General features: G+C 67.9%; 35 protein-coding genes and 1 pseudogene. 24 read left to right on the top strand and 12 right to left on the bottom strand.

Features of this window, described 5'->3' with window-relative positions; all coding sequences use genetic code 11:
• Nucleotides 1-359, bottom strand: a 359-nt coding sequence (locus H3O04_RS10070) for a hypothetical protein (RefSeq protein ID WP_202587606.1), incomplete at its 3' end; no start/stop codon positions are given.
• Between the two features lie 297 nt (nucleotides 360-656).
• Here H3O04_RS10070 and H3O04_RS10065 point away from each other — a divergent pair.
• Together H3O04_RS10065 and H3O04_RS10060 are read left to right on the top strand one after the other, a co-directional pair.
• Nucleotides 657-2,201, top strand: a complete 1,545-nt coding sequence (locus tag H3O04_RS10065) for a sigma-70 family RNA polymerase sigma factor (RefSeq protein ID WP_077179660.1) — start codon at nucleotides 657-659, stop codon at nucleotides 2,199-2,201.
• A 179-nt stretch (nucleotides 2,202-2,380) separates the two neighbouring features.
• Entirely contained in the window at nucleotides 2,381-3,262 is an 882-nt protein-coding gene (locus H3O04_RS10060) for a helix-hairpin-helix domain-containing protein (protein WP_023477261.1), read from the top strand.
• 148 nt (nucleotides 3,263-3,410) lie between these two features.
• On the opposite strand, the gene H3O04_RS10055 is transcribed toward H3O04_RS10060, so the two are convergent.
• Complete coding sequence (locus H3O04_RS10055; RefSeq protein ID WP_011547934.1) at nucleotides 3,411-3,836, bottom strand: helix-turn-helix domain-containing protein; 426 nt, start codon at nucleotides 3,834-3,836, stop codon at nucleotides 3,411-3,413.
• A gap of 140 nt (nucleotides 3,837-3,976) precedes the next feature.
• Between H3O04_RS10055 and H3O04_RS10050 the strand changes: the two genes are divergently transcribed.
• The gene (locus H3O04_RS10050) at nucleotides 3,977-4,474 is read left to right on the top strand and encodes a DUF2938 domain-containing protein (RefSeq protein ID WP_202587605.1); all 498 of its coding nucleotides are present in this window, start codon (nucleotides 3,977-3,979) and stop codon (nucleotides 4,472-4,474) included.
• A 117-nt stretch (nucleotides 4,475-4,591) separates the two neighbouring features.
• Here H3O04_RS10050 and H3O04_RS10045 read toward each other — a convergent pair whose 3' ends face one another.
• Nucleotides 4,592-5,032 (bottom strand): MarR family winged helix-turn-helix transcriptional regulator, encoded by a 441-nt coding sequence (locus tag H3O04_RS10045; RefSeq protein WP_202587604.1) that lies wholly within the window; start codon nucleotides 5,030-5,032, stop codon nucleotides 4,592-4,594.
• A 134-nt stretch (nucleotides 5,033-5,166) separates the two neighbouring features.
• On the opposite strand from H3O04_RS10045, the gene H3O04_RS10040 reads away from it, so the two are divergent.
• Nucleotides 5,167-6,705 carry a DHA2 family efflux MFS transporter permease subunit gene (locus H3O04_RS10040; RefSeq protein ID WP_023477258.1) on the top strand — a complete coding sequence of 513 codons (1,539 nt, stop codon included), beginning with the start codon at nucleotides 5,167-5,169 and terminating at the stop codon, nucleotides 6,703-6,705.
• 30 nt (nucleotides 6,706-6,735) lie between these two features.
• Here H3O04_RS10040 and H3O04_RS10035 read toward each other — a convergent pair whose 3' ends face one another.
• Complete coding sequence (locus H3O04_RS10035; RefSeq protein WP_023477257.1) at nucleotides 6,736-8,250, bottom strand: acetyl-CoA hydrolase/transferase family protein; 1,515 nt, start codon at nucleotides 8,248-8,250, stop codon at nucleotides 6,736-6,738.
• 655 nt (nucleotides 8,251-8,905) lie between these two features.
• On the opposite strand from H3O04_RS10035, the gene H3O04_RS10030 reads away from it, so the two are divergent.
• The 9 genes from H3O04_RS10030 to H3O04_RS09990 all read left to right on the top strand — a co-directional run bounded on the left by H3O04_RS10030 (nucleotide 8,906) and on the right by H3O04_RS09990 (nucleotide 17,851).
• On the top strand, nucleotides 8,906-9,601 hold the full coding sequence (locus H3O04_RS10030) for a CDP-alcohol phosphatidyltransferase family protein (RefSeq protein WP_202587603.1): 696 nt from the start codon (nucleotides 8,906-8,908) through the stop codon (nucleotides 9,599-9,601).
• Complete coding sequence (locus H3O04_RS10025) at nucleotides 9,598-10,407, top strand: HalD/BesD family halogenase (RefSeq protein ID WP_043888246.1); 810 nt, start codon at nucleotides 9,598-9,600, stop codon at nucleotides 10,405-10,407. The genes H3O04_RS10030 and H3O04_RS10025 overlap by 4 nt, the downstream gene beginning before the upstream one ends.
• On the top strand, nucleotides 10,404-11,405 hold the full coding sequence (locus tag H3O04_RS10020; RefSeq protein ID WP_023477255.1) for an HpnL family protein: 1,002 nt from the start codon (nucleotides 10,404-10,406) through the stop codon (nucleotides 11,403-11,405). Before H3O04_RS10025 ends, H3O04_RS10020 begins: the two co-directional genes overlap by 4 nt.
• A gap of 35 nt (nucleotides 11,406-11,440) precedes the next feature.
• The gene (locus tag H3O04_RS10015; RefSeq protein WP_202587602.1) at nucleotides 11,441-12,208 is read left to right on the top strand and encodes a phosphocholine cytidylyltransferase family protein; all 768 of its coding nucleotides are present in this window, start codon (nucleotides 11,441-11,443) and stop codon (nucleotides 12,206-12,208) included.
• The gene (gene aepX / locus H3O04_RS10010; protein ID WP_023477253.1) at nucleotides 12,205-13,890 is read left to right on the top strand and encodes a phosphoenolpyruvate mutase; all 1,686 of its coding nucleotides are present in this window, start codon (nucleotides 12,205-12,207) and stop codon (nucleotides 13,888-13,890) included. Before H3O04_RS10015 ends, aepX begins: the two co-directional genes overlap by 4 nt.
• Nucleotides 13,887-15,068, top strand: coding sequence for a phosphonopyruvate decarboxylase (aepY, locus tag H3O04_RS10005; RefSeq protein WP_023477252.1), 1,182 nt, complete (start codon nucleotides 13,887-13,889; stop codon nucleotides 15,066-15,068). The genes aepX and aepY overlap by 4 nt, the downstream gene beginning before the upstream one ends.
• Nucleotides 15,068-16,132: a 2-aminoethylphosphonate aminotransferase gene (locus H3O04_RS10000; protein ID WP_105798231.1), complete on the top strand. Its 1,065-nt coding sequence runs from the start codon at nucleotides 15,068-15,070 to the stop codon at nucleotides 16,130-16,132. Before aepY ends, H3O04_RS10000 begins: the two co-directional genes overlap by 1 nt.
• Nucleotides 16,133-16,334: 202 nt before the next feature.
• The gene (locus tag H3O04_RS09995; RefSeq protein ID WP_077232693.1) at nucleotides 16,335-16,907 is read left to right on the top strand and encodes a hypothetical protein; all 573 of its coding nucleotides are present in this window, start codon (nucleotides 16,335-16,337) and stop codon (nucleotides 16,905-16,907) included.
• Nucleotides 16,908-17,029: 122 nt separating this feature from the next.
• Nucleotides 17,030-17,851, top strand: coding sequence for a multidrug ABC transporter ATPase (locus tag H3O04_RS09990; protein WP_202587608.1), 822 nt, complete (start codon nucleotides 17,030-17,032; stop codon nucleotides 17,849-17,851).
• A 29-nt stretch (nucleotides 17,852-17,880) separates the two neighbouring features.
• Here H3O04_RS09990 and H3O04_RS09985 read toward each other — a convergent pair whose 3' ends face one another.
• Entirely contained in the window at nucleotides 17,881-19,032 is a 1,152-nt protein-coding gene (locus tag H3O04_RS09985) for an acyltransferase family protein (RefSeq protein ID WP_202587601.1), read from the bottom strand.
• A 323-nt stretch (nucleotides 19,033-19,355) separates the two neighbouring features.
• Here H3O04_RS09985 and pip point away from each other — a divergent pair, with 323 nt between their 5' ends.
• Nucleotides 19,356-20,288 carry a prolyl aminopeptidase gene (gene pip, locus H3O04_RS09980; protein ID WP_077179667.1) on the top strand — a complete coding sequence of 311 codons (933 nt, stop codon included), beginning with the start codon at nucleotides 19,356-19,358 and terminating at the stop codon, nucleotides 20,286-20,288.
• A gap of 69 nt (nucleotides 20,289-20,357) precedes the next feature.
• Here the strand turns inward: pip and H3O04_RS09975 are convergent, their stop codons facing one another.
• The 7 genes from H3O04_RS09975 to H3O04_RS09945 form a co-directional block, all read right to left on the bottom strand.
• Complete coding sequence (locus H3O04_RS09975; RefSeq protein WP_027807048.1) at nucleotides 20,358-20,630, bottom strand: hypothetical protein; 273 nt, start codon at nucleotides 20,628-20,630, stop codon at nucleotides 20,358-20,360.
• 177 nt (nucleotides 20,631-20,807) lie between these two features.
• The gene (locus H3O04_RS09970; RefSeq protein ID WP_023477245.1) at nucleotides 20,808-21,893 is read right to left on the bottom strand and encodes a transglutaminase family protein; all 1,086 of its coding nucleotides are present in this window, start codon (nucleotides 21,891-21,893) and stop codon (nucleotides 20,808-20,810) included.
• Entirely contained in the window at nucleotides 21,887-24,493 is a 2,607-nt protein-coding gene (locus H3O04_RS09965; protein WP_202587607.1) for a circularly permuted type 2 ATP-grasp protein, read from the bottom strand. Before H3O04_RS09965 ends, H3O04_RS09970 begins: the two co-directional genes overlap by 7 nt.
• 214 nt (nucleotides 24,494-24,707) lie before the next feature.
• Entirely contained in the window at nucleotides 24,708-28,121 is a 3,414-nt protein-coding gene (locus tag H3O04_RS09960) for a transglutaminase family protein (RefSeq protein ID WP_105798233.1), read from the bottom strand.
• A 93-nt stretch (nucleotides 28,122-28,214) separates the two neighbouring features.
• Nucleotides 28,215-29,240: a transglutaminase family protein gene (locus tag H3O04_RS09955; protein WP_202587600.1), complete on the bottom strand. Its 1,026-nt coding sequence runs from the start codon at nucleotides 29,238-29,240 to the stop codon at nucleotides 28,215-28,217.
• Nucleotides 29,241-29,248: 8 nt separating this feature from the next.
• Nucleotides 29,249-30,190 carry an alpha-E domain-containing protein gene (locus tag H3O04_RS09950; protein ID WP_011547955.1) on the bottom strand — a complete coding sequence of 314 codons (942 nt, stop codon included), beginning with the start codon at nucleotides 30,188-30,190 and terminating at the stop codon, nucleotides 29,249-29,251.
• A 64-nt stretch (nucleotides 30,191-30,254) separates the two neighbouring features.
• Nucleotides 30,255-31,670, bottom strand: coding sequence for a circularly permuted type 2 ATP-grasp protein (locus tag H3O04_RS09945; RefSeq protein WP_023477240.1), 1,416 nt, complete (start codon nucleotides 31,668-31,670; stop codon nucleotides 30,255-30,257).
• 587 nt (nucleotides 31,671-32,257) lie between these two features.
• On the opposite strand from H3O04_RS09945, the gene H3O04_RS09940 reads away from it, so the two are divergent.
• The 10 genes and pseudogenes from H3O04_RS09940 to H3O04_RS09895 all read left to right on the top strand — a co-directional run.
• Complete coding sequence (locus tag H3O04_RS09940) at nucleotides 32,258-33,253, top strand: LysR substrate-binding domain-containing protein (protein ID WP_011547957.1); 996 nt, start codon at nucleotides 32,258-32,260, stop codon at nucleotides 33,251-33,253.
• Between the two features lie 632 nt (nucleotides 33,254-33,885).
• The gene (locus tag H3O04_RS09935) at nucleotides 33,886-34,311 is read left to right on the top strand and encodes a hypothetical protein (RefSeq protein ID WP_011547958.1); all 426 of its coding nucleotides are present in this window, start codon (nucleotides 33,886-33,888) and stop codon (nucleotides 34,309-34,311) included.
• A 67-nt stretch (nucleotides 34,312-34,378) separates the two neighbouring features.
• Nucleotides 34,379-35,155, top strand: coding sequence for a hypothetical protein (locus H3O04_RS09930; protein ID WP_077179674.1), 777 nt, complete (start codon nucleotides 34,379-34,381; stop codon nucleotides 35,153-35,155).
• A gap of 104 nt (nucleotides 35,156-35,259) precedes the next feature.
• Nucleotides 35,260-37,890 (top strand): poly-beta-1,6 N-acetyl-D-glucosamine export porin PgaA, encoded by a 2,631-nt coding sequence (gene pgaA / locus H3O04_RS09925; protein WP_202587599.1) that lies wholly within the window; start codon nucleotides 35,260-35,262, stop codon nucleotides 37,888-37,890.
• Nucleotides 37,891-37,903: 13 nt separating this feature from the next.
• On the top strand, nucleotides 37,904-39,997 hold the full coding sequence (gene pgaB, locus H3O04_RS09920) for a poly-beta-1,6-N-acetyl-D-glucosamine N-deacetylase PgaB (RefSeq protein WP_124591570.1): 2,094 nt from the start codon (nucleotides 37,904-37,906) through the stop codon (nucleotides 39,995-39,997).
• Complete coding sequence (gene pgaC / locus H3O04_RS09915) at nucleotides 39,994-41,265, top strand: poly-beta-1,6-N-acetyl-D-glucosamine synthase (protein ID WP_011547962.1); 1,272 nt, start codon at nucleotides 39,994-39,996, stop codon at nucleotides 41,263-41,265. The genes pgaB and pgaC overlap by 4 nt, the downstream gene beginning before the upstream one ends.
• Nucleotides 41,243-41,731: a hypothetical protein gene (locus H3O04_RS09910; RefSeq protein WP_011547963.1), complete on the top strand. Its 489-nt coding sequence runs from the start codon at nucleotides 41,243-41,245 to the stop codon at nucleotides 41,729-41,731. Before pgaC ends, H3O04_RS09910 begins: the two co-directional genes overlap by 23 nt.
• Before the next feature lie 118 nt (nucleotides 41,732-41,849).
• Nucleotides 41,850-43,673 (top strand): glutamine--fructose-6-phosphate transaminase (isomerizing), encoded by a 1,824-nt coding sequence (gene glmS, locus H3O04_RS09905; RefSeq protein ID WP_202587598.1) that lies wholly within the window; start codon nucleotides 41,850-41,852, stop codon nucleotides 43,671-43,673.
• The gene (locus H3O04_RS09900) at nucleotides 43,670-44,938 is read left to right on the top strand and encodes a hypothetical protein (RefSeq protein ID WP_202587597.1); all 1,269 of its coding nucleotides are present in this window, start codon (nucleotides 43,670-43,672) and stop codon (nucleotides 44,936-44,938) included. Before glmS ends, H3O04_RS09900 begins: the two co-directional genes overlap by 4 nt.
• 289 nt (nucleotides 44,939-45,227) lie before the next feature.
• Nucleotides 45,228-45,508, top strand: a pseudogene (locus tag H3O04_RS09895) (cytochrome c); the annotation flags it as partial.

Raw genomic sequence — 45,508 nt, 5'->3', positions numbered from 1 at the left:
GGCTGGTACGGGCCGCCCCAGTATCCGCCGCCGCCCCAGCGGCCCCAGAAGCCGATCGTCACGGGCGGCCCGTACCAGCCGGAGTAGTACGCCGGGTAGTAATACGGGTACGGCGGCGGCACGTAGGCCGGGGCGACATACACCGGCACCGCCGGGCCGGCGTCGACCTGCGCCTGGGGTACGGTCGACGGCGCCGGACCGGACGCGGTCGGTGCGGCTGGAATCTCGCGCTGCGTCACCGTGGCGGGCACCGGCGCGTAATAAGGTGCATAACCGTACGGGCTCGTGTAGTAGCAGCCGCCAAGCATCAGTGCGGCCAGCCCGACGACGGCGGGCCTCGCGGCGGAAATCGGGTTCATCTCGTACTCCGGCAGAATCCGCGCGTCGCCGCCGGGCGCGCGCCTGACTCTAGCTTACGTCCCCTGCAGATTTCCGCGCGTATGATCGGTTACTTTTTGTTTCCTGCCCCGCACGGCGGGGCAGGAACGCCGCGTGCTGGCCCGTCCGCGGCGCCGGCGTTGAAGTTGGCGCAAATGCCCTCAACTTGAACGATGTCGGGCTGACCGGCGCGGACGGGCGTCCGCGACCCACCGGCAACCGCAAACCGGCGAGCTTCGGCCCGCCCAGACAGGAACGCGGCTCGCGCCGCCATCGACATGACTACGCCACGCCCCACTCCCCGGGCGGACACACCGCTCGATCCGATCATCCAGCTGCTGGCGCTCGCCGGCGAGCAGGGTTATCTGACGCACGCCGACCTCGTCGACGCGCTGCCGCCCGAAAGCGACAGCCCCGACGCGCTCGACGTCGTGCGCGCCGCGCTGGCCGACATCGGCATCGCGGTACTCGACGAGCCGGCCGTGCCTGCACCGTTTGCCGGCGCGGCGCCGGTCGAGGTCGATCGCGACGCGCTCGACGAAGGCCGGGCCATGCTCGGCGACCTCGCGCGCGGTACCAGCGCGTCGACCGATCCGCTCGCGCTCTACATGCGGCGCATGCATGCGGTGCCGCTACTCACGCGCGAAGGCGAAATCGTGCTCGCCCGCGAGATCGAGACGGGCCGTCATCAGGTGCTGCATGCGATCGCCGGCTATCCGCCCGCGGTCGACGCACTGCTCGAGCGTCATCGCGCGACGGGCGCAACCGACGCAACAGGCACAACCGGATCGCCCGATGAAGAGGATGGCGAAACGCCCGCGCCCGCCCGCTACGATGCGCTGCAGGCAGCGGTGTCGGCGCTGCGCGATGCATTGCATGCGCATGGCAGCCGTTCGGCCGACTACCGCGACGCGCGCAACCACGTGGCCGCCCTGCTCGGTTCGCTCGCCTGGGTCGCACCGGCCGTCGACGACGCAAGCCGTACCGTGCGCGCGCTCGCGGCCGCCTCCGATGATCCGTCGGCGGCTGACGCCGCATGCTTCGACGCGGTCGCGCGGCGCGCACTCGCAGCCGCGTTGAGCGACGGCCAGCAAAAAGTGCGCGACGCGACGCGTGCGATGCTAGAGGCGAACCTGCGGCTCGTGCTGTCGATCGCGCGCAAGTACGTGAACCGCGGCGTCGATCTGTCCGACCTCGTGCAGGACGGCTGTCTCGGCCTGATGCGCGCGATCGAGAAATTCGAATACCGGCGCGGGTTCAAGTTCTCGACCTATGCGACCTGGTGGATTCGCCAGGCGATCGCACGCGCGGTCGCGGATCGCTCGCGTACGATCCGCGTGCCGGTGCACGTCGGCGATCAGTACCAGCGCGTGCAGCGGCATGCACTGCGCTTTCGCCAGCGCACGGGCCGCCGCGCCACGCCGGCCGAGCTCGCGGCTGAAACCGGCCTCGCCGAAGACAAGCTGCGCGCGGTGCTCGCGCTGCCCGCCGAGCCGGTCTCGCTCGATACGCCGCTGCCGGACGCGGACACCGGCCTCGTGGAACTGATCGAGGACCAGGCATCGGCCAGCCCGTTCGAGCAACTGGCCGACACGCGCATGCGCGACTGCGTGCGCTCGCTGCTGCGGTCGGTCACGCCGACCGAGGCCGACGTGCTGCGCCGGCGGTTCGGCCTCGGCGGCGCCGAGCCCGACACCTACGACGCGATCGCGCAGGATGCGGGGATGTCGCGCGAGCGCGTGCGGCAGATCGAGAAACGGGCGCTCGCCGCGCTGCGTACGGCCGCCGAGGCCGAGAACGCGCAGTCGTTTCTCGACGCGTAAGCGCATCGCGCAACGCGCACGGTCGTGCCTTCCGGCACGACCGTGCGCCGCGCGCCTGTGTTACGTTTGCCATTGACGCGCATCAAGTTTTCTTCATCGCGCGTCGCGACAATGGTTGACAGCCGACCGGCGCACCGCTCGCCGCGTCCATTCCGTTTGTGCTTTCCGGGTCCCTTGCCATGCAGTCGACCGTCAGCCAGACGTACGAGGAAAACCGGCCTGTCGCGGCCTGCCTGCGCGAGGCCGCGCAGTGGCTCGTCGACCAGGGCGCGAACCCGTACCGGGTGGCCGCATACCGCGCCGCGGCCGATACGGTCGACGCGCTCGACCGCGACATCCGCGGCGTGTTCGACACCGGCGGCGTCGAGGCGCTCGGCGCGCTGCCCGACATCGGCGCGGGCGTCGCGCAGGCGATCGCCGAGCTGCTGGTGACGGGCCGCTGGCGCCAGCTCGACCGCTTGCGCGGTGACGCGGAACGCGCGTCGGCATTCGAAGCGGTGCCGGGCATCGGCCACGCGCTCGCACTGCGCATTCATGACGCGCTGCACATCGACACGCTGGAGGAGCTCGAACGCGCGGCGCGCAACGGCCAGCTCGAAATGATCGCGGGCGTCGGCCCGCGGCGCGCGGCCGGCATCCGCGCCGCGCTCGACGATGTACTGAGCCGCCGCCGGCGCTGGCAAGGCCACATGCAAAGCGCCGGCCCCGGCACGGAACCGCCCGTCGAGCTGCTGCTCTACATCGATCGCCAGTACCGCAACAAGGCGGCCGCGGGCGTGCTGCCGACACTCGCGCACCGGCGCCTGAACGCGGACGGCTACGTGCCGCCGCCGGTGATGCACATGACCAAGGGCGGCTGGCATTTCACGGCGCTGAGCCAGCATGCGGCCATGCGCACGCCGGAAGCCGGCCGGCCGACCGACTGGGTCTCGCTCTACTTCTACGACGCCGTGCAGTGCGAGCACCAGCGCACCGTCTTCACCGAAACGTACGGCGCGCTCGTCGGCAAGCGGATCGTGCGCGGGCGCGAGATGGAATGCCGCGTGTATTACGCGGGGTGAGTCCGGCGTAGGCGGCTTCGTTGACGTCGAAAGCCCCACTGACGGCATCGCCTTTTCTCGACCCGGCACGTCAAGCCGACTACATCGCCACGTCGCCGCCTTCCTGTCGACCCGCTACCGCGCCGCCCGCTTCGCGCCGGCTCGCCGCCTACGCCCCTTCCCCCTTCGCACGGCGCGCCGGATGACGATGCGCGGCAATACGCAGCAGCTTCTGGAACGACGGGCACTCGAGATGGTTCGCCGCCGGGCACACGGCCGCATGCCGCAGCGCATCGCGCACGGCGCCGAGACGGCGGATCGTGCGGTCGAGCTCGTCCGCCTTGCCGTCGAGCTTCGCGCGATCGATCGCGGGCCGGCCCTCCGCGCCGACCATCGCGAGGATGTCGTCGAGCGAGAAACCGGCCTCGCGGCCGAGCGCGATCAACGCCAGGCGCTCCAGCACCGCCTCGTCGTATTGCCGCCGCAGCCCATGCCGGCCGATCGGAACGATCAGCCCTTTTTCCTCGTAGTAGCGCAGCGTCGAGGCGGGCAGCCCCGTGCGCCGCGCCACGTCCGCAATGTCCAGTCGGCTCATGCTTGACCTCAAGTGAACTTGAAGTTGCAAGATAGTCGCTCGACTCCATGAAGACAAGCCCGGACCGCCATGAAACCGTTGAACCCGCGTCGTATTCCGCCATGCCGCATCGCCATCACCGCGCGCAGCGGAGGGGTGCGATGAGCCCGTCCGACATCCTGCTCAAACTGCTGTTTATCGGCGCGGGCGCCACGCTGTTGATGGACCTATGGACGCTGTTCCGGCGGCATGCGTTCGGGATTCCGTCGCTCGACTACGCGCTGGTCGGCCGCTGGCTCGGCCACATGATGCACGGCCGGTTCCGGTATGCGTCGATCGTCGCCGCCGCACCCGTGCCCGGCGAACGCGCGCTCGGCTGGGTCGCGCATTACGCGATCGGCATCGCGTTCGCGGCACTACCCGTGCTGATTGCCGGCCCGGCATGGATCGATGCGCCGACGCCGCTTCCCGCAGTCGTCGCCGGGCTCGCGAGCGTGGTCGCGCCGTTCTTCGTGATGCAGCCGGCGTTCGGCTTCGGCATCGCGGCGTCGCGCACGCCGCAGCCGGGTGTCGCGCGCCGGCGCAGCCTCGTCACGCATCTGTCGTACGGGGTGGGGCTCTATCTTGCGGCGTACATGCTGGCGGCGCTGTCCCGTTAAGCAGCGCGCCGGCATCTCCTCGGCCGCCTTCTTGCGGCGCGCCTTCATCGTGCTCGTACGGGGGCCGGGATTCACGACGCCTTCCCGTTGCCCGGTGCACCCGGCCGGACGCCCGCGTCACTCGCCGCCACAGTCGATCAGGTTGCGGCGCACTCGCCCGAGCAGCCGCACCAGCGTATCGCGCTCGTCGGGCGTGAAGCCGCGCAGCCCGTCGTCGGCGACGGTATCGCCCACCTCCAGCATCTGCGGAAAGATCTCGCGCGACTTGTCGGTCAGCCGGATTACGAACGCGCGGCGATCGTCGTCGTTCGCGATGCGTCCAATCCAGCCATAGCTTTCCATCCGGTCGAGCAGCCGCGTGAGCGAGATCGGCGTGATCTCGAGCCATTCGGCGAGCCGCGCCTGGTTCATCTCGCCCTTCCACGTCAGGTACGCGAGCACGCGGCTTTGCGCCCGCGTCAGCCCGATGCGCTTCGCGCGCCGGTCGAACAGGCGTCCATTGAGGCGGGCCACGTCGGCGATCAGGTAACCGATCCGGTTCTCGTAGGTCTTGTCCATGCGGCGATTATAGGGTCAAGCCGGAACCGGCCCGTGGCTCGCGACCCGGCGATAAGCGGCTATATAATAAGCATGCTTATAATTCACGCCATACCGGATCGCCGACCACGGCGGCCGCCCCACGGAGACACCGCTTGAACCCCGCCGCCGACGCCGCCGATACTCCCGCCTCGCCCGCCCTGAACCGGCCGATGCTGACCCTGTCGATCATGCTCGCGACGCTGATCCAGACCCTCGACAGCACGATCGCGAACGTCGCGCTGCCGCACATGCAGGGCACGCTGTCCGCGTCGCAGGACGAAATCACGTGGGTGCTGACCTCCTACATCGTCGCCGCGGCGATCGCGACGCCGCTCACCGGCTGGCTGTCCGACCGGCTCAGCGTGAAGCGGCTGCTGATCGTGTCGATCGCGGGCTTCACGGTCGCGTCGGCGCTGTGCGGGCTGTCCGAGACGCTCGTGCAGATCGTCGGCGCGCGGCTGCTGCAGGGCGTGTTCGGCGCCGCGCTGGTGCCGCTGTCGCAATCGATCCTGCTCGACATCAATCCGCGCGAGAAACAGGGCCAGGCAATGGCGATCTGGGGAATGGGCGTGATGGTCGGCCCCATTCTCGGCCCGACGCTCGGCGGCTGGCTCACCGACAGCTACAACTGGCGCTGGGTGTTCTTCATCAACGTGCCGATCGGCGCGTTCGCGCTCGCCGGCGTGATGACCTTCCTGCCGGCACGCGCGCCGCGTCCGCACGTGAAATTCGACGCGTTCGGCTTCGCGACGCTCGCGCTCGCGATCGGCGCGTTCCAGGCGATGCTCGATCGCGGCGAGCAGCTCGACTGGTTCGGTTCGTACGAGATCCGCATCGAGGCGCTCGTCGCGGCCCTGAGCTTCGCGTTCTTCCTCGCACACACGGCGACCGTCGGCAAGGCATCGTTCTTCAAGTCGGAATTGCTGCGCGATCCGAATTTCGCGACGGGCACGCTGTTCATCTTCGTGGTCGGCGCGGTGCTGTATGCCACTCGCGCGCTGCTGCCGCCGATGCTGCAGAACCTGATGGGCTACCCGGTCGCGACGACGGGCCTCGTCACCGCGCCGAGCGGCGCCGGCACGATGATCGCGATGCTGTTCGTCGGGAGGCTGCTGAAATACGTGGATGCGCGGATGCTGCTGCTCGCCGGGCTGGCGATTTCCGCGCTCGCGCTGTGGCAGATGATGCAGTACACGATCGTGCTGTCCGAAGCGGACATCGTATGGCCCGGCGTGATCCAGGGCTTCGGCCTCGGGCTCGTGTTCGTGCCGCTGAGCGCGCTGTCGTTCTCGACGCTGCCGCCCGAGCTGCGCGCGGACGGCACGGCCACCTACAGCCTGATGCGCAACATCGGCAGCAGTATCGGCATCTCGATCGTGCAGACGCTGATGACGCGCAACACGCAGGTCGCGCATGCCGACCTCGCGACCCACATCACGCCGTTCGACCCGGCCGTGCAGGCGCTGGCCGGCAGCCGTGTCGACCTCGCGCTGCTCGACCGCACGATCAACCAGCAGGCCGCGATGATCGCGTACCTGAACGATTTCAAGCTGATGTTCGTCGCGACGCTGCTGATGATCCCGCTGTTGCTGCTGATCCGCCCGCCGCAGAAGACGGCGAGCGTCGACGTCGCGCATGCGGCGCTGGATTGACGGGCACGCATGCGCCCGTCCGAGGCCGCGTCAGGCCTTCATCGTCCCGGTGCGCACGTAGCGCTCGTGCCACGACAGCGCCTCGGCGAGCAGGTGCGGCGTGTGCTTGCCGAAGCTGTCGCGCGACGCCCGCTCGAAGTAGTCCTCGAGCATCGGGCGGTAGTCCGGGTGCGCGCAGGTCGCGATGATCTTGCGCGCGCGCTGCTTCGGCGACAGGCCGCGCAGGTCGGCCAGCCCCTGCTCGGTGACGACCACCGCGACATCGTGCTCGGTATGGTCGACGTGGCTCGCCATCGGCACGATCCGCGAGATCGCCCCGCCCTTCGCGGTGCTCGCCGACATGAAGCACGACAGGTAGCCGTTGCGCGCGAAGTCGCCCGAGCCGCCGATGCCGTTCTGGATCTTCGTGCCCATCACGTGGGTCGAGTTCACGTTGCCGTAGATGTCGGCTTCGATCATCCCGTTCATCGCGATGCAGCCGAGCCGGCGCACGAGCTCCGGATGGTTGCTGATCTCCTGCGGGCGCAGCACGATCTTCTCGCGGAACGTCGCGATTTCGTCGGCGAAACGCTGCACGGCGGCCGGGCTCAGCGACAGCGCGGTGGCCGACGCGAAGCTCAGCGTGCCGTCGTCGAGCAAGTCGAGCATGCCGTCCTGGATCACCTCGGTGTAGGCCGTCAGGTTCGAGAAGCCGGCCGAGCTGAGCTCCGCGAGCACCGCGTTCGTGATGTTGCCGACGCCCGACTGCAGCGGCAGCAGGTTTTCCGGCAGGCGGCCGCGCTTTACTTCGTGGCGCAGGAAGTCGATCAGTTGCAGCGCGATCTGCTTGGACGTCGCATCCGGCGCGCTGAACGCATTGCTGCGATCGGGCGCGTCGGTCTCGACGATCGCGACGATCTTGTCGGCCGGGCAGCGCAGGTACGGCTCGCCGATCCGGTCGTCGCTCTTCGTCAGCGGAATCGGCTTGCGGTGCGGCGGCAGCGCGGTGCCGTAATAGATGTCGTGCATCCCGTCGAGGCCGAGCGGCTGCCGCGCATTCACTTCGAGGATCACGTGCTTCGCGCGCTCTAGCCAGGTCTTGTTGTTGCCGATCGACGCGGACGGGATCAGCAGCCCGTCCTCGCGGATGCCCGCGACCTCGACGATCGCGACGTCGAGATCGCCGTACAGCCCGAACCACGCGTATTGCGCGACGTGGCTCAGGTGGACGTCCTGGTAATCGACTTCGCCGCCGTTGATCTTGTCGCGCAACGTCGGGTCGGACTGGTACGGCAGCCGCATCGAGATGCCGTTGGTGCGGGCGAGCGCGCCGTCGAGTTCCGGTGCGGTCGACGCGCCCGTCAGCACGTTGATCCGGAAGTCCTCGCCGCGCGCGTGCGCCGCGTCGATGTGGGCGGCCAGCGCGGTCGGCACGGCCTTCGGATAGCCCGACCCGGTGAAGCCGCTCATGGCGACGGTCATGCCGGGGCGGATCAGCGCGGCGGCTTCGTCGGCGGTGCGGACGAGCGAACGCAGGGCGGGAGCGAGGATGCGTGAAGAAGACATGGCTGGTTATCTGACGCTTGGGTCTGTCGTTGACGTCGCGGGGGGTGTCTCCTGAGCGACGCGAAGCCCTTGGGGCCGCGAGGGGCGGCCCGGCACCACGGGCACGGTCCGGAGTATCGCAGAGGCCATCGCTGCGAAATGTCCGCTGGATGCAAAAGATCCTTGCCGGATTTGCCGGGTATCGAACGACCGTTCTGTGACAGGCGATCCGCCCGCGCCGGGTGCACGCGAAAGGCACGTGAAAGCATCGGGCGAATCGCCGGTTCTCGATCGCCGACCGGCGCGCGTCAATCGACCGATTTGCATCGACATTGGCCGCCTTTGGCCCGGCAATCGCCGATACCAGTCCGGCGCGGCCGATTGTCGCCCGATGCGGCTTTTCCGGGCCTGACGGAGATCAAGGTCGCGTGCGCTGCGCGACACCAGCCGACCGGCGCGAAAACCCCGGTCGGATCGGCCTGCGAGGCCCGTCCGGCCTTGACAGCGGCGCGATGAGGACCACACTGGAAGACGGGTCCGGCGGCCCGGTTGGCCGCTCCGTTCGCACGTGCGTTTTTGAACCGGCCGATGCCTGCAAGACGCGGTAACACTCCCGTATGTCAGGACATTGATCGAATAAAAAGCACCAAATTACAATTCCGTATATATTTCGCCGATGGACCAAAGAAAAACCGCCACACGACCCGAGCCGCCCCCGCCACGCACCTGGGATGCGCGGCTCGCGCGCTCGCTTGTCCGACCGCTCGTCGATACGCCGGTCACCCCGAATCACCTCACTACCCTTCGTCTGCTGATCGGCCTCGCCGGCGCCTGGTGCCTCGCGCACGGCGGCTTCGGCTGGAGCAATGCCGGCGCGTTCCTGATCGTGCTGTCGAACTTCGTCGACCACACCGACGGCGAACTCGCACGCATCAGCGGCAAGTCCAGCAAGATCGGTCATTTTTACGACCTCGCGGCGGATGCGCTCGTGACGGTCGCGCTGTTCGTCAGCATGGGCGTCGGCATCGTCGCCCAGGGCGGCCAGATGGCCGCGTCGCCGGTGCTGCTCGGCGCGGTGGCCGGTGCGGCCGTCGCCCTGATTTTCTTCCTGCGCATGCGGATCGAGTCGATCGCCGGCAAGGCCGGCACCAAGCAGGCGTTCGCCGGCGGCTTCGAGACCGAAGACGTGCTGTACCTGCTGCCGATCGTGACGCTCGTGGACGGCGTCGGGCCGTTCCTGCTCGCGGCGTCGATCGGCGCCCCGCTGTTCGCCGCCTGGGTCGTGATCGACTGGTGGCGCATCGTGCGGCGCGGCAACCTTCCGCAGAACCCGGCCGCGCAGAACCCAACCGAAATCCAGGCTTCCAAATGACTCCTAGCACGCGCGACGATTCCGTGCTGAGCCCGGCACGCCCCGCGCCCGTGCGCGCGGCCGCGGCCGATCCCGATCGCACCGTGGCCGACTGCGTCGGCCAGCTCGACCTCGACCGCCTGCGCGGCGACTACACGCGCCAGGGCTCGTTCCTCTATCTCGACGCCTTCCTGCCGGCCGACGCGCACGCGAAGCTGGCGAACGCTGCCCGCGCGATGCAGGCCGGCCTGAACCGCAATTACCTGCCCGGCCACAAGCAGGGCGGCAGCGTCAGCCGCCATACGATCGACGAGCAGGCACCCTACATCGCCGAGCTGTATCGCTCGAAGGCACTCATCTCCTTCCTCGAGAAGATCACCGGCGACAAGCTGATGCTGTCGCCGGCCGACGATCCGCACGCGTACGCGCTGTATTACTACACGAAGCCCGGCGACCACATCGGCTGGCACTACGACACGTCGTACTACGACGGCCGGCGCTACACGCTGCTGATCGGCGTGATCGACGAATCGTCGTGCCGGCTCGACTACGAGCTGCATACGCGCAACCCGGACGTCGCCGACGAACCGGGCTCCGTGCAGATCGCCGACGGCGGCATCGTGCTGTTCGACGGCGACAAGCTGCGCCACCGCATCACGCCGCTCGGCCAGAACGAGATGCGCGTATCGCTCACGTTCGAATACGTGACGAACCCCGGCATGCGGCCGTGGAAGCGCTTCATCTCGAACATGAAGGACGCGATCGCGTATTTCGGTTTCCGCCAGGTGTTCAAGCAACTGGCGACGCGACGCACGAGCGGGTCATGACACGCGCGGGCCTCATCCTGCTGTCCCTCGGGACCGCACTCTTCATCGCACTGCTGGCCTGGCAGGGCGTCGGCGCGGTCGCGTCCACGTTCCTCGCGGCCGGCTGGGGCCTCGCGCTCGTCGCGGCGTTCCACGTCGTGCCGCTCGCGATCGACGCGGTCGCGATCTCCGTGATGTTCCGCCGCGGGCAGCCGGGCGCCGAACTCGGCAACGCGCTGCGCGCCCGCTGGGTCGGCGAATCGGTGAACAGCCTGCTGCCCGCCGGGCAGATCGGCGGCCCGGTGCTGATGGTACGCCACCTCGCGCAGCGCGGCACGCGGATGGCCGACGCGGCCGCCGCCGTGACCGTCAGCACGACGATGCAGGCGCTCTCGCAGATGGCATTCGCGCTGATCGGCATCGCCGCGTTCAGCCTGTACGCGACGCACGAATCGGTCGCGTATCTGCGCACGCCCGCGCTGATCGCCACCGGCGTGCTCGGCGCGCTCGCCGTCGCGTTCTACGCGGCGCAGCGGCGCGGGCTGTTCGGCCGCGGCCTGCGCCTCGCGTCGAAGCTGCTCGGCCCGCGCGACTGGTCGTCGCTGGCCACGCGCGCCGATGCGATCGACGACGCGGTCGGCGCGCTGTACCGCGATCGCGCGAAGGTCGCGAAGACCTTCGCGTTGAGTCTCGCCGGCTGGATCGTCGGCACCGCGGAAGTGTGGCTCGCGCTGCACTTCCTCGGGCATCCGGTGAGCTGGCTCGACGCGCTGCTGCTCGAAAGCGTCGGCCAGGCGATTCGCGGCGCGGCCTTCGCGATCCCGGGCTCGCTCGGTGCGCAGGAAGGCGGCTACCTGCTGCTCGCGCCGCTGGTCGGCTTGCCGCCCGACGCGGCGCTCGCGCTGTCGCTCGCGAAGCGCGCGCGCGAACTCGCGCTCGGCCTGCCCGGCCTGCTCTATCTGCATTTCAGTGAAAGAAACTGGCAGCGGCGCCGTGCGCCGCAGCCGCTCGCCGACTGATCGTTCAGATCGCCGGCTTTTTGGTTGGAGAACCCATGCGAGCCATCATTCTTGCGGCAGGCCTCGGCTTGCGCCTGCAACAACCGCCCGAGGCGCAGTTCCCGAAGTGCCTGCTGCGCTTCGACGACGTGTCGCTGCTCGAGCGCCATCTGCGCGTGCTCGACGCCGCGGGCGTCGATGAAATCGTGCTCGGGCTCGGCTTCCAGCACGAGAAGGTCGAGCAGGAACTGAAGCGCCTCGGCCGCACCGCCGAGATCGTGATCAACGACCGCTACGACCTCGGCAGCGTGCTGACCGTGCATACCGTCGCCGATGCGATGACGCGCGGCGGCGACGTGCTGCTGATGGACGCGGACGTGCTGTACGACGAGAACATCCTGCACGCGCTGGTGGCCGACGCCGACAAGTCGGTCGACCGCCTGCTGATCGACCGCGACTTCGAGGCCGGCGACGAACCCGTCAAGCTGTGCCTGAAGAACGGCGTGCCGGTCGAGCTGCGCAAGCAGCTCGCGGTCGACCTCGACTACGACACGATCGGCGAATCGGTCGGCTTCTTCCGCTTCACCGAAGGCACCGCGCGCCGCCTCGCGACCCTCGTCGCGGGCTACGTCGACAGCGGCCGCGCGAACATGCCGCACGAGGAAGCCGTGCGCGACCTGCTGCTCGAAGGCGGCCATTCGTTCGACGTCGCCGACGTCACCGGCTTGCCGTGGATCGAGATCGATTTCCCGAACGACGTCGCACGCGCGACGCAAGACATTCTTCCCCTGATTCAACGCACCACCGCCGGAGCCGCACGATGAACGCACGCGAACCCAACTTCACCGAATCACGCAGCGCGCGCCTGCGCCGCATGCTCGTCAGCAGCGATCTCGAATTCCTGATGGAAGCGCACAACGGCCTGTCCGCGCGGATCGTCCGCGAGGCCGGCTTCAAGGGCATCTGGGCCTCGGGCCTCGCGATCTCCGCGCAGTTCGGCGTGCGCGACAACAACGAAGCGAGCTGGACCCAGGTCGTCGACGTGCTCGAATTCATGGCCGACGCGAGCGACCTGCCGATCCTGCTCGACGGCGACACCGGCTACGGCAACTTCAACAACGTGCGCCGCCTCGTGAAGAAGCTCGAACAGCGCGGCATCGCGGGCGTGTGCATCGAGGACAAGCAGTTCCCGAAGACGAACAGCTTCATCGGCGGCGAGCGCCAGCCGCTCGCGGAAATCGACGAATTCTGCGGCAAGATCAAGGCCGGCAAGGATTCGCAGACCGATCCCGACTTCTCGATCGTCGCGCGCGTCGAGGCGCTGATCGCAGGCTGGGGGATGGACGAGGCGCTGCGCCGCGCGAACGCGTATGCGGAAGCGGGCGCCGACGCGATCCTGATTCACAGCAAGCTGTCGCGCCCCGACGAGATCCTGCAGTTCGCACGTGAATGGAGCGGCAAGGCACCGCTCGTGATCGTGCCGACCAAGTACTACAGCACGCCGACCGACGTGTTCCGCCAGGCCGGCATCAGCACCGTGATCTGGGCGAACCACCTGATCCGCGCGTCGGCATCCGCGATGCAGGCGACCGCGCGCGAGATCCACGAGAGCGAAACGCTGATCAACGTCGAGGACCGCGTGGCATCGGTCAACGAGATCTTCCGCCTGCAGGACGCCGACGAGTACTCGGCCGCCGAGCGGATCTACCTGTCGTCGTCGTCGCGCGCGTCGAATGCCGCGATCGTGCTCGCCGCGAGCCGCGGCAAGGGCCTCGAAGCCGTGACCGAAGACAAGCCGAAGGTCATGCTGCCGGTCGCCGGCAAGCCGCTGCTGCGCTGGCTCGTCGACGGCTTCAAGACGCACGGCGTGAACGACATCACCGTGGTCGGCGGCTATCGCGCCGACGCGATCGACACGTCGGGCATCAAGCTCGTCGTCAACGAACGCCACGCGGAAACGGGCGAGCTCGCGTCGCTCGCCTGCGCGGCCGAACGCCTGACCGGCGACACCGTGATCTCGTACGGCGACCTGCTGTTCCGCAGCTACATCGTGCGCGACCTCGCGGAGAGCGAGGCCGAGTTCAGCGTGGTGGTCGATTCGTCGCTCACCGAGACCAACCAGAGCGTGCGCGACTTCGCCCTCTGCTCGGCGGCCGACGATCGCGGCCTGTTCGGCCAGAAGACCTACCTGCAACGCGTGTCGAGCGACGTCGCCACGGGCACGCCGCACGGCCGCTGGATCGGCCTGCTGAACGTGCGCGGCGCGGGCGTCGATCGCCTGAAGGCGATGCTCGCGACGCTGCAGGCGCGTCCTGATTTCGACACGCTCGACATTCCGTCGCTGCTGAACGAACTGATCGCCGCCGGCGAGAAGATCGAGGTGCAGTACGTGCACGGCCACTGGCGCGGCGTCAACGATCTGGAAGACTTCCGCCGCGCGGGCGACTTCGCGCACGGCCAGACGCCGCTGTCGGAACCGGGCACCGGCAACGGGGGCGCGCAATGATCGAAGCGGCCCAGTTCGTCGAAGCCGCGCGCGAACGCGGCTTCGACTGGTACGCGGGCGTGCCCTGCTCGTACCTGACGCCGTTCATCAATTACGTGTTGCAGGACCCTACGCTGCACTATGTGTCGGCCGCGAACGAAGGCGACGCGGTCGCGCTGATCGCGGGCGCGACGCTCGGCGGCAAGCGCGGGATCGCGATGATGCAGAACTCGGGCCTCGGCAACGCGGTGAGCCCGCTCACGTCGCTCACGTGGACGTTCCGCCTGCCGCAACTGCTGATCGTCACGTGGCGCGGCCAGCCGGGCGTGGCCGACGAGCCGCAGCACGCACTGATGGGCCCGATCACGCCCGCGATGCTCGACACGATGGAGATCCCGTGGGAGACGTTCCCGACCGACCCCGAACAGGTCGGCCCGGCACTCGACCGCGCGATCGCGCACATGGACGAAACGGGCCGCCCGTACGCGCTCGTGATGCAGAAAGGCAGCGTCGCGCCGTATGAGCTGAAGGCGAACCCGGCCGCGAAGCCGCGTGCGCACGTCGCCGCGCAATCGGCGTCGCACGCCGCATCGACCGACGCGTGGCCGACCCGTCACGACGCGCTGCAGCGCGTGATCGCGCATACGCCGGTCGATTCGACCGTCGTGCTCGCGTCGACCGGTTTCTGCGGTCGCGAGCTCTACGCACTCGACGATCGCCCGAACCAGCTGTACATGGTCGGCTCGATGGGCTGCGTGACGCCGCTCGCGCTCGGCCTCGCGCTCGCGCGCCCCGACCTGCACGTGGTGGCCGTCGACGGCGACGGCGCCGCGCTGATGCGCATGGGCGTGTTCGCGACGCTCGGCACCTACGGCCCGGCCAATCTCACGCACGTGCTGCTCGACAACGGCGCGCACGAATCGACGGGCGGCCAGGCGACGGTGTCGCAGCACGTGTCGTTCGCGGGTGTCGCGGCCGCGTGCGGCTACGCGTCGGCGGTCGAAGGCGATACGCTCGACGTGCTCGATGCGACGCTCGCCGCAACGAGTGACGGTGCGCAATTCGTTCGCGTGGCGATCCGCACGGGCGTACCCGACGGCCTGCCCCGCCCGACCGTCACGCCGGTCGAGGTCAAGACCCGTCTGATGCGGCACATCGGCGCCGCGCAGACCGAAGCCCACGTTGAAGGAGCCCATTGATGCTGCTGCTGAACCCCGGCCCGGTCACGCTCTCCGAACGCGTGCGCCGCAGCCTGCTGCAACCCGATCTGTGCCATCGCGAAAGCGAATTCTTCGACCTGCAGGACGAAGCGCGCGCGCGCCTCGTCGCCGCGTACGAACTCGATCCGGCCGAATGGGCCGCCGTGCTGATGACGGGCTCGGGCACGGCTGCCGTCGAAAGCATGATCGCGGCGCTCGTGCCGCAGGACGGCAAGCTGCTCGTGATCGAGAACGGCGTGTACGGCGAGCGGATCACGCAGATCGCCACGCAGTACGGCATCGCGCATGACGTGTTGAAGCATGAATGGATGCAGGCGCCCGATCTCGCGCAGATCGGGGCGAAGCTCGATGCGGGTGGGTATTCGCACGTCGCGGTGATCCATCATGAAACGACGACGGGCCGGCTGAACGATCTCGGCGCGATTGCAGAAGTGTGCCGTGCGCGCGGCGTGAAGATGCTCGTGGACGGCGTCAGCAGCTTCGGCGCGGAAGCGATCGATTTTGCAGGCGGCGTCATCGATGCGGTTGCCGCGACCGCGAACAAGTGCCTGCACGGCGTGCCGGGCGCGGCGTTCGTGATCGTGCGCCGCAGCGCGCTCGCGAAGGCTGCGAGCCGCACTTATTATCTCGATCTCGGGCGGCTTGCGAAGCTGCAGGATCAGCGAAATACGCCGTTTACGCCGTCCGTGCATGCGTATTACGCGCTCGTCGAGGCGTTGCGTGAGTTTGATGAGGCCGGCGGTTGGCGTGCGCGGCATGCGCATTACAAGGCGCTTGCCGATCAGGCGCAGGCAGGGCTTGCCGCGCGCGGGATGCCGCTGGTGCTGCCGGAAGGCGCTTCATCGGTCGTGCTGCGTGCGTATCGGTTGCCGCAGGGTGTCACGTACGAGACGCTGCACGACGGGTTGAAGGCGCGTGGCTTCGTGATTTATGCCGGGCAAGGCGGGCTGTCGAAGGAGCTGTTCCGGATCTCGACGATGGGCGCGATTCAGGCGGCCGATGTCGAGCGGTTGCTGGAAGGGTTTACGGCGTTGACGCGGTAAGCGTTGTCTGTAACTTCGTCGACGAAAGGCCCGCAAGGGCCTTTTTCATTTGTGCCGGGGTTCCCGGCGGATGTGAGACAGCGCGTTCGGGTTCGGTCAAATGGGACATCGTGTGTAGAATTTGCCCGCGGTCGCACCTCCATCACGCATCCTCGAATTTTTAATTCACCGCACAACGTGTAGGGCAATGCAAATTCCCACAATGAACGACTGGAAGTCCATGATCAGGAATCGTGTCGCCTTCTCCCGAGCGGGAGTCATCGCGGCATCGCTGTTCGTCGTCTTTCCGAGTGGGCACGCTCACGCCGCGCAGAGCGACGCCGCGACCGAGGCCCTGATCGATCAAGCGGTCGCGCTGACCGAGCGTGGAGATCCTGCCAGCATGGAAAAGACCATGGCCGGTTATCTGATCGATGCGTCCAAGCGATTCAATGCAGATGTTCCGGCCAATACTTGGCAATCCGTCCGCGCCGACGTCGATGAAATCATCTCGAACAAAATCCGATCCGGATACGGCGAGCAGGCGCTTCTGGCAAGACGTTTCATCAAGAACGCAAGATTCTCGGACGATGAACTCCGGCATCTCATCGCAATGCTTCAGGATCCGGTCATGCAAAGGTGGACGATCGCGATGCGAGACAGCGATACGACGCACTATATGGCCACGCTATCTCAGCAAGTCAACAATCAGATGTGGTCGATCGTTTCCATCGTCCTTCGGCGGCATGGACTACAGACGAGCGATACACCTGTCGCAGCGAAGCAGAAGCAATGAGCGCATCACGCGATGTCCGTCCCTCGCCGAAAAGCGACGAGCGATCGTCGCGGCTCGGAAAGCGGGCTTCAGGCCGACGAGCGCCCTCCCTTGAAACCCGCGACACTGTTTCAATGATGCCCATGGCCGCACGCCTTCGCCTCGTCCCACTGCTCGCGCTGGCCGCCGCTCCTACTGTTCACGCCGCCGACAATCCTCCTTGCGACGACGAAACCGTCACGGCCGTCGCCCGCTGGGCCGGCATCGCGAGCGCACGCATCGCCACGCGCGACGCGGACCGGCTCGTCGTCGCGTCGGCGTGCAAGGCCATGCCGAACGCCCCTGACACAACGATCGCGGCCGTCGCGTTCGATTCGTTGCCGAAGAGCAAGAACCCGGACGAAAGCAAAAAGCTGCAGGTCGTCGCGCTCGTCGAAGGCGGCAAGGTCGTGGCGGCCGATCGGTCGGTGGTCGAAGAAGATTCGGCGACGGAGATCGGCGAGAACAGCTATCGCATCGACACGGCGCCCTACCGTCTGTCGCCCGACGTGCGCGCGTTCGGCGTTGTGTTTACGAGCAGCGCGCGCGGGCCGAGTTGCCCGGATGCCAGCACCAGTGAAGAGTTGACACTGTGGGTGCGTGAAGGCGGCCGTATCCGCCCGGTGTTCGGCACGAATCTGTACGGCTGGGTCAGCGTCGAAGGCGACGCCTGCGGCCCAGGTACAGGCGATGCGCGCAGCGAAGAGGCCCGCATGACGATCGCCGTCGAGAAAACGTCGAGCCACGGCTTCGCCGACCTGTCGATCACCGCGCACATCACGAAGACGCAGCGCAAGAACGGCGATTACTCGGATACGGGCAAGCGCACGGCGCGCACGATCGTCCACTACGACGGCAAGTCCTATGGAATCGACATGTTCCGGAACTTCTGGTATTCGCCGGCCGCGATGCAACGCTTCAAGTAATGCCGCGGGCGCGACGCCGCCCCGCCCTCCTACTCCACCACCTTCGGCCCGATCGCCTCGGTCGGCGCCGGCATCCGCAACGCGTCGTCCCGCACGCGTCGTCCCTCGCGCGCCGTATAGCGATCCTTCAGCCGCAGGAACGGTTTTTCGACGAGGAAATAGCTGGCGGTCGCGGCCATCAGCGCCCACACGATGCCGAGCGGAAACCCATGCGGCACGGGCAGGCCCGGGTTCGCAAAAGGCTGCTGCCACAGATAGAGACTGAACGAAATCGTGCCGACGAACACCACCGGCCCGGCGCGCAGCCAGCGCGCGCACCAGAACTCGCCGCGAAAATTCAGCACGACGATCACGATCGCGATCAGCGCGGCTTCGAGCGTCACGCCGTACGTCGCATTCCAGAAGCCGCCGAGCCGGTGTTCGGCGAGCGGCATGCCGAGCAGCACGACGAACACGAGCGTCGTCACGATGCGCGCCTCGCCGCGCCACGAACCGATCCACGCTTCGAGCCGTTCGCGGTTGAGCGACGCACAGCAGCCGATCAGGATCGGGTCGACGCCCGTGTGCAGCATCATCCCGAGCTGGCCGCGCAGCGTCGGCGCAACGAAATACGTGATGGCGCGCACCATCGGCACAATCAGGATCAGCGTGGCCAGCCAGCGCGTGCCGGCGCGCCGGATGCCGAACACGAACAGCAGCGGCCAGAACCAGTAGAACTGCTCCTCGAGCGCGAGCGACCAGAAATGGCCGAGGTACCACGCGCCGTCCGGATGCAGCGCGTTGTCGCCAGTCAGCCCGAACCATGCCGAGTAATTCCAGAGATGCAGCGCCGCATAGAGCCACTGCCGGCGATCGACGTCGAACCCGCCGGCGAACGCCATGATCGCGACGGCCGCGAGATACACGTAGCAAGCCGGCCAGATCCGCAGTGCGCGGCGCACGTAGAACGACGTCAACGCGATACCGCCCGTGCGCGCGAACTCGGCGCGCAGCACGTTGGTGATCAGGAAACCGCTCAGCACGAAGAAGATCAGCACGCCGAGCCGGCCGTCGGCGATCAGCCGCAACGGCGCATACCAGCCCGTATAGCCGCCGGGCAGCACATGCTCGGCATGACCGACGACGACCATCGCGACCGCGACGGCGCGCAACCCGGTCAACTGCGTGACGCGATGGTTCATCGGCTGGTTTCCGTTGGCACGGTGGAGAAACAGGGGTTGGCGGGCGGCCCGATCGACCTGCCGCCGGGATTTTGTATGAAAAATATCGGAATGAAATTGCTTCAAAAATCCGTGGCGCACATACCGCCAGCGACGGACGCCCCGCCACAACGTGCCGACGTCCGGCGCGGTGAATGGGCATAATGACAAGCCTTGTCCGGCGGCGGCCGGTCCGATGCCCACGCAACGAATTTTGCGGCGCAGCACGCTTCGCAGTACCTTGCCGCCCGCACACCGGCCCGCGCGTCGTCCGCCCCCTCTCGCCCCTCACCCGGAGCCTGCCTGTGTACCCACCGATCGAACCTTACGCCCACGGCCACCTCGACACCGGCGACGGCCACCGCATCTACTGGGAGCGCTGCGGCAACCCGGCCGGCAAGCCCGCCGTGTTCCTGCACGGCGGCCCCGGCGCCGGCTGCGGCCCCGACCATCGCCGCCTGTTCGATCCCGAGCGCTACGACATCCTGCTGTTCGACCAGCGCGGCTGCGGGCGCTCGATGCCGCACGCGAGCCTCGAGAACAACACGACATGGGATCTGGTCGCCGATATCGAACGCCTGCGCGAGATGGTCGGCGCCGAGCAATGGCTGGTGTTCGGCGGCTCGTGGGGCAGCGCGCTGGCGATCGCGTACGCCGAGACGCACCCCGAACGCGTGAGCGCGCTGATCGTGCGCGGCATCTTCACGATGCGTCGCGCGGAATTGCTGTGGTACTACCAGGAAGGCGCGTCGTGGCTGTTCCCCGATCACTGGGAGGACTTCCTTGCACCGATTCCGGAAGCCGAGCGCGGCGACCTGATGGCCGCCTACCATCGTCGGCTGACCGGCGACGACGAAGCCGCGAAGCTCGAAGCCGCGCGCGCGTGGAGCATCTGGGAAGGCCGCACGATCACGCTGCTGCCCGACCCCGCGCTCGCCGCGCACTTCGCGGACGGCCATTACGCACTCGCGTTCGCGCGGATCGAAAACCACTACTTCGTGAACAAGGGCTTCGTCGAGGAAGGCCAGTTGCTGCGCGACGCGCATCGGCTCGCCGGCATTCCGGGCGTGATCGTGCAGGGCCGCTACGACATCGCGACACCCGCACGCACGGCGTGGGAGCTATCGAAGGCGTGGCCGGAGGCGACGTTCGAAATCGTGCCCGGCGCCGGACACGCGTACAACGAACCGGGAATTCTCGAAGCGCTGGTCGCGGCGACGGACCGGTTCGCCGCCTGAGCAACGGAACAACGCGAAACGACGCGGCATGTGCAGCCGTGCCTGCCGGCACGCTCACGCGCCGCGCGATCACAAAGCGGCTTCGACGATCGTCCGGCCGCTGATTGCCTGCTCGACGAGCTGTTCGTCGCCGACCTTGCGGATCGCGTCGTCGAGCAGCCCTTCCGGTTCCTCGGTCGCGACCTTCAGCAAGCCTGACAGCCCGCGCGCGTCGAGCACCACGAGCGTCTCCATCGAATCCGCGCGGCTCACGAGCACGCGGCGGAATGCCGGGCCCGCGCCGAAGCTCGCACAAAGCGCGATCGTCTCGTTGCCGAGCGTGTAGTCGAAGTGCTTGATCATGGTCTGCCGCCGTTGCATGGAAATGGCGACGCGCGACGGCGCGGCGCCGTGACGTCGACGCACCCGCGCGTGCCGCCGGCGCGTCGGACCGGAGTCCGAATCGTTCGCCGGCATCACCATGCTAGGCGTGCAGAATTAACGAAGACTTAAAGCGTGTAAGCGCGACCCGCGGCACCCTCAAGCCGCATCGAGCGGCTCGACCGTCACGCCGACCTTCAGCTCCTGATCCGCGCCGCCGCCGCGGATCACGCCGCGCAGCGGCGTCACGTCCGCGTAGTCGCGCCCGATCGACAGCATCACGTAGTCGTCGCCCGGCGCACGATCGTTGGTCGGATCGAGTTGCAGCCAGCCGCCATCCTCGGGCCACGCCGGGTCGTACACCTCGACCCACGCATGCGACGCATCGGCGCCGATCAGCCGCGGCTGGCCGGGCGGCGGCTGCGTCAGCAGGTAGCCGCTGACGTAGCGCGCGGCCAGCCCGAGCGAGCGCAGCGCGCCGATCATCACGTGCGCGAAATCCTGGCAGACGCCCTTGCGCAGCCGCAGTGCGTCGAGCGCCGACGTCGTGATGTCGGTGCTGTTCGGCGTGTACGCGAAATCGGCATGCACGCGCCGCATCAAATCCCACGCCGCCTGCACCAGCGGCCGTTGCGGCGTGAAGCTCGCGGCCGCGTACGCAGCGAGTTCGGGGTCGCACGCCACGTGCGGCGATGCGAACAAGAATTCGCTCGCCGGGTCGTAAGGCTGCCCCGCGCGGAACCGCAAGCGGTCGCGCACGGCCTCCCACGCGGTGGCCTGCGCGGCGTCCGGGTTCGCGATCGCGGGCGGCGGCTCGCCGCGGGCACCGAGCGACCACGCGGGCGGCGTCACGCGCACGGTGCTGCGGCTGCGTACCAGCAGCGTGTCGTGCGGCAGGTTCAGCGCGAACGACGCACGTGCATTGCCGAACGCGTCGAGTTCGGTGCAGACCGATTCCGGTGCGGGCTCGATGTCGAGCGAGAACGACAGCACCTGCTGGCGCGGCGTCGCGAGCGGTTGCAGGCGTGCCTGGTGCTGCGCCGATTCGACGCGTGCCGCGTAACGGTATTCGGTGTCGTGCGTGACGCGCAGCAACCGGCCCGGTGCGACGGCGGCCGGTGCGTTCGTTGCGGCCTGGCCTTGGCTCTGGGCCTGGGCTGGAGCCGGAACGGGAGCCGAGGCCGGCGCCTGCCGTGCGCTTCCGGCACCGGCCGGCGTTTTCGGCGCGCCTTTCGTCGTCACCATAGCGTCCTGCCCGCCTCGCGCACGTGGCTGAAATAGCGCTCGCCGATCCGGTTCGACAGCTCCCAGACCGCCTTCACCGTCGTGTCGAGCGCGGCCAGCAGCTTGTCGTGCCGACCGCCTTCGGTGGTCTCGCACAGCTCGTGCAGCGACCACTCGGGGATGTCCGGCACCGTCTCGGCCAGTTCGGACAGCGCATAGCCTTCGCTGCGCTCCACTTTGGTCAGCCGGCCGCGCAGCGCCTGCACGACCCAGCCGAGCGAACGCGGGTTGTCGGTATCGAGAACGACGAGCGACAGTAGCGGCGCGACGTCGAAGCCGCGCTGGAAGCGCGAGCGGAACGTGATCGTGCTGTCGAACAGTTCCAGCACGAGTTCGAAGCCGTCCTGCCGATGCACGGCGCCTTCGTCGAACGCGAACTTCAGCACGCTGCACAGGAAGTCGAGCCGGTCGATCTGCCGGCCGATCGACAGCAGGCGCCAGCCGTCGTCGCGCGTCATGTTGTCGGTCTGCGCGCCGGTGATCGCGCCGAGCAGCAGGCCGAGACGTTCCAGCAGTTGCAGCGCCTCGTTGCCGATCTGCTCCTCCGCCTCCGGCTGCCCTGCGCTGTCCGCGAACAGTTGCGTCGCGTCGTCGATCAGCCGCCACTGATCGCTCGACAGCCGCTCGCGGATCGCGGCCGCCGCGCCGCGCATGCCGAACAGGCACGACGCGATCCCCGACGTGCGGTCGGCACCGCGCGTCAGCGACGTCGCCAGCTCATGCTGGAACGCGCGCGGCGCATCGACGGCGTTCGGCGCGTCGGCCGCGATCAGCCCGGTGTCGCGGCACAGCGTGTCGATCAGCTCCAGATGCGCAGGGCTGTCGACGTCGTCCTCGCCGCGCAGCCGTTCGAGCGCGGCACGCGCCAGGCGCATCAGGTTGGTCGCGCGCTCGGTGTAGCGGCCGAGCCAGAACAGGTTCTCGGCCGCGCGGCTCGCGATCGCGCGCGGCCGCTCGACGAGATCGTCGGGGCCGAGGTGCGTCTGCAGCAGCGTCGTCGAATCGACGATGCCCTCGGTCATCACCCACGTATCGACGGTACTGCCGCCATGCGGCATCGGCGCATTGAACAGCGTGTCGCGCGTGCCGACCCGCGACAGGCCGCCCGGCAACAGCCGCCAGCGCTGCGCGCCGTCGGCGAGCGCGAACACGCGCAGCAGCAGCGGCTTCGGCACGATCCGCGCGCTGTCGTTGCCGTCGGGCGCATCGGGCCGCGGCCAGGTCGGCGCCTGCGACAACGGCAGATCCGCCTGCACCGTGTAATGTTCGGGCCGCGCGAGAATCCGCGCGCGCCATTCCGCCAGTTGCGCCTGCGTGAGCCGCGCGCCGATCACCGGTTCGAATGCACCGCCTTCCTGCACGTCGGGCGGATAGGCGCCCTTGACGATGCTGCGCGCGAGCCGCGGCAGCGCGTCGTCGCACGCGGCTGCCTCGCCGCACCACCACGAATGCACGGCCGGCAGCGTCAGCGTTTCGCCGAGCAGGCCTTCCGCGAGACGCGGCATGAAGCCGAGCATCGCCGGCGATTCGAGGAAGCCCGAGCCCGGCGCATTCGCGAGCAGCACGTTACCCGCGCGCACGGCCTGCAACAGCCCCGGCACGCCGAGCATCGAATCGGGCCGCAGTTCGAGCGGATCGAGCCACGCGTCGTCGACGCGCCGCAGGATGCCGTGCACCGGTTCGAGCCCGCTCAGCGTCTTCAGGAATACGCGGTTGTCGCGCGCGGTCAGGTCGCCGCCTTCGACGAGCGTGAGGCCGAGATAGCGCGCGAGATACGCATGCTCGAAATAGGTCGCGCTGTGCGGCCCCGGCGTCAGCAGCACGATCCGCGAATTCTTCGCGGCGGGGCTCAGCGACTGCATGCTTTGCAGCAGCGCGCGGTACGCGGAGGCGAGACGCTGCACGCGCAGTCCGCGGAAGCCGCGCGGAAAGAGCCGCGACACGATCAGCCGGTTCTCGAGCAGGTAGCCGAGCCCGGCCGCGCCCTGCGTGTGTTGCGCGACGATCCGCCACTGGCCGTCCGGGCCGCGCGCGAGATCGAACGCGACGACGTGCAGCCACGTATCGCCCGGCACGTGTGCGCCGCGCATCGCACGCAGGTAGCCGGGGTGGCCAGTGACGAGCGCGGGCGGCAGCAGCCCGCGCTCCAGGATCGTCTGCGGCCCGTACAGGTCGGCCAGCGTCGCATTGAGCAGCCGCACGCGCTGCAGCACGCCGCGCTCGATCGCGACCCAGTCGTCGGGCGTGACGATCAGCGGCAGCAGGTCGAGCGACCACGGGCCGACCGCGCCGTCGCCGGCGCGCTGCTCGTGCAACTGGTAGAACAGGCCGTTCTCGCGCATGCGCCGGTGCAGCGCGTCGGCGCGGCGATCGAGGTCGGCCACGCCGTCGCTGCCGATCGACGTGAAGAAGCTGCGCCACGCGGGCGCAAGCGCGGGCGCGTTCAGGCCGGCCGCGCTGCCGCGCAGTTCGTCGTAGCGGCCGGCAGCGGCCGGCGCCGCGAGCGCGGCGGCCAGTTCGGCGGCGTCCGGCTGCGCGCCGGTATCGAAAAGCGTGGGCATCGCGTCGAAGGCGGCGGGATGGTCGAGGTCAATGGGCGGCACGATATCGTTCCGTCGTCAGGGTGCGGCCGCGCATGCACGCCGCCATTCGGGCGGCAAGCCGCGGTGCGGAGCCGCAATCTGCCCGCATCCTAGCATTCCGGCGGCGCCGCGACCGGCCGGTGGGCCCGGAGGTCGCGAACCGCGCATCGTCGTCCGCCCCGTCATCGATCGTTCACGGCCGCCGCAAGTCGAGCGTGAACGGGAATTCGCGGCTCGGTGAGGCAGCCGCGACGTCCATCCGGCCCGGCGTGTGCCCGATCTCGACGAAGCGCGCGAGCCGGCGGCTCTCGGCCTCGTACGCATTGACCGGGAACGTCGCGTAGTTGCGCCCGCCCGGATGCGCGACGTGATACCTGCAGCCGCCGAGCGAGCGCTGCAGCCACGTATCGACGATGTCGAACGTGAGCGGCGCGTGCACGCCGATGGTCGGATGCAGCGCCGACGGCGGCGACCACGCCTTGTAGCGCACGCCCGCGACGTATTCGCCGACGGTGCCGGTCGGTTGCAGCGGCAGCGCGCGGCCGTTGACGGTCACGACGTGCCGGTTGTCGTTCAGCCCCGTCACGCGCACTTCGAGCCGTTCGACCGACGAATCGACGTAGCGTACCGTGCCGCCGGCCGCGCCCTCCTCGCCCATCACGTGCCACGGTTCCAGCGCGCCGCGCAGCGACAGTTCCATCCCGTTCACCGCGATCTGCCCGAACAGCGGGAAACGGAATTCGAAGTGCGGCGCGAACCACGCCGGATCGAACGCGAAACCGGCGTCGCGCAGCTCGGCCAGCACGTCGTCGAAATCCATCTGAAGAAATTCCGGCAGCATGAACCGGTCGTGCAGCGCGGTGCCCCAGCGCGTGAGCGGCGTCGTGTACGGCGCGGCCCAGAAGCGCGCGACCAGCGCGCGCAGCAGCAGTTGCTGCACGATGCTCATCCGCGCATGCGGCGGCATCTCGAACGCGCGCAGTTCGAGCAGGCCGAGCCGGCCGGTGGACGAATCGGGCGAATACAGCTTGTCGATGCAGAACTCGCTGCGGTGCGTATTGCCCGTCACGTCGATCAGCAGGTTGCGCAGCACGCGGTCGACGAGCCACGGCGGCATGTCCTGCCCGAACAGCAGCTTGTTGCGCTGGATCTCCGCGAACGCGATGTCGAGCTCGTAGAGCTGGTCGTTGCGGGCCTCGTCGACACGCGGCGCCTGGCTCGTCGGCCCGATGAACAGCCCCGAGAACAGGTACGACAGCGACGGATGGTTGTGCCAGTACGCGATCAGGCTCGCGAGCAGATCGGGGCGGCGCAGGAACGGGCTGTCGGCCGGTGTCGCGCCGCCGAGCACGAAGTGGTTGCCGCCGCCCGTGCCCACGTGCCGTCCGTCGACCATGAACTTCTCGCTGCACAGCCGCGACTGCCACGCGGCGTCGTACAGGAATTCGGTATGGTCGACGAGTTCGTCGAAGCTCGCGGCCGGATGGATGTTCACCTCGATCACGCCGGGATCGGGCGTCACCTGCAGCAGCTTCAGCCGTGCGTCGCGCGGCGGCGGATAGCCTTCGAGCACGAGCTTCACGCCGAGCGCCTGCGCGGTCAGCTCGATCGCGCCGAGCAGTTCCAGATAATCCTCGAGCGCGGCAAGCGGCGGCATGAACAGGTACAGGATGCCGTTGCGCACTTCGACGCACAGCGCGGTGCGCGTGATCCACGCGGCCGATTCGAAGCGCTCGGGCCGGCGATGCGGGTCCACGAAGTCCGGTCGGCCGCGCGTGGCGGTGCCATCGTCGCGCCACTGCATCACCGTCTGCGCGGATGCTTCGCGATGCACGCCGGCCAGATAGCGCGGCGCGTCGGCCGGGCCCGCGTAGCGGGCGCGCATGGCGGCGGCGTCCGGCAACGCGTCGCGCGGCGCGAACGGATCGCGCTCGACGAGATACGGATGGTCGGCGCGGGCCGCCCACGGCAGCGAATCGAGCGGCAGCCGATAGCCCATCGGCGAATCGCCGGGCACGAGGTACATCCGCTCGTCGCGGAAGAACCACGGGCCCGTCTGCCAGCGCGGCCCGTCGAGGCCGGGCGTGTCGTCCGTGCGCTTGACCGGCAGCACGTAGCCGACCACGCTGTCGAGCTGCTGCTCGAACACCTTGCGCAGCCGCGCGCGTTCGAGCTCGTCGTCGAGGCGCGCGTCGAACGGATCGACGTTGACGGGCAGCCGGCGCTCGCGCCACAGGTAGTACCAGACGTCCTCGTAGCCGGGCTGGATGAATTCGCCGGTCAGGTTCAGCCGCGCGGCGAGCGCATCGATGAAGCGCTTCGCGTCGCCGGTCGTGTACGCGGACGGCTCGCGCTCGTCGGCGAACAGCGACGGATCGCGCCACACCGGCTGGCCGTCCGCGCGCCAGAAGATCGACAGCGCCCAACGCGGCAGTTGCTCGCCCGGGTACCACTTGCCCTGCCCGAAATGCAGGAAGCCGCCTTCGCCGTATTCGGCGCGCAGCCGCTGCACGAGTTCGGTCGCATAGCCGCGCTTGGTCGGGCCGAGCGCATCGGTGTTCCACTCGGCGCCGTCGCGATCGTCGATCGACACGAAGGTCGGCTCGCCGCCCTGCGTGAGCCGCACGTCGCCGGCGGCCAGCGCGCCGTCGACCTGCGTGCCGAGCGCCAGCACGGCGTCCCACTGCGATTCCGTATATGGCTTCGTCACGCGCGGCGATTCGTACACGCGCGTCACGCTCATCTCGTGCTCGAACGACACCTCGCACTCGTCGATCAGCCCCTCGACCGGCGCGGCGCTGGTCGGCTGCGGCGTGCACGCAAGCGGAATATGCCCTTCGCCGGCGAGCAGGCCGGACGTCGGGTCGAAGCCGATCCAGCCGGCGCCCGGCAGGTAGACCTCGCACCACGCGTGCAGGTCGGTGAAATCGACCGACGTGCCGCTCGGGCCGTCGAGCGATTTGACGTCGGGCGTGAGCTGGATCAGGTAACCCGACACGAAGCGCGCAGCGATGCCGAGATGGCGGCACAGCTGCACCAGCAGCCACGCGCTGTCGCGGCACGAGCCGGACGCGAGCTCGAGCGTCTGCGCGGGCGTCTGCACGCCGGGCTCCATCCGCACGAGATAGCCGATGTCGCGCTGGAGCTGCTGGTTCAACGCGACGAGGAAGTTCGTGGTGCCCGCCGGCGTGCGGTCCACGCCGTCGAGATACGCGCGAAACAGCGGCGCGGCGCTCGTCTGCGGGTCGCATGCGAGATACGGCGCGAGCTCGGTCTTCAGCGCGTCGTCATAGCTGAACGGGTATTGCTCCGCGCTCGCTTCGAGGAAGAAGTCGAACGGGTTGTACACCGACATCTCGGCGACGAGATCGATCGTGATCTCGAAGTGCTCGGTGCGCTCCGGAAACACGAGCCGCGCGAGATAGTTCGAGAAAGGGTCCTGCTGCCAGTTGATGAAGTGCTGCGCGGGCTCGACCGTCATCGAATACGCGAGGATCGGCGTCCGGCAATGCGGCGCGGGCCGCAGCCGCACGACCTGCGGGCCGAGGTTGACGAGCCGGTCGTAGCGATAGCGGGTGGTGTGATGCAGCGCGACGTGGATGGACATGGGAGCTCGAGTCGGGTTGGGCCGGCCGCGCACGCCGCGTCGCTGTCGACGCGGCGGCCCGGCATGGCGGATGCGGCGAAGGCGTGCCGCGGATCAGACGAGTTCCGGCGTCTGCACGACGCTGATCTCGACGCCGACGGCCGTCGCGCCGAGCCCCGTCACCGGCTGCGCGTCGCGATGGTCGAGGCCGACCGCGATGCGCACGTAGCGTTCGTCCGGGCAACGGTTCATGAACGGGTCGAAGCCGACCCAGCCAAGCCCTTCGACATAGGCCTCGGCCCATGCGTGGCCGGCCGGCTGCTGCGACAGCACCGTGGCTTGCGGCTGCGCGCCGAGCGCCGTCGGCGACTGCCCCTGGGATTGCGACTGCGACTGCCCTTGCGATTGCGACTGCGATTGCGATTGCGATTGCGCGGCATGCGACGCGCCGAGCACCTGCTGCATGCCGTCGCCGCTCTGCAGCGCGAGCGCTTCCTCCTCCTCGACGTCGCCCGCGTTCTGCTTCGCGTCGGCGATGCGCTGCATCGCGCTGTCGGCCAGCACGTAGCCCGAGATGTAGCGCGCGGGGATCTTCAGCACGCGGGCGGCCGCGATGAACGCGTGCGCATGGTCGCGGCTCGTGCCCTCGCCGCTTTGCAGCGCGGTTTCCGCATCGACGGCGGCGTCGGCCGCCACGTTCGGCGCGTACGCGATGCGGCCGTGCACTTCCGTCATCAGCCAGTGCAATGCGTCGAGGCCGTGCGGCTCGATCGGCAGCGCCTGAGCGAGCTCGCGCACGGTCTCGCCCGCCTTCGTGAGCGCGGTCTCGCGCTCGAAGATCCACGGCGGCGCATAGCCTTCGGGATTCCCGATGATGCCCGCGCGGTCCTGCGTTTCGACGACGCCGGCCGCCACGACGACGATCTCGGTCTTCGCGCCGCGATCATGACGCACGAGATCGATCCGGTTGCCGAGCCCGTCGGCGTAAGACAGCGTCGGCTCGACCCCGTCGATCGTGACCTGCCACGCGCGCACCGTCTGGCCGGGGCCCGACTGCGGGCGCAGGCGCAGCCGTTGCAGCGCATGGCTGGCTTGATCGTCGAACTGATAACGCGAAATGTGTCGAATGGCGAGTCGCATGGCAAGTCTCAGTCGAAGTTGTAAGCCTGGGCAATTTCGAGCCCGAGGCTGTTGTTGCGGCCGATGAAGTCGGTCAGGAACTCGTGCAGGCCGCTCTTGAAGATCCGCTCGACCGAGGTATCGGACAGCAGTTGCAGAATCTTCGTGGCCGTGTCGTGACACGGGTGTGTCACGCCGTAATCCTTCGCGAGCAGGTTCAGGCTCGACACGACGCGTCCGTAGCAATAGCGCAGCGAACGCGGCATGCGGCCGTTCAGGATCAGGTAGTCGGCGATGTTCAGCGGCTTGTACTGCACGTCGTACACCCAGCGATACGAACGGTGCGCGGCGACGCAGCGCAGGATCGTCTCCCACTGGTAGTTGTCGAGGATCGTGCCGACGTGCGACACCGACGGCAGCAGCAGGTGATACTTCACGTCGATGATCCGCGCGGTGTTGTCCGCGCGTTCGATGAAGGCGCCGATCTGCGCGAAATCGAAGATCTCGTTGCGCAGCATCGTGCTGTAGAAGCTGCCGAGGATCAGCGCGGTTTCGCGCTTCACTTCGTCGAGCACGGCCGGCAGCTCGCTTTCCGGCACCGGCTGCGCCAGCGCGCGCCGCAACGCGAGCCACGCGCCGTTCACGCTTTCCCACGCCTCGCGCGTGAGCGCCGTGCGCACCATCCGCGCGTTCGAGCGCGCGGCCTCGATGCACGACAGCACGCTCGACGGGTTGTCGCGGTCGCGCAGCAGGTAGTCGGTCACGGTGTCGGCCGCATACGCGTCGTATTTCTCCCGATAGCCGTCGTCGGCGCCCGAGCTGACGAGCACCGACGACCATTCGGCCGGCGCGTCGGCCGTGCGCGTGAGCGCCATCCGCAGCCCGGCATCCACGATCCGCGCGATGTTCTCCGCGCGCTCGATATAGCGGTACATCCAGTAGAGGCCGCTTGCAGTACGTCCCAGAAGCATCTCGTGTCCACTCCGTCTTCGTTCGGTTCGCGCGCCGGCTCCGGCGCGCGCGGTCGTGCCCGGCTCAGTCGGCCAGCACCCAGGTGTCCTTGGTGCCGCCGCCCTGGCTCGAGTTGACGACGAGCGATCCTTCCTGCAGCGCGACGCGCGTGAGCCCGCCCGGCGTGATGCGGATCCGGTCCGACACCAGCACGAACGGCCGCAGGTCGACGTGGCGCGGCGCGAGGCCGGCGTCGGTCAGGATCGGCGTCGTGGACAGCGCGAGCGTCGGTTGCGCGATGTAATTCGCGGGACGCGCGCGCAGCTTCGCGGAAAATGCCTCGAGTTCGGCCTTCGACGCGCACGGCCCGACCAGCATCCCGTAGCCGCCCGAGCCGTGCACTTCCTTCACGACCAGTTCGTCGAGATGCGCGAGCACGTACTTCAGGCTGTCGGCCTCGCCGCAGCGCCAGGTCGGCACGTTCTCCAGCAGCGCCTTGCGGCCCGTGTAGAACTCGACGATCTCCGGCATGTACGAGTAGATCGCCTTGTCGTCGGCGATGCCGGTGCCGGGCGCGTTCGCGATCGTGATGTTGCCCGCGCGGTACACGTCCATGATGCCGGCCACGCCGAGCACCGAATCCGGGCGGAACGTGAGCGGGTCGAGGAACGCGTCGTCGACGCGGCGGTACAGCACGTCGATCGGCTGGAAGCCTTCGGTCGTGCGCATCGCGACGCGCCCGTCGATCACCTGCAGGTCGCTGCCTTCGACGAGGTGCACGCCCATCTGGTCGGCGAGGAACGAATGCTCGTAGTACGCGGAATTGTGGATGCCGGGCGTGAGCACCGCGATGGTCGGGTTGTCGGCATTGCCGCCCGGCGGGCACACGGCCGCGAGCGACTGGCGCAGCATCTGCGGATAGGTTTCGACCGGGCGCACCTTCACCTGCTGGAACAGCTCGGGAAAGAGCTGCATCATCGTTTCGCGGTTTTCCAGCATGTACGACACGCCGGACGGCGTGCGCGCGTTGTCCTCCAGCACGTAGAACGCGTTCTCGCCGGTGCGCACGATGTCGACACCGATGATGTGCGTGTAAACGTTGCCGGGCGGCCGGAAATCGATCATCTCGGGGATGAACGCGTCGTTGTGCGCGATCAGGTGCTTCGGCACGATGCCCGCGCGCACGATTTCCTGACGGTGGTAAATGTCGTCGAGGAACGCGTTCAGCGCCATCACGCGCTGCTCGATGCCGAGCGACAGGCGGCTCCATTCCGCCCCCGAGATGATGCGCGGGACGATGTCGAACGGAATCAGCCGCTCGGCGGCCTCCGCGTCGCCGTAGACGGCGAACGTGATGCCCGTCTTGCGGAACACGCCTTCCGCGTCGTGGGCCTTCTGGGCGAGGCTCGCAGGATTCTGCGTGTCGAGCCATTGCTTCAGGCGCGCGTAAGGCGCCCTTACCATGTCGCCGGATTGCAGCATTTCATCGAATGGCTTCATCGATCTTCTCTCCATCGATCGTTTTCCCCGGCATTGCGCATGCCGGACCGGCGTACTGAATGCTTTGCAAGGAACGTGCCTTGCTCGATCTGCTCGATATCCCCCTGTTTTTCGCGCCGCGTCAGGCATGCCTGCGCGGCATTACGCACCACAACGGTGCAACCTCGGACGCGCCGGGCGCTTGCGGTGCGCCGCGAGCGTGCACGATCGATGCTGCGCCGCGTCCGACGAACATAGTTCTCCCACGTGTCACGGATGTGCAATCTGCACTGCACCAAAAGCGGCGAGCCGACGCCCCCGAAACGACCATGAACGGGCGGGCCGGCACGCACACGGCGCAGCCGGCCCGGGGGAAGTGCCGTCCAGGCGGGCCCGGACAGTCCGACGCGATGAACTGTCCGGTTAACCGGTCCGGCCCCTCAACGCTATGCAGCCGTAATCCCGCCGACAACGCCCATGCATATTTCGACTGACACCGATCGAAAAAAAACATCGGCCCGACCGGCGCGATGCGCGGTACGCTAGAACGTTGGTGCAGCAGACGGCGCCGCCTTTCAGGCGCCCGACTATAAAAAGCGAAGATCGAAATGGAAGCAAAGTGGCTGGAAGATTTCCTGAGCCTTGCGGATACCAAGAGCTTTTCCCGGGCCGCGCGTCATCGGCACCTGACGCAGTCGGCGTTCAGCAGGCGAATCGCCGCGCTTGAAACCTGGATGGATGCGAAGCTGGTGGACCGGAGCATCAATCCGGTCGCGCTGACGCCGGCCGGCCAGATGTTCCGCGGGCTCGCCGCGGACATCCTGCGCAGCATGTATGCGGCGCGCAATCTCGTGAACGGCTACGACCAGTTCGCGGCGAGCGACCAGGTCGTGCGCTTCGCCGTCGCGCATACGCTGGTGTTCACGCTGTTTCCCGAATGGCTCAAGCAGCTCAATAGCGAGGTCGGCCACGTCACTGCCCGCGTCAATGCGGTGAACGTGCCGGAAGGCGTGCAGCAGCTGGTCGAAGGCGAATGCGACCTGCTGCTCGGCTATCACCATCCGCAGTTGCCGATCGTGCTCGACCCGAACCACTTCCCGTTCGTCAGCCTCGGCGTCGAGCGGATCCTGCCCGTGTCGTCGCCCGACGCGCGCGGCAAGCCGGTGTTCCAGCTGCCCGGCACGCCGGATGCCCCGCTGCCGCTGCTCGCGTATTCGTCGGGCGCCTTTCTCGGCAACATCGTCGAGATGCTGCTGCTGAATGCGACCGAGCCGTACGTGCTGCACCGGTGCTTCGAGACGCACATGTCCGAGGCGCTGAAAGGCATGGTCGTGGCCGGGCACGGCATCGGCTGGCTGCCGGAAAGCTGCGTCGCGAAGGAGCTCGCCGACGGCACGCTCGTGTGCGCGGGCACCGGCGACTGGATCACCGAACTCGAAATCCGCCTGTATCGATCGGCGCGCAAGCGCGGGCTCGCGGCCGAGCAACTGTGGGCCTACATCATGAACCGGCCGCGCGCGGCGATCGACGGTGCGATCGGTACTGAAGAAGCGGCCGCGCCGGCGATGCGCAGCGCACGACGAAGCGCGGGCGGCAGCCGCTGATGGCGTATTCGCGCCGTGGATATCCATGGCGCGAATACGCGTTCTCCCGATAGCAATCGATAATCCCGTCGGACTCCGTAAAATCCCTCAACAGCTCTTAATCGATTTTCAGAACACGCAAACGTTTGCGATTCATGTCGTATTTTTTACTGTTTTCCGTATTAAGTAAGAATAATCGGCCCGCTTTTCCAGACAGAAATACCTTGTTACACAAGTTTCGATTTACCTGTAACTGACGGAATCATCAAAAACGTCGCACCCTCATTTCATGATGTGCGATCTGTATCCGGATCTTCATCGATTCGCCTTGAATACAGGCGCAATAGTTTCTTTTATCAGTCGTTATCTTTCGGCACGAACGTCGATACCTCCGACGTAATCCAAAGCGTGCTCGATCATCGCTACCGAGTAGCAATTTTCATGTTCGGCAATATCGCCTTTATTCAGCAGTAAGCGCTCCTCATAAATGCGTCTTTATCCTATTTAAATAGGATCTTTTCTCTCGTCCCATTCGGGCCACACGCGGTTGTTGGTTCAAAAACCATCGTGTATCAATAGCGTGTCGCAAAAAGAACGTTGGCAAATTCGACTCGGGGTCGATGCGCGTCATCGATTCCGGACGGGAGATTGCAATGTCACCCTCGCTTCGACAGCAGGCTCGCCCTTTCCTGAGCGTCGTGCTTTCCACGCTCTGCATGAACGCCATGGCCCAGACACCGGCGGCTCCGCCGCCGGCGTCCGGTCCGGGGGCAAACCGGTACGTGATTTCGTATATCTGCGGCGACGCACGGATCGACGGTACCGCGCCGCTTCCCCCTGACGGACGCCCGTACAACCTGGGCGTGTCGTTCCTGTCCGGGAGCACCGGGCAGCCCCTGTCCAACGTGCAGGTGCGCCTGCGCCGGCATGGGCGCGTGCTCGTCGAATTCAACGCCCCGGGATCGCGCTGCCTGTTCAGCGTGCCGGATGCGAGCTATCGGGTCGAGGGGACCTATCAGGGAGCCACCCAGTTCGCGATCGTCGAGACGGGCACGCTCACCACGCAGTTGCGATGGTGAACGTCGCGTCGCGCCGCCCCGCTCCGATCGCGTCATTCGGAGAACGCATCGAATCAAGGAGTCTTGAATGCCCCGTGCAGAACGACCGGACGGCTCGCCCGCCCGTCAGCCGAAACCCTCGTGGGGTCCGGGAAAGAATGCGGCGCTCAGCGTCGCTGCATTTGCCGCGATCTTCGGTGCCTTCGCGTACGTCGAGCGAGACGCGAGGATCGGCCATGCGAGCGTGACGCACGATATCGCCGGCGTGATCGGAACCGCCGTTGGCAACTACCGCAAGCTCATCGTGGCGGCGACCGGCGGCGCGTCCGGCACCGAGGCGCCCGTCGCGCCCGCCGGCTCGACGTCGACGGTCGCGCAGGCCGGGCCGGTGACGCCTTCGGCGTCGGCCACGCCGGCCCTGTCGGCCGCGGCCGAACCGGCCGTGCCGGCCGTACCGCCGCAAGCGGCGACAGGTTCGGCCACGCAACACCCGCGCCCCGCACACGTGCCGCCGACCCGGCTCGCGGCCGCCCCGCACGCCGCGTCGACCGGCAGCCGCACGACGCGTCCGGGCGATGCGCACCGGACGTCACGTTCGCAGGCGCTGGCGCGCACGAGAAAACATCCCGACCCCGGGCCGAGACTGCAACCTCAGTCGTATATCGCCGGCACGGCGCACATGGAGGCCACCAGCGTCACGCACGACGAAGTGGAAGGTGCCCGCGCTCTGGCCAGGGCGCGCTGGTGCGCACGGATCGACGAATGGAGCTGTGTGGAGCAGAACGCGAGCCGTGCACTCGCCATCGATCCGACGAACAGCGAATCGCGCGCGTTGCTCGGACAAGCGGTCCGCAACCGCCTGTAAACCGACCGGATGCCGCCGGGCCTCGCCGCCCGGCGACGCGATAGCCGGCGAAGCACGCCGTCGGGCGTGCAACCGATGTGATCGTTTCAAAGTGAGGAGACATCGTGGCTAACAATCGTCAACAACAATGCACCACCGTCGTTCCGCCGAACCGGCGGGTCCTCCTGCATGCGCCGTTGCTGTGCCTGCTCGTCGCATCCGGCCCGTGCCTTGCCGCCGAAGGCGACGCGAAGCCGCGCGACGCGAGTGCAATCGCCGGCTCCCATGGTGCGCCGGATGCGCTGCCGCCCGACCTGCAGCCGACGGGCGCATCGACGCAGGCCGCCCAGGGTTCGGGCACGCAGCCCCCTCATGCGCCGACGCCGATCGCACGGGCCTCGGATGCGTCGATGCAGATCGCGCAGGCGAGCCCCGCGATGCCGACCACCGTCGTCGTGGACCCGGATGCAGCGCAACCGAGTGCTCCGGTGCCGGACGCAACCGCGTCGAATGCACCTGCGCCGGCCGCGCACGCGCCGAATGCGCCGATGCTGCTTGCGCAGGCATTCGACACGGTGCCGCCGGATGCGCCGGCACCACGCGTGCCAACGTCGGATGCACCTCAACAACTCGCCCAAACCGCGCCCCCCGCACCGCCGGCTACGCCGACGCTCGTCGCGCAGGCATCCGGCACGCCGATGCCGAACTCGCCCACGCCCGCGGCCCAGCCGCCTGGCGTCGAGCCGCCGTCGTCCCGGCAACCGGGTTCACAGTCACCGGGCGCGCAGCTCCCCGGCGAGGCGATCCAGCGATCGCAAGGACCCGACGTCGAGGCGCCGAATGCGCAGGCGCCGAATCTTCGCACCGCCGACGTCGCGACGGTGCGCAACGACGTGTTCGGCCTCGCGGCCAGCGGCGGCGCGGTCAAGGCGCTCGACGAAGCGAAGGCCCGGCCCGATGCATTCTCCGCCGTCGACATCGCGCAACTGGAAGAACTGTCGATTCGCCAGCAGGTACGCGGCGGACGCGACAAGTCGCGTTCGATGACGAGCTCGGACCGCTTCGACGGGCTCGACAACGCGCTGCGCGCCGCCGACGACCTCGACAAGCGGATACCGGCCACGCCGGAGTACACGCCGGTCCGCACGGCGCTCGCCGGTGACCGGGTGGTCGCCCTCGCCGCACGCGGCGACATGAAGGCGGCCGTCACGACGTTCGAGACGATTCCGTCCAACGCGGAGATCTCGATCGACGCGCTGGCGGCCGTCGGCGATGCGTACCTGTACCTGAGCGAGCCGGCCAAGGCGAACACCGTGTACGCGCGGGCGTTGCAGCAGGCCACCGCGTCGCCAACCGATCGCGCGACCCGCGGCTTCCAGTATGGCGCCCGCACGCAGCCGATCGAGCTGCGCGAAGGGCTGTTCTGGTCGTACGTCGACCAGGCGCGCGCGCCCGAAGCGAAGCAGGTGCTCGACGACATGGAGAAGTCGCTGCCGCCGGTCAAGCAGGTGACCAACGTCGGTCCGGGAGAAAGCGACTATCTGCGCTACTACCGGCTGCGCGCGCAGTACCTGATCTTCACGGGTCACGTCGACCAGGGCATCGCCGCCCTCGAACAGCTCGAGAAAGAGGTGCCGTTCAACGCCGAGGTCCGTGCCGCGCACGCCGACGCCGTGTCGGGCCAGTCGCATCCGCGCCAGGCGATCTCGATGTATCGCGCATCGCTGACCGATCACCCGGACAGCGTCGAGATGCTCGCGGGCCTCGGCCGCGCATCGCTCACGGCAGACGACTACGCGACCGCGAAGACCGTCGACCAGACCCTGGGCAACACGTTCCCGGACAGCGGCTCCGTGCGCAGCTTCAAGCGCGACTACAACGCCTACCGCAGCCCGGTGTTCACGACCGACCTGAGCTTCGAGCACGGTAACAGCGCACTGGCCGACAACAGCTTCACGTCGGACAGCTACATCTATTCGCAACCGTTCGGCGACAACTGGCGGGTCTTCTCGCATACGTTCTTCGGCCATGCGCAAACCGACGGCGGCAGCGTCAGCCGCACGCGCACCGGCATCGGCGGCGACTATCGGCACGGGCCGCTCACCGTGCTGGGCGAGGTCACGCGTTCGATGGGCGGGGACGGCCGGACCGGCGGTCGCGGGACGATCGCGTACGCGCTGAACGACTACTGGACGGTCGGCGCCGGGCTGGACACCAACGACAACTCGCTGCCGTGGAAGGCGTATGCCGCGCACATCTGGGGCCGCTCCGCGAACGTCGAAGTCGTGTATCGCCAGAACGACCGGCGCGAAGTCAAGCTGAGCTACGGCGTGAGCCGCTACAGCGATTCGAACCTGCACCAGGAGATCGCGGCGACCGCCACGCAGCGCGTGTACACGTCCGCGAACCAGCTCGTCAACGTCTCGCTGAATCTCGGCACCGACAGCAACACGCGCCAGGACGCGCCCTACTTCAGCCCCGGTCGCGACTACGCGGCCGCGGCGACCGTGATGCATCAGCTGACGCTGTGGAAGAAAGGTGACACGGGGCTGCAACAGCGCGTGTCGGTATCGGGCGGCGTGTACAACGAGCGCGGCTTCGGCACCAGCCCGCTGTGGAGCGCGCGCCTCGAGCACGCGTGGACGTTCAAGCACGACATCACGCTGAGCTACGGCGTCGAGATCAGCAGCCACGCATACGACGGCCAGCGCGAACGCTCCGAAACCGGCTTCCTGTCGCTCAACCTGCCGTTTTAGCAAGGAGCTCTGAATGCAATCCAGACGGACCTTCATGTGCGGATGCCTCGGCACGTTTGCCGCCTGTTCGCTGTTCCCGGGCGTGACCGGCGCCAAGATGATCGATCTGCTGCCGCCGTCCGATCCGGCCGACGGCAAGACGTTTCGCGTGATCTGCATGCACGACGTGCGCGACAACCTGATGGCGTCGTTCTCGTCGCCGACCGCGATCATCGATCCGTTCGCGGTCGATACCGGCACGCTCACCGCGATCTTCTCGTGGCTGCAGACCAACAACTACCACACCATCACGGTCAAGCAGATCGAAGAGTCGCGCCGCGGCGGCAAGCCGCTGCCGCCGCGCTCCGTGCTGCTCACGTTCGACGATGGCTTCCGCAGCCACTACACGAAAGTGCTGCCGCTGCTCGAGCGCTTCAAGTATCCGGCCGTGATGGGGCTCGTCACCGCATGGATCGACACGCCGCCGGATACGCCGATCCGCATCAGCGACAAGGTGCAGGTGCCGCGCGACTACTTCCTGTCGTGGGACGAGGTGAAGAAGCTCGGCCAGTCGGAATTCGTCGAGCTCGGCTGCCACACCCACAATCTCCACCATGGCGCGGTCGCGAATCCGCAAGGCAACGAGTTGCCGGCGACCACGTCGCATCTCTACCTGCAAGATCAGAAACGCTACGAGACCGACGCCGAGTTCCACGCCCGCGTGCACGACGACCTGCAGACGTGCGTGCGGCAGATCCGCGAACGCACCGGTATCGTCGCGCGCTCGATGGTGTGGCCGTACGGCGCGGAAAACCAGCCCGTGCGCAATATTTCGACGTCGCTCGGCATGGACGTCCAGTTCAGCCTCGATGCCGGCCCGAATACGCCGGACGTGCCGCTCGACCGGCTGAGACGGATCCTGATGATGTACGACGTCGACATCGGCGGGTTCGAGCGCTCGATGCGCGAACCGGCGTCGAACCGCGGCGACGTCGACGTGCCCGAGCGCACCGTGCAGGTCGATCTCGACCAGGTCTACGATCCCGATCCCGCACGGCAGGAAGCGAATCTCGGCAAGCTGATCGAGCGCATCTACCGGATGCAGCCGAAATCGGTGTACCTGCAGGCGTTTGCGGACCCGAAGGGCACGGGCGTGGCCGAGGCGGTGTATTTCCCGAACCGGCATCTGCCGATGCGTTCCGACCTGTTCTCGCGTGCCGCGTGGCAACTCAATACGCGCGCCAACGTACAGGTGTACGCGTGGATGCCGGTGCTCGCGTTCCGGCCGCCCGCCGACAAACTCCGCTCGCTCCAGGCCGTGAGCGCGTTCGGCGGTGCGCCGGCTAGAGAGAACGGCACGCGCGTGTTCCGGCTGAGTCCGTTCGATCCCGATGCACGGCTGATGATCCAGCAGATCTACGAGGATCTCAGCAAGCACGCGTCGTTCAGCGGCATCCTGTTCAGCGACGACGCGGTGCTCGACGACTACGAGGATGGGGGCCGGCATGCGCTGCGCACCTATTCGCAATGGGGGTTGCCGGCCGACGTCGGCAAGATCCGCGAGAACCCCGACCTGATGAAGCGCTGGACGCACCAGAAGACGCGCTACCTGATCGACATGACCCGGCAGCTCGAGCAGATCGTGCTGGCGCACCAGAACGTCGGCGACGTGCTGACCGCGCGCAACATCTTCGCGATGCCGGTGCTCAAGCCCGAATCGGAAGCGTGGTTCGCGCAGAACTACGACGATTTCCTCGCCGCCTACGACTACGTCGCGCTGATGGCGATGCCGTACATGGAACAGGCGAAAGACCCGGAAGGCTGGCTGGACCAGCTCGTGAAGGCCGTACGCGCGAAGCAGCGCGGGCTGCAGCGCACCGTGTTCGAACTGCAGGCATACGACTGGCACGGGCAGAAGGCGGTGCCGGCCGGCACGCTGCTCGCGCAGATGCGGCGGCTGCGCAGCGAGGGCGCCGTGAATTTCGGCTACTACCCCGACAACTTCCTGAACGGCCAGCCGGAACTCGACGCGATGCGCGACGTGATGTCGCTGAAGTCGCGCCTCGACCCCACCTCGATCAACGCGCTGATGCAGATGCAGCACTCGCAGGGAACCAAGACACCATGACCTCCCATAGCCTCATCCAGCGCCTGCAGGATTTCGTCTTCTACTATCCGTTCTTCATGTCGTATCTGTGGATGATCGGCGGCGTCGTGCACTACTTCCTGCTCGAGGAAGGCCGCGAGCTGTCGACGCGCACGATCGCGTCGAGCGGCATCCCGAAGGTGTCGATCGTCGTGCCCTGCTTCAACGAAGCCGCGAACGCGCGCAGCGTGATCGGCCACCTGAACGGGATGCAGTATCCGAACTACGACATCATCGCGGTCAACGACGGCAGCAAGGATCGCACCGGCGAGATCCTCAACGAGCTGGCCGTCGAGATCCCGCGGCTGCTCGTGATCCATCACGCGCGCAACGAAGGCAAGGCGGTCGGGCTGACGACCGCGGCGGCCGTGTCGAACGCGGAATACCTGCTGTGCATCGACGGCGACGCGCTGCTCGCGCACGATGCGATCGGCTGGATGCTCGAGCACTTCCTGACCGACCCGGGCGTCGGCGCGGTGACCGGCAACCCGCGCATCCGCACGCGCACGTCGCTGCTCGGCCGCATGCAGGTCGGCGAATTCTCGTCGATCGTCGGGCTGATCAAGCGCACGCAGCAGGTGTACGGCCGCATCTTCACGGTGTCGGGCGTGATCACGATGTTCCGCAAGACGGCGCTCGCCGACGTCGGCTACTGGAGCTCGGACATGCTCACCGAGGACATCGACATCAGCTGGAAGCTGCAATGCCGCGACTGGCGCGTCGTGTACGAGCCGCACGCGCTCAGCTGGATCCTGATGCCGGAGACGGTGAAGGGGCTCTACCGGCAGCGGCTGCGCTGGTCGAAGGGCGGCATCCAGGTGCTGCTCAAGTACGCGGGCACGCTGATGCGGCCGACGCAGATGATGATGTGGCCGCTGTTCGCCGAATACCTGATCGGCATCGCGTGGGCGTACTCGATGACGTTCATCCTGCTGCTCGCGCTGATCGACGTCGTCTACCCGCTTCCGCCGAACTGGCATGTGTCCGTGGTGCCGCACTGGCACGGGATGCTGCTGGTCGCGACCTGCATCCTGCAGCTGATCATCGGCAGCATGATCGATCGTCGTTACGACGAAAAACTCCTGATGTACTTCCTTGACACCATCTGGTACCCCGTCGCGTTCTGGCTGATCAGCATGATCACCACCGTCATCGCCCTGCCCGCCGTCGTGCTGCGGGGCCGTGGCAAGCGCGCCGTTTGGGTCAGTCCCGACCGAGGCATTCAACATGAAGAACGCGCCGATTATTGACCTTTCCCTGCGCGCACCGCGCGACATGATCGCCGAACGCGGCAACATCGTCGGGCCCGTGCTCGTCGCGTGGTTCCGTCTCGTGCGGCCTGCGCTGGTCGGCGGCGTATGGGCCTCGATCTGCATCTATACGTACCGTTACCTGCTGCCGTTCAACGAGGCCGAGATGCCGATCGAACAGATCGTGTTCTACGTGACGAGCATCGCGCTGATCGCCGGCACGATCGTCATGTGGCTGATCGCGGGGCGCGTCGTGCATCCGCTCGCGTACCGGTTGCGGGTGTCGAAGATGCTGCGGCGCTCGGCCAGCGTGAAGGTGCGCTCGGTACCGCCGACCGCGTTCGCGAGCGAGCGCCGGCGCGGCGCGCGACGCACGACGCGCATTCTCGTCGCGTCGCACGATGCGAACGGGTCGATTTCCGGCATCGAGTGGATCGCGCATGCCGAGCCGCAACCGCGCGAATAAATCGCCGGAAACGTGCCGCGCCGGGCGCGACGCCTGTCGCGCGACGTGGCTCCGCTTTCGACACCGTGCCGGCGCGCGACGCGTGCTGGTCGACAACTTCCTGGAGACGAGGTGAATCATGTGTGGAATCGTCGGAGCAAGCGGCCGGAACAATCAAGTGCCGCAACTGGTCAACGCGCTGAGCCGGCTCGAATATCGCGGCTACGATTCGTGCGGCATCGCCGTGCAGGGCGACGGCCGCCTGCGCAGCGAACGTACGTTGAGACGCGTGACCGACTTGCAGGACCGTGTGCTGACGCTCGGCCTCGAAGCGCAGACCTGCATCGCGCATACGCGCTGGGCGACGCATGGCGCACCGTCCGAAATGAACGCGCACCCGATCATGTCGGGCGACACGATCGCGGTCGTGCACAACGGGATCATCGAGAACCACGACACGCTGCGCGTCGAACTGAAGCAACGCGGCTATACGTTCCGCGGGCAGACCGATACCGAAGTCATCGCGCACCTGATCCACAGCCTCTATCGCGACGACCTGTTCGACGCGGTCGTACGCGCCGTCAAGCGGCTGCACGGTGCGTACGCGATCGCGGTGCTCAGTGCGCTCGAGCCGCAGCGCCTCGTCGCCGCGCGCGCCGGCTCGCCGCTCGTGATCGGCATCGGCGCCGAGCAGAACTACCTGGCGTCCGACTGCGCGGCGCTCGGCGACCTGACCGACCGCTTCGTGTACCTGGAGGATGGCGACGTCGCGCTGATCACACCGGAGCGCATCGCCGTGGTCGATGCGGGCGGGCAGGAAGCGCGGCGTCCGTTGTGCGAAGTGAAGGCGCGCGCGGACGACGCCGCGCTCGGCCCGTACCAGCACTTCATGCAGAAGGAAATCTTCGAGCAGCCGAAGGCGATCGACAGCACGCTCGACGGCATCGACGCGATCTCGCCGGCGCTGTTCGACGCGACGGAAGCCACGCGCGCGCTGCTGTCGCGGGTGAGAAGCGTGCTGCTGCTCGGCTGCGGCACCAGCTACTATGCGGGCCTGACCGCGAAGTACTGGCTCGAAAGCATCGCGGGCGTGCCGGCGCAGGTCGAGATCGCCAGCGAATACCGCTACCGCGACACGGTGGCCGATCCGCGCACGCTCGTCGTCGGCATCTCGCAGTCGGGCGAAACGGCCGACACCATCGGCGCGATCGAGCAGGCGCGTGCGATGGGCCAGGACCTGTCGATGGCGATCTGCAACGTCGCGACCAGCACGATCGCGCGCAACGCGCCGCTGCGGTTCCTGACGCGAGCCGGCGCCGAACTCGGTGTCGCGTCGACCAAGGCGTTCACCACGCAGCTCGTCGCGCTGTTCGTGCTGACGCTGACGCTCGCGCAACTGCGCGGCCGGCTCGATGCCGCACAAGTCGCGACGCACCTGAAGCAATTGCGCGCGCTGCCCGATCGCATCAGCCACGCGCTCGCGCTGGAAACGCAGATCATGGGCTGGGCCACGAAGTTCGCCCGCACCGAGAACGCGCTGTTCCCCGGGCGCGGCATCCATTTCCCGATCGCGCTGGAAGGCGCGCTGAAGTTGAAGGAGGTGTCGTACATCCATGCGGAAGGCTATGCGGCCGGCGAACTGAAGCACGGACCGCTCGCGCTCGTCACGAGCGCGATGCCGGTCGTCACGATCGCGCCGGACGACCGCCTGTTCCAGAAGCTGAAGTCCAACATGGCCGAGGTGCGCGCGCGCGGCGGGCGGCTCTACGTGCTGGCCGGCAATCAGCTCGAGATCGACGCCGACCGCGACACGCACCTGATCCGCGTGCGCGAATCGGGCGACCTGCTGTCGCCGATCGTCAACGTGATTCCGCTGCAACTGCTCGCGTATCACGTCGGCTGCGCGCGCGGCGCCGACGTCGACAAGCCGCGCAACCTCGCGAAATCGGTGACCGTCGAATGACGCGACGAACGCGCCCGGTACAGGCGGCCATGCGGCTGGCCATGGCTGCCCTCTGCGGCGCGGGCGGCATCGGCACGGCGCCGCCGCCGGCCTTTGCCGGCGCGCCGGTCGTGCATACGGTCACCGTGCCGGGCGCCCCGGCGCCGCAGGACACCGGCGACCCGCGGCGCTTCATGCACGGCATCGGCGTGGCCGACGCCGGCGACGGCAAACGCTGGGTGTTCTTCAGCAGCTCGGGCATCGTGCCGCGCGGCGCGCGGCGCGGCGGCAGCTGGCCGCACGACGTATACGTCGGCGAATGGGCGCCCGGCGAGCCGCGCGTGCTGCGGGTGCGCACGTTCATCAGCCGCCCCGAGGCGCAGGAGCCCGTCTCGATCGCGCAGAACGCGCACGGCGACATCTTCGTCACGTTCGAGGACGGCTGGAATACGTCGCAGGAAGTCAGCCAGCGCTACGGCGTCTACCGCCGCGACCTGAAGCCGATCAAGCCCTACCCGAACGACGTCGAATCGGGCGGCCACTCGGGTCACGTCGCGACGGTCGCCGACCGCTTCGTCGTGTTCTATTCGGCCGACTGGGTCAACGGCGGCGGGGTCGACAACCTCGGCAGCGGCAACGGCGTCTACCTGAAAACCTACGACGCGGCCGGGCGCGTGCTGAACCATGTCGCGGTCGCGCCGCGCCGCCGCGAGTGGTGGCCCGTGATCGCGGGCTCGCCGCGCAACGCGCTGCTCGTGTGGCAGAAATTCATCGACGGCAGCACGGACGCGACGCTCGAATACGCGATGTTCGATCCGGTCACCGCGAAACTGGACAAACTCGGATCGCTGAACGATGCGATCCAGTACTACGTGTATTCAGCCGCCTATGTGCCGGAGATCGACCGTTTCATCGTCGTCACGACGACCGCGGACGAGCGCGGCGTCGCGATGCTGATCGCGCCGGACGGCCGCCGCACGGCGACGCTCGATTGCCTGCCCGCGTCGGTACGCGAATCGGGCCTCGGCGTCGTCGGCACGCATGCGTACGTGCCGACCCGCGACGGGCGGCTGCTGACGCTCGCGCTCACGCCGGCGGACATGAAGGTAAGCGGCGTGCAGCGCTCGCCGATTCCGTGGGGCTCGACCGGCATCGCCGGCTTCCCGGCGCGCGGCACGGCGATGCATTTCGTGTCGCTGACGCCGTCGGGGCTGCGCGAAGCCGATTTCGATCCGAAGCAGAACACGCCGATGCCGAAGAACGAAGTGTCGTGTTCGAGTCATTGACGGCGCTCCGGTAACGCACTGTCGTCGTGAACGCGGACAGGCCACGTGTCTCCCCGTGCCCTTCTTCTTTCCGCCGTCCGAATCACGCCGCGACAGACAACACCTCGCCAACTCGGCCGCCCGGTAGTCGGGCACGCCGTCGCGGGCCTGGCCGCCCCCAACTGCCGCGCCTTTCCTCTGCCGGATTCGCCAGCGCCGCCCGTACCGGCTAGACTGTCGCCCGATTCCTTCCATCGGCCGCGGCGTCCCGCCTCCTGCCGCCGCCGGAACGTCCCTTCCCGGAGAACGAATGCTGAAGCGCCAGTGGTTTTCGCTCGTGCTGCTGACGGTTTGCCTGCTCGGGCAACGCGCGTCGGCCCAGTCCACGCTCGAACTCGATACCGACGGCACGACGCGTGCCCTCACCCGCCAGACTTTGCTCGCGCGCGCCGATGCGACCGAGATCCACGTGCCGCGCGACATCGCCTACGGGCGGCCGATGACGTTCCGCGCGGTGCCGTTCGCCGCACTGCTCGGCGACACGCCGCTGCCGGTCGACGGCGTGCTCGAAACGCGCGCGGCCGACGGTTT

The sequence above is a fragment of the Burkholderia sp. KCJ3K979 genome (genome assembly GCF_016759955.1).
GTDB lineage: Bacteria > Pseudomonadota > Gammaproteobacteria > Burkholderiales > Burkholderiaceae > Burkholderia > Burkholderia orbicola.
Note: the sequence above shows the minus strand (reverse complement) of the source record. Positions and strands in the feature narration are given on the sequence as shown.

Excerpts from the sequence above, each read along its gene's own strand:
- H3O04_RS10065 (WP_077179660.1), top strand. The coding sequence starts at position 657 with ATGACTACGCCACGCCCCACTCCCCGGGCGGACACACCGCTCGATCCG.
- H3O04_RS10060 (WP_023477261.1), top strand. The coding sequence starts at position 2,381 with ATGCAGTCGACCGTCAGCCAGACGTACGAGGAAAACCGGCCTGTCGCG.
- H3O04_RS10055 (WP_011547934.1), bottom strand. The coding sequence starts at position 3,836 with ATGAGCCGACTGGACATTGCGGACGTGGCGCGGCGCACGGGGCTGCCC.
- H3O04_RS10050 (WP_202587605.1), top strand. The coding sequence starts at position 3,977 with ATGAGCCCGTCCGACATCCTGCTCAAACTGCTGTTTATCGGCGCGGGC.
- H3O04_RS10045 (WP_202587604.1), bottom strand. The coding sequence starts at position 5,032 with ATGGACAAGACCTACGAGAACCGGATCGGTTACCTGATCGCCGACGTG.
- H3O04_RS10035 (WP_023477257.1), bottom strand. The coding sequence starts at position 8,250 with ATGTCTTCTTCACGCATCCTCGCTCCCGCCCTGCGTTCGCTCGTCCGC.
- H3O04_RS10030 (WP_202587603.1), top strand. The coding sequence starts at position 8,906 with ATGGACCAAAGAAAAACCGCCACACGACCCGAGCCGCCCCCGCCACGC.
- H3O04_RS10025 (WP_043888246.1), top strand. The coding sequence starts at position 9,598 with ATGACTCCTAGCACGCGCGACGATTCCGTGCTGAGCCCGGCACGCCCC.
- H3O04_RS10020 (WP_023477255.1), top strand. The coding sequence starts at position 10,404 with ATGACACGCGCGGGCCTCATCCTGCTGTCCCTCGGGACCGCACTCTTC.
- H3O04_RS10015 (WP_202587602.1), top strand. The coding sequence starts at position 11,441 with ATGCGAGCCATCATTCTTGCGGCAGGCCTCGGCTTGCGCCTGCAACAA.
- aepX (WP_023477253.1), top strand. The coding sequence starts at position 12,205 with ATGAACGCACGCGAACCCAACTTCACCGAATCACGCAGCGCGCGCCTG.
- aepY (WP_023477252.1), top strand. The coding sequence starts at position 13,887 with ATGATCGAAGCGGCCCAGTTCGTCGAAGCCGCGCGCGAACGCGGCTTC.
- H3O04_RS10000 (WP_105798231.1), top strand. The coding sequence starts at position 15,068 with ATGCTGCTGCTGAACCCCGGCCCGGTCACGCTCTCCGAACGCGTGCGC.
- H3O04_RS09995 (WP_077232693.1), top strand. The coding sequence starts at position 16,335 with ATGAACGACTGGAAGTCCATGATCAGGAATCGTGTCGCCTTCTCCCGA.
- H3O04_RS09990 (WP_202587608.1), top strand. The coding sequence starts at position 17,030 with ATGGCCGCACGCCTTCGCCTCGTCCCACTGCTCGCGCTGGCCGCCGCT.
- H3O04_RS09985 (WP_202587601.1), bottom strand. The coding sequence starts at position 19,032 with ATGAACCATCGCGTCACGCAGTTGACCGGGTTGCGCGCCGTCGCGGTC.
- H3O04_RS09975 (WP_027807048.1), bottom strand. The coding sequence starts at position 20,630 with ATGATCAAGCACTTCGACTACACGCTCGGCAACGAGACGATCGCGCTT.
- H3O04_RS09970 (WP_023477245.1), bottom strand. The coding sequence starts at position 21,893 with ATGGTGACGACGAAAGGCGCGCCGAAAACGCCGGCCGGTGCCGGAAGC.
- H3O04_RS09965 (WP_202587607.1), bottom strand. The coding sequence starts at position 24,493 with ATGCCCACGCTTTTCGATACCGGCGCGCAGCCGGACGCCGCCGAACTG.
- H3O04_RS09960 (WP_105798233.1), bottom strand. The coding sequence starts at position 28,121 with ATGTCCATCCACGTCGCGCTGCATCACACCACCCGCTATCGCTACGAC.
- H3O04_RS09955 (WP_202587600.1), bottom strand. The coding sequence starts at position 29,240 with ATGCGACTCGCCATTCGACACATTTCGCGTTATCAGTTCGACGATCAA.
- H3O04_RS09950 (WP_011547955.1), bottom strand. The coding sequence starts at position 30,190 with ATGCTTCTGGGACGTACTGCAAGCGGCCTCTACTGGATGTACCGCTAT.
- H3O04_RS09945 (WP_023477240.1), bottom strand. The coding sequence starts at position 31,670 with ATGAAGCCATTCGATGAAATGCTGCAATCCGGCGACATGGTAAGGGCG.
- H3O04_RS09940 (WP_011547957.1), top strand. The coding sequence starts at position 32,258 with ATGGAAGCAAAGTGGCTGGAAGATTTCCTGAGCCTTGCGGATACCAAG.
- H3O04_RS09935 (WP_011547958.1), top strand. The coding sequence starts at position 33,886 with ATGTCACCCTCGCTTCGACAGCAGGCTCGCCCTTTCCTGAGCGTCGTG.
- H3O04_RS09930 (WP_077179674.1), top strand. The coding sequence starts at position 34,379 with ATGCCCCGTGCAGAACGACCGGACGGCTCGCCCGCCCGTCAGCCGAAA.
- pgaB (WP_124591570.1), top strand. The coding sequence starts at position 37,904 with ATGCAATCCAGACGGACCTTCATGTGCGGATGCCTCGGCACGTTTGCC.
- pgaC (WP_011547962.1), top strand. The coding sequence starts at position 39,994 with ATGACCTCCCATAGCCTCATCCAGCGCCTGCAGGATTTCGTCTTCTAC.
- H3O04_RS09910 (WP_011547963.1), top strand. The coding sequence starts at position 41,243 with ATGAAGAACGCGCCGATTATTGACCTTTCCCTGCGCGCACCGCGCGAC.
- glmS (WP_202587598.1), top strand. The coding sequence starts at position 41,850 with ATGTGTGGAATCGTCGGAGCAAGCGGCCGGAACAATCAAGTGCCGCAA.
- H3O04_RS09900 (WP_202587597.1), top strand. The coding sequence starts at position 43,670 with ATGACGCGACGAACGCGCCCGGTACAGGCGGCCATGCGGCTGGCCATG.